Source organism: Nocardia thailandica NBRC 100428, assembly GCF_000308795.1.
Taxonomy (GTDB): Bacteria; Actinomycetota; Actinomycetes; order Mycobacteriales; family Mycobacteriaceae; genus Nocardia; species Nocardia thailandica.
In genome coordinates, this window is sequence record NZ_BAGK01000224.1 from 110862 (window position 1) to 165954 (window position 55093).

Genomic DNA, 55093 nt, shown 5'->3' on the forward strand with positions numbered 1-55093 from the left:
CCCGGCCGCAGGGCCCGGTGCCCCGCGCGGGCGCGGACGTCTCGCGCTGCTGACGCCCTTTCGATTTTTTCGAATCGGCCTACGATGATGTGATGGCCCTCACACTTCGGGAACGAACCGTCGTCCCGCCCGACGATCTGGCCGACCTGGTCCGGCTGCTCGACGGGTTGCACGGCGACGACGACGCGAAGGCACAGCTGCTGTGTCCCGACGGCTCCCGGCTCGACATCCCGGACGCCGTCTACCGCCTGCTCAACGACGCCGTCGTCGCCCTGTCGAACGGCATCCCCGTCTCGGTGGCTCCGCACAACACGCTGCTGACCACCCAGGAAGCCGCCGACCTGCTCGACGTCTCCCGCCCCACGCTCGTGCGCCTGCTCGCCGCCCGCGAGATCCCCTTCTCCACCCGGGGCAGGCGCCGCCGCGTCCAGCTGCACGACCTCCTCGAGTACCGGGAGCGCGCCCGGGTCGGCCGCGACGTTCCCGACGCCGAGCCCGGCTAGCCGTTAACGCGACCGGCCCCGGAGTCGTATGGTCCAGGTATGCCGGATGCCTTCTACATGCCCGATCCCACCGACCCGAGCCGGTTCGTGTCGACGGAGCTGACCCGCGGCCCGTGGTCGCCGGACGCGCAGCACGCGGGTCCGCCGTCGGCGCTGCTCGGCCACGCGCTCGAGCGGTGTGCGCCACGGGAAGGGTTCCAGATCGGGCGGGTGGCGGTGGAGATCCTCGGGCCGGTCCCGCTCGCGCCGCTCACGGTGCGGACGCGCGTGGCCCGGCCGGGCCGCAGCGTCGAACTGCTCGAGGCGGAGCTGTCGACCGACCGCGGGCCGGTGATGCGGGCCAACGCCTGGCGGTTCAAGCTGGCCGATCCGCCGCTGGCCGTGCCCGCCGAGTTCCTGCCAAGCGGGATCCGCCCGCTGCCGGAGGCGGCCGAGCCGGTCCAGTTCCCCTCCGATCAGCCGGTCGGGTTCCACACCGGCATCGAATATCGTTTCGCCGAGGGCTCGTTCATGGCGATGGGTCCGGCGGTCTGCTGGATCCGGCTGAAGTACCCGATCGTCGCGGGCTCCGCCCCGAGCCCGCTGGAGCGCACCCTGGCCGCCGCCGATTCCGGCAACGGGGTCAGCTCGGTGCTCGACTGGTCGAAGTTCCTGTTCATCAACACCGATCTGACCGTCACCCTGCACCGGATGCCGGAGGGCGAGTGGGTCTGCCTCGACGCGGTCACCCACCCCCAGCCGCACGGCATCGGGCTGGCCGAGTCGCAGCTGTTCGACCAGTCCGGCCCGATCGGCCGCGGCACCCAGACCCTGCTGCTCGGCCCGCGCGGCTAGCCGGCCCGGCGCAGCGCGGCCACGTCGATCTGCTCGGTGCCGGTCATCGGCGCGCCCGCGCCGGTCTCGAGCAGCCCGCGCAGGCTGTCGGTGACGAACCCGTTCCACGCGTCGGCGCACACCTCGTAGCATTCGGCGCGCGGCGCCAGCCCGACGTGGGTGAACCGGATCTCGGTGCCGCCGGGACGCGGGGTGAGATCGAATTCGACGGTGGTGCCCTCCCATTCGGCGGTGTCGTCGACGAAGGCGAGGAAGGCGTCGGAGACCCGCCAGACCAGCCGTCTGCCCGGCTCGGCCTCGACCGTGGTCATCCGGCAGTGGTGCACCCCCGGCACGTCGAAGACGTAGGAGTCGCCGACGGTGCCGGAGCCGCCGTCGGCGGTGCGCGACCACCAGCCGCGCACGTCGTTGATCGCCGCCCATGCCTGGTCGGGCGTCCGGTCGACGGTGATGGTTCGGGTGAAGTCCTTGTCGCTCATGGTCTTTCCTCTCGGAGGTCGAGGTGGGTGCGCAGGGCGTCGAGCCGGTCGTCCCAGTCGCGGGCGAGCGCGGCGAGGAACTGCTGGGCGACCCGCATGGGTGCGGAGTGGAGCCGGTAGCGGACGCGGCGGCGTTCGCCGGGCTCCGGGATCACCAGGCCCGCTTCGGTGAGCAGGCCGAGGTGTTTGGCGATCGCCTGCCGGGTGATGGGCAGGCGATCGGCGAGGTCGGTCGCGGTGGCCGGTCCCCCGGACGCCAGTTCGGCGAGCACGGCGCGGCGGCTCGGGTCGGCCAGGGCGACGAAGACCTGTTCGGCGACGGCCTCGGTCTCAGGCCGCATCGAGGTACTCGACGAGTTCGCCGAGCTCGCTGCGCCAGCCGCCGGTGTTGCCCTCGACCGCCGTCGCGTGCTCCTCGGGCGGCAGCTGCGCGAATCCGCTCTCGACGACGGTGAGCCTGGTCCCGCCGCCGGCGGGCTCGAGCGTGAACTCGACGTAGGTGCGGCGCGGGTCGTCCTCGGGCAGACCGTAGATCTGCCAGGTGAAGCCGAACACCGACGGCTCCTCGACGCGTTCAACCCGCATGTTCGCGGTGTGCCCGTTGTCCCAGGACATCTGGGCGGCGCCGCCGGGCCGCAGGTCGATCCGGGCCTGCTGCCCGAACCAGGCCGACAGCCCGTCGGCGGTGGTGAGGGCGGCCCAGACGGCCGCCGGTGGATGCGCGAGCTCGACGGTGCGTTCGATGCGATCGGGGAATCCCATGACATCCTCCTTTATGGCAACCAATTGGTTGCAACAGAGCCTATGGCAACCGGTTGGTTGCGTCAAGGATTCGTCAGTGGCCGCCGGTCACCCGCATGCCGCGGGGCACCAGCAGGACCGCGATCACGGCGACCACCGCGACCAGCGCCGACGAGAGATAGGAGGTCGTCGTCAGCGCGACGTCGAAGGCGTGCGAGGAGGCGTCGAGCACCTGTGTCCGCGCGGGCTCCGGCAGGCCGTCGGCCACCTCGGCGGCGCCGCCGACCGAACCCGCGGCCTGCTCGGCCTGCGCCGGGGGCACGGGCAGGTCGGTCATGTTCTCCGTGAACAGCCGCGCGTGGATACTGCCGAGCAGCGCGACACCGAACCCGATGCCGACCTCGTAATTGGTCTCCTCGACCGCACCCGCCTGCCCCGCCCGCTCGGCGGGGACCGCCGCGACCAGCACCGCCGCGGCCGCGGTCACCGCCATACCGTCGCCGAGGCCGAAGGACACCAGCACCAGCGCCACCACCGGATAGCTGGTCGGTTCGGGGCTCAGCGCCAGCACGAGAAACCCCAGCGACAACGCGCCGAGCCCGATCCCGAGCACCGCGCGCACCCCGAAGCGGTGCATCAGGGCCGGCGTGGCGAGGGAGGCGGCCAGCAGCGTCAGCGCCGAGGGCAGCATGCGCACCCCGGCCTGGGAGGGGCTGTAGCCGTGGATGTACTGCAGCCACAGCGAGATCAGGAACATGGCGGCGCCGATGGCCATCATCGCCAGCAGCGTCGACAGGGCCGCGCCGGTGAACGCGCCGTTGCGGAACAGGCGCACGTCGAGCAGCGGATCGGCGCCGGCCAGCTGGCGGCGGGTGAACCAGGCCAGGGCGAGCACGCCGGCGCACAGGATCGCCCAATCGACGGCGGCGGCATCGCCTTTGGCGAGGTGCTTGAGGCCCCAGGCCAGGCTCACGATCCCGGCGATCGACAGCCCCGAGGACAGCCAGTCCAGCCCGCCGGCCTGCGGCGCCCGGTACTCCGGCAGCACCCACAGCCCGACCGCGACCGTCACCACCACCACCGGCACGTTCAGCCAGAACGCGGAGGCCCACCCGAAGTGCTCGACCAGGAATCCGCCGACGATCGGGCCAACCGTCGCCCCGACACCGGCGACGGCCGCCCAGATGCCGATGGCCATCGTGCGTTCCTTCTCGTCGTGGAAGATGGTGCGGATCAACGAGAGTGTCGAGGGCATGACCATCGCGCCGCCGACGCCGAGCAGCACGCGCCCGGCGATGAGCTGCGCCGAGCTGCCCGCGGTCGCCGCCACCACCGAGGCCAGGCCGAACAGCACGAAGCCGCACAGGAACAGCAGTTTCCGGCCGATCCGGTCACCGAGCGCGCCGGTGGTGATGAGCAGGCCGCCCAGGACGAGACCGTAGATGTCGATGATCCACAGCTGTTCCAGCGGCCCGACGTGCAGATCCTCGATCAGCGAGGGCAGCGCGATGTTGAGGATGGTGGCGTCCATGGCCACCAGCAGGAGGCTGGCGCACAGCACGCCGAGCATCACCCAGCGCACCGAGCCGTACGTCGTGCCCGAACCAGTCTCCATCGCCGCCTCGAATCCCGATCGCCTCCGGTGGCGGGTCGTTCGCGCCGCCCGCGAGCCCAACCTACCCAGCGGGCAGGGCCGCGGTGAGCAACGCGCGCGCGGCACGATCGGTGCGTTCGCGGTCGCCGGTGACGAGCCGGTCCTGCAGGATGCCGCGCATCCCCGAGATCAGCAGCGTCGCGACGACCTCCGGGTCGTCGATGCCGCCGATGCGCCGCAGCGCCGCGGCGAGTTCGCCGACGAAGACGGCGATCGCCTGCCGCGCGTAGTCCTGGTAGAGCGAGTCCGGCGCGCAGGCCGCCCCGAGCACCTGCAGCAGCACCCGGACGCTGCGCAGTTCCGGGCCGTCGGCGTTGCGGTCGAAGAAGCCGAGCAGCCGGGTGCGCAGCGCGGCCGCGTCGGCGATGTCGGCGAAGACGAGCGCGAGGTCGGGCCGCTGCGTGGCCAGGGCCTGGACCAGCAGTTCCTCCTTGGTGCCGAAGTAGTAGATCAGCATCCGTGAGCTGGTCCCGAGCGCCGCGGCGAGGGGTCGCAGGGACAGTTCGGCGAGGCCGCGCTCGGCGATGTAGTCGACGACACCGGCCAGCAACTCGGCCCTTCTGCGGTGATCCAGTGGACGTGCCATGGGTTGACTGTAGCGACTGCTACAGGTATCCATGTCGGCATGAATGTAGCGATCGCTTCAGAAACCCGGCGCGAGGTCGTGGTCACCGGATACGCCGCGACCACCGCGCTGGCCGACACCATGGACGAGACCTGGTCGCTGCTGCGCGCGGGCCGCAGCGGCATCCGCGCGCTTCCCGCCGCGTTCCTGGACGACCACGACCTGCCCGTCCGCATCGGCGGCACGCTGACCGCCTCGCCCGACGCCGGTCTCACGCGGGTCGAGCAGCGCAGGCACTCCTACGTCGAGCGGCTCGCGCTCACGCTGACCCGGCGGCTGTGGGCGTCCGCGGGCGCGCCCGAGGTCGACCCCGAGCGGCTCGCGGTGTCGGTCGGCACCGGGCTCGGCGGCGGCGACGCGCTGGTCGACGCGGTCGACGCGATGCGGGCGGGCGGGTACCGCAAGGTGTCGCCGCTGGCGGTACCCATGGTCATGCCGAACGGCCCCGCGGCGGTCGTCAGCCTGGAGATCGGCGCCCGGGCCGGGGCCTTCGCGCCGGTCTCGGCGTGTTCGTCGGGCTCGGAGGCCCTCGCGCAGGCGTGGCGGCTGATCGGCACCGGCGAGGCCGACATGGTCGTGGCGGGCGGGGTGGAGGGCCACATCCACGCGGTCCCGATCGCCGGTTTCGCCATGATGCGGGCGATGAGCACCCGCAACGACGAACCCGAACTCGCCTCCCGGCCGTTCGACCGGGCCAGGGACGGCTTCGTCTTCGGGGAGGCGGGCGCGCTGATGATCCTCGAGTCCGCGGAGCACGCGCGCGCCCGCGGCGCGGAGGTCCACGGCCGGGTACTCGGCGCGGGCATCACCTCCGACGCCTTCCACATCGTGGCCTCCGACCCCGCGGGCACCGGCGCCGCCCGCGCCATGCGCACGGCGATCCGGAACGCGGGGCTGTCACCGGCCGACATCGGTCACGTGAACGCGCACGCCACGTCGACCTCCCTCGGCGACGCCTCGGAGGCGGCGGCGATCGCCGCCGTCGTCCCGCACGCCTCGGTCTACGCGCCGAAGTCCGCGCTCGGGCATTCGATCGGGGCCGTCGGCGCGCTCGAGTCCCTGCTGACCGTGCTCACCCTGCGCGACCGAATCGTCCCGCCCACCCTCAATTTCGAGTCCGCCGATCCCGGCGTCGACCTCGACGTGGTGGCGGGCGCGGCGCGCGCCGAGCGCGCGGAGTACGCGGTCAGCAACTCGTTCGGCTTCGGCGGCCACAACGTCGCGCTGGCCTTCGGCCGCGCCTGACGGTTCAGGCGCGGCTCGAGATCTGCTGCACCGCCCAGCCGTTGCCGTCGGGGTCGGAGAAGAACAAGAAGCCCACGTTGTCGAGCGGGTCGGGCACCGGGTTCCGGTTCTCGCCGAGCACCTGGATGTCGCCGATCTGCAGGCCCCTGGCCCGCAACTCGGCCTGCGCCCGTGTGATGTCGGGGACGACCAGCTGCAGACCCTGCAGCGATCCCGGCGGCATCGCGGGCACGGCGCCCTTGCCGATGACGATGGAACAGCCCGATCCGGGCGGGGTCAGCTGCACGATGCGCGCGTCGTCGCCGAGCACGGTGTCGTGGTCGACGGCGAATCCCAGGATCCGCGCGTAGAAATCCTTGGCCCGGTCGATGTCCGACACGGGCACGATCACGACTTCCAGGGTCCAGTTCATCGATGCCTCGCTCCGGCTCGGCCCCCCGGCGGCCATCCTACGGACGGCGCTCCCAACGGAAGGCGAACTCGTCGGCCCGCGGGGCGGGTCCGGGAAGCCCCTCCTCGCCGGAGAGCCCGGCGATCATGACGGCCAGCAGCCGGCGGCGCAGTTCCCCGGTGCGCCGCGCGTCGGGCACCGACACCGCGGCGCAGGCCTCGAGCACCAGGCTCAGGTCGGTGGCGTTGACCTCCGGCCGGAGCCTGCCGGTGGCGTGCGCGCGGCGCACCAGTTCCTCGGTGACCTCGGCGGCGTGGACGACGTCGGGCACGATCGTCTCGTCCGGGGTGAAGGTGCCCGCCAGGTGCACGGTCAGCGAGTGGACGTCGGCCTCGACGACGCGTTCCAGGAAGCCGACCAGGCCCTGCCATCCGTCCGAATCCTCCAGCGCCGCATCGGCTTCGGCGTTGTAGCGGCGCAGGCCCTGGTGGCAGAGCGTGCGCAGCAACGCCTCCTTGCTCGGATACCGCCGGTAGAGCGCGCTGATACCGACCCCCGCCCGCTCGGCCACCGCCGCGATGGGCGCCCCCGGGTCGGCGAGGAACACCGCGCGGGCCGCCTCGAGGATGAGCCCGTCGTTGCGGGCGGCCTGCGCCTTGCGCCCCGGCAACCGGGGCTGATCTGCGGTTTCGATCTTCTCGGACATGACTTCAGCATACCACTTGAAACGGAATGATCCGTTCTGTTAGAGTTTGAACAGAACGAAGCATTCCGTTTCACAAGGAGAGATTCGATGAGCACCGTCACCCCCTTCCGCGTCGACATCCCCCAGTCCCGGCTCGACGATCTCGCCGACCGCCTCCGCCGCGCCCTGTGGCCCGACGAGCTGCCCGGCGTCGGCGACGCCTACGGCGTGCCCGCGGGCCGCGTCCGCGAGCTGACGCGGTACTGGCTCGAGGAGTTCGACTGGCGCGCCGTCGAATCCGAGCTCAACGCACACCCGCAGTTCACCACCGAGATCGACGGCGAGACCATCCACTTCCTGCACGTGCGGTCCTCCCGCCCGGACGCGACGCCGGTGATCCTCACCCACGGCTGGCCGGGTTCGATCGTCGAATACCTCGACGTCATCGGCCCGCTCACCGAGCCGGAGTCGCCCTCGGACCCCGCCTTCCACGTGGTCGTCCCCTCACTGCCCGGCTTCGGCTTCTCCGGACCCACCCGCAGCACCGGCTGGAACCGCTACCGCACCGCGAAGGCGTGGGCCGAGCTCATGGCGCGACTCGGTTACGAGCGCTACGGCGCCATCGGCAACGACGGCGGCTCCATGGTCTCCCCCGAGATCGGCCGCCACGACCCGGAGCACGTGATCGGCGTGCACGTCACCCAGCTGTTCTCCTTCCCCTCGGGCGACCCGGCCGAGTTCGAGGGCCTGTCCGAGGCGGACATGGCCGCGCTGGGCCACCTGCAGTGGTTCCACGAGAACAAGATGGCGTTCAACACCCTGCACAGCCAGCAGCCGCAGACCATCGCCTACGCCCTGGCGGACTCCCCCGTCGGCCTGCTCGGCTGGAACGCCCAGCTGTTCGGCGAGTCCCTCGACCCGCGCTTCGTCATCGCCAACGTGGCGATCTACTGGCTGACCGGCACCGCGGGCTCGTCGCTGCGCTTCTACTACGAGGACGCCCACGCCGCCGAGCACCCGGCCGAGCCGACCACGACGCCGACCGCCCTCGCCATGTTCGCCGGGGACTTCCAGTCGATCCGCCGCTTCGCCGAGCGCGATCACAAGAACATCGTGCGCTGGAACGCCTACGACACCGGGTCGGCCGCGGGCGGCGCGAACGACGCGGCGGGTCACTACGCCGCGCACGAGGCGCCCGAGGTCCTCGTCGCGGACATCCGGGAGTTCTTCGCCGGCCTGGCGTGAACGATCGGGCCGGCACACACCGCGGCCCGCCCGGAACCCGCCGCGGCCCACGCTCCCCTCATCGGCGCGTGGGACGCGGCGCGCCCCTGTCGAATCATGCACCAGCCCAGGATGTTACGTGCCAGTACCATCGAATCAATAATGCTGGTGCAGGGCCTCCCAGGCCGGGAACGGGTCCGGCAGGTCGCGCCAGCTCGCCTGCCCCGCGGCGTATTCGGCCTCGGTCAGCAGGGCGGCGTCGAGGGCGGCGCGAATGGCCGCGGCATCGATCCCGATGCCGATCAGCACGATCTCCTGGCCGCGCGGGAGTTCCAGCGCCGACCACCACGCGCCGGGCTCGAAGGTCAGATTGGGCCCCGCCTGCGACCAGATGACCGCGAGGTCGGGCCGGCTGGCGATCCAGCAGAACCCCTTGCTGCGCACGATCCCGCGCAGCGTCGCCAGGGCCGCTTCCAGTCGCAGCGGGTGGAACGGCCGGTCGGCGCGGTAGGTCGTGCTGCCGATGCCGTATTCCAGGGTCTCGGGGGTGTGACCGCCCGCGAGCTCCTCCTCCCAGCCCTCCGCGCCCGCCGCGACCACCGGGTCGTAGCGTCCGGTGCCGAGCACCTCGCCGAGGTCGACCACGCCGCGCTCGGTGCGCAGCACGCGCGCCCGCGGGTTCAGCCGCCGCACGGTCGCCTCGACCTTCGCCGCCGCGTCGGCGCTCACCAGGTCGGTCTTGTTGACCAGCAGCACGTCGGCGAATTCGACCTGGTCGACGAGCAGGTCGGCGATGGTGCGGGCGTCACCCTCCCCGGCTTCGAGCCGCCGGTCCGCCAGCGCCTCCCCGCGGACGAGTTCGGCCAGGAAGGTCGACGCGTCGACCACGGTGACCATCGTGTCGAGCCGGGCCAGGTCGCCGAGGCGGAACCCGTCCTCGAACTCCCAGTCGAAGGTGGCCGCCACCGGCATCGGCTCGGAGATGCCGGTCGACTCGATCACCAGCTGATCGAAGCGGCCCTGGCGGGCGAGCCGGGCGACCGCCTCGACGAGGTCCTCGCGCAGGGTGCAGCAGATGCAGCCGTTGGTCAGTTCGACGAGCTTCTCCTCGGTGCGGTCCAGGTGACCCTGGCCCGCGACGAGCGCGGCATCGATGTTGACCTCGCTCATGTCGTTGACGATCACCGCGACGCGGCGGCCGTCGCGGTTGGCGAGGATGTGGTTGAGCAGGGTGGTCTTGCCCGCACCGAGGAAGCCGGAGAGGACCGTGACGGGCAGGGACGGAGCGGGGGCTGAGGTGGTCACCAGTTAATGATAATGGTTTTCATTTGCCCTGCGCGGCTGGGTCCGCCCGGAACCCGGCCCGGCCGTAGGGTGGTCGGCGTGAAACTGCTTCCGCTGACCCCCGACGGCCGGACCCCCGTGCGCGCGCTGACCATCGCGGGCACCGATTCCGGCGGCGGCGCCGGCATCCAGGCCGACTCGCGCACGATGGCGCTGTGCGGCGTGCACGCCTGCGTCGCGGTGGCCGCGGTGACGGTGCAGAACTCGGTGGGCGTCAGCGCGTTCCACGAGATCCCGCCGGAGATCGTGGCCGGCCAGATCCGCACGGTGGTCACCGACATCGGCATCGGCGCGGCCAAGACCGGCATGCTCGCCTCCACCGCGATCATCACCGCGGTCGCCGAGACCTGCCGCGACCTCGGCATCGGGCGCGACGGGGACATCCCGCTGGTGGTCGACCCGGTCGCCGCCTCCATGCACGGCGACCCGCTGCTGCACGAGGAGGCCCTCGACGCCGTGCGGCACACCCTGTTCCCGCTGGCCACCGTGGTCACGCCGAATCTCGACGAGGTCCGGCTGATCACCGGCATCCAGGTGGTCGACGACGCGACCGCGCGCAAGGCCGCCGAGGCGCTGCACGCGCTCGGCCCGCGCTGGGCCATCGTGAAGGGCGGACACCTGCGGTCCTCGCAGTACAGCACCGACCTGCTCTACGACGGCGAGACCTTCCGCGAGTTCACCGCGCCGCGCATCGCCACCGGCAACGACCACGGCGGCGGCGACACCCTGGCCGCGGCCCTCACCTGCGCGCTGGCCAACGGCTACACCGTGCCCGACGCGCTCACGTTCGCCAAGGAGTGGACCTACCACTGCCTGGCCGCCTCCTACGACCTCGGCGCGGGCCACGGGCCGGTCTCCCCGCTGTGGCGGTTGCATTCCGCCCACTGAGCGGGAGTGGCGCCGCGTTTCTGTCGGTGTCCGGGTCCATACTGGGGACGTCGCAAACACCGCCGGTCCCGACGACGCGGCCGGCGAGAACAACGGAGTTCGCGTGCGCGCGGCGACAACTCTAGAGCGCGGAAACCGCCTCGCGCAGCGGCCGGTCCAAGTCGACGGCGATCCCGTTGGCCCGCCCGTGCGCGACCACCAGCGCCGAGATGCTCTGCGTCAGATAGTCGACGAAGGCGTCCTCCGACATCACCGACGACTCCCGCAGATTCGCGCCGAGCCACCAGTCGGTGGCCGAGGCCACCGCGCCGAAGGCGGTGTAGTTGGCCAGCTCGAGCCCGGCCACGTCGGCCTGGTCGCCCGGGATCAGGCCGACCATGAATTCGGCCGCGCGGCGCGCGGATTGGCGCGCCGACTGCAGCGCCCGCTCGCTCTCGCGCGCCTGCTGGGTGAAGTGGCTGTGCAGCATGAAGCGGAACACGTTGGGGTGCTCGCAGATCACCGTGACGTACTCGGCGGCCGCCCGGCGCAGCAGTTCGGCGACGGTGTCGTCGGTGAGGTCCATGCCGCCGAGCAGCTTCATCCACAGCAGGTCGCGCAGCCGGTCCACGATGGCGTTGTAGAGGTCGGTCTTGTCCTCGAAGTGCCGGTACAGCTTGGGCTTGGCCGCGCCCGCCTCGCGCGCGATGTCGCCCATGCTGACATCGGGCCCGACCCGGTCGAGCGCCCGGAAGGCCGCGTCGACGAATTCGGCGCGCACCTTCAGCCGGTGTTCGCGCCACCGCTCGGTCCGCGCGTCGACACGACGACCCGGCGCCCTCTCTACCGTCCGGGAACCTCGCGTCACGTTCCGGATAGTACCGCCGGGCCCGGCGTGACCGCCGTCGCATGCCACCGGCCCGCCCGCGACGGGCGGCGATTGCCGAATCAGCAACAAAACTTGCCAATCCACGATCCGCGCGCGCACCCTGGGGACAACCGACACCGCAGGAGGAACGAATGAGCGAGCCGACCACCACCGCCGAGGAATTCTGGGAGGGCTTCTACGGCGACCGCGAACAGGTCTGGACCGGCAACCCCAACCCGCTGCTGGTCCGCGAGGTCCCCGGGCTCACCCCCGGCACCGCGCTCGACCTGGGCTGCGGCGAGGGCGCCGACGCCATCTGGCTGGCGCACCAGGGCTGGCAGGTCACCGGCGTCGACGTCTCCTCGGTCGCGCTCACCCGGGCCGCCGCCCGCGCGCAGGCCGACGGCGTCACGGTCACCTGGCGCCGCCACGACCTGTTGCACGACTTCCCCGAGGGCACCTTCGACCTGGTCACCGCCCAGTTCCTGCACTCGCCGGTCGAGCGCTCCGGCGAACGCGACCAGATCCTCGCGAGCGCCGCCGCCGCGGTCGCCCCCGGCGGCCGCCTGCTCATCGGCGGCCACGCCGGCTGGCCGAGCTGGGTCACCGAACCGCCGCACATCGCCGAGTTCCCGACCATCGAGCAGGTCCTCGACCGCCTCGCCCTCGGCGCCGACTGGACGGTCGAGACCGCCGAACTCGTCGAGCGCCCGTCCACCAGCCCCGACGGCGTGGAGGGCACCCGCGCCGACAGCATCATCCGCCTGCGCCGCGGGACTCCCAGCTAGTTCACAGCGGGGGCCCAGCCGGGTGGGAGGCCCGCGGCCGAGGGTGGTCGCCATGACCGAGACCGACATCGCGGCCGCGCCGATCTCAGCGGCGGTCGAACGGCCACCCGTCCTCGACGTGGTGATCCCCGTATACAACGAAGAGACCGACCTCGGCCTGTGTGTCCGCAGGCTGCACGACTACCTGAACTCCGGCTTCCCGTTCACGGCGCGGATCACCGTCGCCGACAACGCCAGCACCGACGCGACCCTCGAGATCGCGCACCTGCTGGCCGGCGAACTCGACGGCGTCCGCGTGCTGCACCTGGACCGCAAGGGCCGCGGCCGGGCCCTGCGCGCGGCCTGGGAGGCGTCCGACGCCGCGGTCGTCGCCTATATGGACGTCGACCTGTCCACCGATCTGGACGCGCTGCTGCCGCTGGTCGCGCCACTGATCTCCGGGCACTCGGACCTGGCCATCGGCACCCGCCTCGACGCCGCGTCCCGGGTGGTGCGCGGGCCCAAGCGCGAGATCATCTCCCGCTGCTACAACCTGCTGCTGAAGGCCTCGCTGCGGGCCCACTTCTCCGACGCGCAGTGCGGGTTCAAGGCCATCCGCGGCGACGTCGCCCGTCGGCTGCTGCCGCTGGTGCAGGACGGTGAGTGGTTCTTCGACACCGAACTGCTCGTCCTGGCCGAGCGGGCGGGCCTGCGCATCCACGAGGTGCCGGTCGACTGGATCGACGATCCCGACAGCCGCGTCGACATCGTCGACACCGCCCGCAAGGACCTGCTCGGCATCGGCCGCCTCACCCGCGCGCTCGCCACCGGCGCCCTGCCCCTGGACGAGCTGCGACGCAGCGTCGGCCGGGAGCCGCTGGTGCCCGGGGTGCCGCTGGGCATGGTCGGCCAGGCGGTGCGGTTCGGGATCGTCGGTGTCGCCTCGACGCTGGCCTACGTGCTGCTGTATCTGCTGATCCAGCCGATGCTCGGCGCCCAGGGCGCGAATCTGGCCGCGCTGCTGATCACCGCGATCGGGAACACTGCGGCGAACCGCGCCTTCACCTTCGGGGTGCGCGGGCCCGCCGGGGCCGTGGCGCACCAGTTCCAGGGCCTGGTGATCTTCGCGGTCGGGCTGCTCATGACCAGCGGCTCGCTGTTCGCCCTGCACCGCTGGCTCCCCGACGCCGCCGTCCACGTCGAGCTCGCGGTGCTGATCGTCGCCAACCTCCTGGCCACGCTGACCCGCTTCGTCGGCCTGCGCTGGGTGTTCCGGGACGCGGGCGCGCGGGCGGAGGCCGCTCGGTGACCGCGACCCTCGCCCCGCCGGAGAACCGGCCCGCCGCGCCCGCCCCGCGGCCGACCGCGCGCTGGGAGTACCCGGCGCTGGCGGCGGTGCTGATCGGCACCGCCGTCTCCTACCTCGTCAACCTCTCCGCCAACGGCTGGGCCAACGCCTTCTACGCGGCGGCGGTGCAGGCGGGTTCGCGGTCCTGGAAGGCCGCCTTCTTCGGGTCCTCCGACGCCGCCAACTCCATCACCGTCGACAAGCCGCCTGCCTCGCTGTGGGTGATGGAGCTGTCGGTGCGCCTGTTCGGACTCGACAGCTGGGCCATGCTGGTGCCGCAGGTGCTGATGGCGGTGGCGACCGCGGCCCTGCTCTGGGCCACGGTGCGCAGGCCGTTCGGTCCGGTGGGCGGGGTGGCCGCCGCGCTCGTCTTCGCGGTGACCCCCGTGGTGACCGTGATGTTCCGGTTCAACAACCCCGACGCGCTGCTGGTGCTGCTCATGGTCGCCGCGGCCTGGGCGACGACCCGCGCGATCGCCGACGGCCGGTGGCGCTGGCTCGTCCTGACCGGCGTGTTCGTCGGCCTCGGCTTCCTCACCAAGCAGTTGCAGGTCCTGCTGGTCGTCCCGCCGCTGGCGCTGGCCTACCTGGTCGCCGGGCCGCCACGGCTCGGCAAGCGTCTCGCGCAGCTCGTCGCCGCGGCGGCCGCGATGGTGGCCTCCGCGGGCTGGTGGCTGCTCACGGTGGAACTCTGGCCCGCCGACTCGCGACCGTGGATCGGCGGCTCGCACGAGAATTCGATCATCGAATTGACCCTCGGCTACAACGGTCTCGGCCGGCTCAACGGCAACGAGCGCGGCAGCGTGGTGCCCGGCGGCGACCTGCCCGGCGGCGGTGGCGGCGGTGGCGGCGGCATGTGGGGCAGTACCGGGATCACCCGGCTGTTCGAGCCCGCGCAGGGCGGTCAGATCGCCTGGCTCCTCCCCGGCGCGCTGGTGGCGCTGGTCGCCGGGCTCGTGCTGTGCGGACGTGCGGCCCGGACCGACGCGCGCCGCGGCGCGCTCGTCCTCTGGGGCGGTTGGCTGCTGGTGACCGGGCTGGTCTTCAGCTTCATGGCGGGCATCTTCCACGCCTACTACACGGTGGCGCTGGCACCCGCGGTGGCGGCGTTGATCGGCGCGGGCGTCGCCCTGTTCGTCTCGGCCAGGGACCGCCTGTGGGTGCGGCTGAGCGCGGCCCTCGCGCTCGGCGCGACCACCGCGACGGCGTGGATCCTGTTGTCCCGCACCGCGTCCTTCGTGCCGTGGCTGCGCTGGGCCATCCTGGCGATCGGCGTGCTGGTGACCATCGCGATCGCGTTCCCGCTGACCCGCAGGGCCTTCGCCGCCGTGGCGCTGGCGGCCGCGTTCGTCGGGCTCTCGGGCCCGATCGCCTACTCCGTCCAGACGATCGGCACCGGACACGCGGGCGCGATGCCCTCGGCCGGGCCGAATGCCGGTGGGATGCACGGATTTCCGCGCCCCGGCGGCGACGGACGCGGCACGGACGCTCGCGGCGACGGCGGTAGCCGGCAGGGTGACGGCGGCGGGAACAGTCCCTTCGGCGGGCCCGGCGGCGGCACGATGCCGGGCGGAGGCACCGAACCCGGCGGCATGACACCCGGGGGTCCCGCGATGCCCGGCGGCGCCGCCGGCCCCGGTGACGGCCGGGAGATGGGCGGCATGGGCGGCCTGCTGAACGCGGGGACCCCCAGCGCCCGCGTCACCGCCCTGCTCGAGGCCGACAGCGACTCCTACACCTGGGTCGCGGCGGCCGTCGGCGCCAACAACGCCGCAGGCTATCAGCTCGCCACCGAGGACCCGGTCATGCCGATCGGCGGCTTCAACGGCAGCGATCCCTCCCCCACCCTGGAACAGTTCCAGCGCTATGTCGCCGAGGGCAGGATCCACTACTTCATCGGTGGCGGCGGCGGGATGCGCGGCGGGGAGAACTCGACGAGTTCGGCGATCACCGCCTGGGTGACCGCCACCTTCACCGCCCGAGAGGTCGACGGGGTCACCCTCTACGACCTGACGGCGACGAGATAGCGGGGACGACGTCACCGGCGTTCGGCCCGGCCTCTTCCACGGGGCCGGGCCGACTCACCGGCGGACCGTCAGTTCCCGGCGGATCCGCAGGGCACCACCCACCGCCACCGTCAGCACATGGGCAACCGACCGCCCGATGACGACCCGATCGGGACAGCGACGGCGGGTGGCCCGGCCGGCCGGCCCGATCAGATCGACGGCATGAGGGCGTTGTGCAGGGTGGCCGACCACTGGTCGACGACGCGTTTGCGGCGGGAGGAGTCGTCGGTGAGGACGTCGGCCAGGCCGAGGCCGCGGGCCAGGTCGAGGGTGGCGACGACCAGGTTGTGCGCCACGGGATCGGAGTCGTCGACCCCGAGGGCCTCGACGGCGCGGCGGTGGGCGATGCGGCCGAAGCGGGCCTCCAGCGGGACGATGCGTTCGCGAAGGGCGGGGTCCGCGGCGGCGTGGGTCCAGACCTGCAGGGCCGCCTTGAACAGCGGCGAGGTGTAGGACTCGACCAGGCCGGAGACGACGGCGCGGGTGCGGCCCGCGCCCTCGGCGATGGCCGCGACCGCGGCGGACTCGGCCTTGGCCTGTTCCATCCTCGTGTCGAACATGTACTCGAGCGCGGCGGTGATGAGGTCTTCCCTGGTCGGGAAGTGGTGCTGGGCGGCGCCACGCGACACCCCGGCCCGCTCGGCGACCACCGACACCGTCGCGGCGGCCCAGCCCATTTCGGCCAGGCAGTCGATGGTCGCCTCGAGCAGCCGCTGCCGGGTGGCCCGGCTGCGGTCCTGCTTGGGTTCGTGGGGTGTCGCCATGGGTCCCTATTGTGCCCAGCTGGGCGGGCGCTTCTGCAGGAAGGCCGTCATGCCCTCGATCACCTCGGGCGTCCCGAAGAAGCTCGCGGACCGCTTCGCCAGGTCCTCGGCCTCGGCGTCGATGCCCGCCAGCATCGCCGCGTTGGCCAGCTTCTTGGACTCGGCAAGGCCCTGCGGGGAACCTTTGCGCAGTTCACCGGCGAGCCGGGCCACCTCGGCGGCGGTGTCCTCGGTGGCGACGGTGACCAGCCCGATGTCCGTGGCGGTGGCGGCGTCGAACTTCTCGCCGGTCAGGTAGTAGCGGCTCGCCGCGCGGGCGGTGAGCCGCGGCAGCAGGGTCAGCGAGATCATGAACGGCGCCATGCCGATCCGCACCTCGGTGAGGGCGAAGCTGCTGCCCGGTCCGGCCACGACGAGATCGCACGCGGCGATGATGCCCATCCCGCCGGCCCGGACGTTGCCGTCGATCTTCGCGATGACCGGCTTGGGCGCGGCGACCAGCCCGCGCAGCACGTCGATCATCACCCGGGTGCGCTGGTCGGCCTCCGCGGCCGGATCGGTCCCGGCGGCCTCGCTCAGATCGGCGCCCGCGCAGAAGGTGTTGCCGGTGTGGGTGAGAACGATGCCGCGCACGGCCGGATCGGCCACCGCCGCCTCGATCCCGGCCACGAGCTCCCGGACCAGCTTGGACGACAGCGCGTTCCGGTTGTGCGGCGAGTCGAAGGTCAGGGTGGCGAATCCCGGATAGTCGCCGCCGACCTCGTAACGCACGTACGGATCGTTCTCACTCATGCGGTTCCTCTTGGTGTCGTTTCGGCGCGAAGCGCCGGTCTCGGCCGCCTCGATTCTGTAGTGACGGAGCGATGGAGCGCAGCGAGACCCCGCGCGCCCCGGCGCGCCACTAGTACGACTTCGGCAGCCCGAGCGAGTGCTGGGCGACGAAGTTGAGGATCATCTCCCGGCTGACCGGCGCGATGCGGGCGATACGGGCGGCGCCGAGCATGGCGGACAGGCCGACGTCGGCGGTGAGGCCGGAGCCGCCGAAGGTCTGGATGGCCTGGTCGAGGGAGCGGATGCTGGCCTCGCCCGCGGCGTACTTGGCCATGTTGGCGGCCTCGGCGGCGCCGAACTCGTCGCCCGCGTCGTAGAGCGTGGCGGCCTTCTGCATCATCAGCTTGGCCTGCTCCAGCTCGATCTTGACCTGGGCCAGCGGGTGCGCGATGCCCTGGTGCGCGCCGATGACGGTCTTCCAGACCTGGCGCTCCTTGGCGTATTCCACCGCGCGGGCGATGGCGTAGCGGCCCATGCCGACGGCCATGGCCGCGCCCATGATGCGCTCCGGGTTCAGGCCGGCGAACAGCTGCATCAGGGCGGCGTCCTCCCTGCCGACCAGCGCGCTGGAGGGCAGCCGCACGTCGTCGAGGAACAGCGTGTACTGGTGGTCCGGCTCGATGATGTCCATCTCCTGCCGGGTCTTGTTGAACCCGGGGGCGTCGGTGGGGACGATGAACAACGCGGGCTTGAGCTTGCCGGTCTTGTGGTCGGCGGTGCGGGACACGATCAGCACCGCTTCGGCCTGGTCGACGCCGGAGATGAAGATCTTGCGGCCGTTGAGGATCCAGTCGTCACCGTCGCGGCGCGCGGTGGTGGTGATCTGGTGCGAGTTGGAGCCCGCGTCCGGCTCGGTGATGCCGAAGACCATCTTGGCCGAGCCGTCGGCGAGGCGCGGCAGCCATTCCTGCTTCTGCGCGTCGGTGCCGTACTTGGTGATGATGGTGCCGCAGATGGCCGGGGAGACGACCATCAGCAGCAGGCCCGCGCCCTGGGCGGCGAGTTCCTCCATCACCAGCGCCAGCTCGTACATGCCCGCGCCACCGCCGCCGTACTCCTCGGGCAGGTTGACGCCGAGGAACCCGAGCTTGCCCGCCTCGTTCCACAGTTCGGTGAGCGGCTCGTTCTTCCGGGCCAGCGGCAGGACGTAGTCCTGGTAGTTGTATTTGGCAGCCAGCGCGGCGACCGCTTCGCGCAGCGCCTTACGTTCGTCGGACTCGATGAAGCTCATCACTCACTCCTGTGTCTGATTCGTCATGACCGTGGCCCCTCCGGGGCTGACCCGCTCATGACGGATCTTCGGACGGCTCGTCGACCACCGCGAGCACCGCGCCGACCTCGACCTGCTGGCCGACGGTCACGTTGAGGGCGGACAGCACACCGCTCGCCGGGGCGACGATGCGATGTTCCATCTTCATCGCCTCGAGCCACAGGATCGGCTGCCCCTGTTCGACCCGGTCGCCGACCGCGGCCCCGAGGCGGATCACGCTGCCGGGCATGGGCGCGAGCAGCGAGCCGGCGGCCACCTGGTCGGCGGGGTCGGTGAAGCGCGGCAGGCGGCGCACCGAGACCGGGCCCAGCGGGGAGTCCACCGCGACGAGGTCGTCGTAGCGGGCGATCTCGAACTGCCTGCGCACCGGTCCGCGTTCGCCGGGCACCGCGAGCACCACCCGCTCGGGCGACAGGTCGAGCAGCTCGAGCCCCGCGAAACCCTCGACCTCGATGCCGGTCCGGGTGAAGCGGTAGCGCACCTCGTGCGTGCCGCTGACCCGGCTCTCGTAGGACTTGCGCTGCGGCTGCGACGGCAGGTTGCGCCAGCCGCTCGGCGCCAGGCGGGCGTACCGGTTGGCGGCGCGGTTGCGGGCCGCATCCGCCAGCGCGGCGGCCACGATCGACAGCTTCTCGTCGTCCTCGGACACCAGCGGCGCGGCGAGCGCGTCGAGGCCGTGGGTGGCGAAGAACGCGGTGTCGGTGTCGCCGGCGAGGAAGGCCGGGTGCCGCAGCACCCGCACCAGCAGGTCGCGGTTGGTGACCAGGCCGTGCAGCTTCGCCCGCTGGAGCGCGGTGGCCAGCAGGTGCGCGGCCTCGGCGCGGGTGTCGGCGTAGGAGATGACCTTGGCCAGCATCGGGTCGTAGTGGACCCCGACGACCGACCCGTCGACCACGCCCGTGTCGAGGCGCACACCCGGCTCGGTCAGCACGGTGAACTCGCCCGTGGTGAACGGGATGTCGATGCGGTGCACCGGTCCGCTCTGCGGCTGCCAGTCGTGGGCGGGGTCCTCGGCGTAGAGGCGGACCTCGATCGAATGCCCGCGCTGGACCGGCTGGGCGGCGGGCAGCGGGAGACCGCCGGCCACCTGCAACTGGAGGCGGACCAGGTCGAGACCGGTGGTCTGCTCGGTGACCGGGTGTTCCACCTGGAGCCGGGTGTTCATCTCCAGGAAGAAGAAGTCGCCCTTCTCGTCGGCGAGGAACTCGACGGTGCCCGCGCCCTCGTACCCGATGGCCTCGGCGGCGAGCCGGGCGGCCTCGAAGAGCCGCTCCCTCATGCCGCGTCCCTTCGCGCCGCCCGCGGCCCCTCCGTGGTCACGCTCCGCCACCGCCTCCGGGGCCTGAGCGTGCAGCGCGTCGATCTTCTCCACCAGCGGCGAGGGCGCCTCCTCGACGACCTTCTGGTGCCTGCGCTGGATGGAGCACTCGCGCTCGCCGACGGCCCACGTGGTCCCGTGGGTGTCGGACATGATCTGGACCTCGATGTGGCGGCCGGTCTCGAGGTAGCGCTCGCAGAACACCGTCGGATCGCCGAAGGCGGATTCGGCCTCGCGGCGCGCGGCCTCGATCTGCTCGGTCAGGTCGGCCAGGTCACGCACCACGCGCATGCCACGGCCGCCGCCGCCGGCGGAGGCCTTGATGAGCACGGGCAGGTGCGCCTCGGTGACCTCGGCCGGGTCCAGCTCGGCCAGCACCGGAACGCCCGCGGCGTCCATCATCTTCTTGGACTCGACCTTGGAGCCCATCTGCTCGATGGCCGCGACCGGCGGGCCGATCCACACCAGCCCGGCATCCTGCACGGCCCGCGCGAATTCGGCGTTCTCCGAGAGGAAGCCGTACCCGGGGTGCACGGCGTCCGCACCCGCGGAGAGCGCGGCCTCGATGATCAGCTCGGACCGCAGGTAGGTCTCGGCGGGGGTGTTGCCCGGCAGCCGCACCGCGGCGTCGGCCTCGGCCACGTGCGGCGCGGCCGCGTCGGCGTCGGAGTAGACGGCGGTGGTGCCGATGCCCATGCGACGGCAGGTGGCGAACACGCGGCGCGCGATCTCGCCACGATTGGCGACGAGCACGTTGGTGATCGGCCCCGTCACCCGGCCGCCGACGGTCACGGAATCGCTTCGCGATGCTGAACTCATCTGCGCCTCACATTCGGAAGACGCCGAAGGATTCGGCGCCCTGGATCGGTGCCGTGTGGATGGCCGACAGAGCCATGCCCAGCACGGTGCGGGTGTCGCGGGGGTCGATGATGCCGTCGTCGAAGAGCCTGCCCGACAGGAACATCGGCATGGCCTCGGCCTCGATCTGCGCCTCGACCATGGCGGCCAGCCCGGCCGCGGCCTCCTCGTCGAAGGGCAGGCCCTTGGCCTCGGCCGCGCCGCGCTGCACGATGGTCAGGACGCCGCCGAGCTGCGCGCCGCCCATGACCGCGGACTTCGCGCTCGGCCAGGCGAACAGGAAACGCGGGTTGAACGCGCGGCCGCACATGCCGTAGTGACCGGCGCCGTAGGAGGCGCCGACGAGCAGCGAGATGTGCGGCACCTTCGAGTTGGCCACCGCGTTGATCATCATCGCGCCGTGCTTGATGATGCCGCCGTGCTCGTACTCCTTGCCGACCATGTAGCCGGTGGTGTTGTGCAGGAACAGCAGCGGGGTGTTCTTCTTGTTCGCCAGCTGGATGAACTGGGTGGCCTTCTGCGATTCCTCCGAGAACAGCACGCCGCGGGCGTTGGCCAGGATGCCGATCGGGAACCCGTTGATCTCGGCCCAGCCGGTGACCAGGCTCGAGCCGTAGAGGGGCTTGAACTCGTCGAAGTCCGAGCCGTCGACGACGCGGGCGATGACCTCGCGCGGGTCGAACGGGATCTTCAGATCCGAGGGCACGATGCCGAGCAGTTCCTCGGGGTCGTACAGCGGCGAGATGACCTCGGCGCGCGGCTCGGGCCCCTGCTTCTTCCAGTTCAGGCGCTTGACGATGGAGCGGCCGAGCCGGATCGCGTCCTGCTCGTCGGCGGCCAGGTAGTCGGCCAGGCCCGAGGTGCGCGCGTGCATCTCGGCGCCGCCGAGGGTCTCGTCGTCGGAGTCCTCACCGGTGGCCATCTTCACCAGCGGCGGGCCCGCGAGGAAGACCTTCGCGCCCTCCTTGACCATCACCACGTAGTCGGACATGCCGGGGATGTAGGCGCCGCCCGCGGTCGAGTTGCCGAACACCAGGGAGATGGTGGGGATGCCCGCCGCCGAGGCCTGGGTCAGGTCGCGGAACATCGCGCCACCCGGGATGAAGACCTCCTTCTGCGTCGGCAGATCGGCGCCGCCGGACTCGACCAGCGAGATCACCGGCAGCCGGTTCTCCCGCACGATGTCGTTGATCCGCAGCGTCTTCCGCAGCGTCCACGGGTTGGAGGTGCCGCCGCGCACGGTCGGGTCGGGCGCGACGATCATGCACTCGACGCCCTCGACGATGCCGATGCCCGCGATCGTGGAGGCGCCGACGTGGAAGTCGCTGCCCCACGCGGCGAGCGGGCACAGCTCGAGGAACGGCGAGTCCTCGTCGAGCAGCAGCTCGATGCGCTCACGCGCGGTCAGCTTGCCGCGCTTGTGATGGCGGGCCACCTTCTCGGGGCCGCCGCCCGCGATGGTCTTGGCGAACTCGGCCTCGACCTCGGCCAGCTTGGCCGCCATGGCCTCGGCGGCCTCGGCGTACTCCGGTGCGGCGGTGTCGAGGGTGGAACGGAAGGTCGTCACGACTGGTACCCCAATACTTTCGACGCCAGCATGGTCAGGATCTCGTTGGTGCCACCGCCGATGCCGATGATGCGCACGTCGCGGTAGATCCGCTCGACTTCGGACTCGCGCATGTAGCCCATGCCGCCGTGCAGCTGGACGGCCTGGTTGGCCACCCACTCGGCGGTCTCGACCGCGTCGTTCTTGGCGAAACAGACCTGGGCGATGAGGTTCTGGTCACCGGCGACGAAGCGTTCGACCAGGGCGCGGGTGTAGGTGCGCGAGACGTCGACGCGCTGGGCCATCTCGGTCAGCGTCATCTGCACCTTCTGGCGCGAGATGAGCGGGCGGCCGAAGGTCTCGCGGTCGCGCGCCCACCGCACGGTGAGGTCGAGCGCGCGCTGGGCCAGCGAATACGCCTGCACCGCGAGGCCGACACGCTCCGAGACGAACGCCGCCGCGATCTGGGCGAAGCCGCTGTTCTCGGCGCCGACCAGGTTCTCCGCGGGCACCCGGACGTCGACGTAGGACAGCTCGGCGGTGTCGGAGGCCAGCCAGCCCATCTTCTCCAGCTTGCGGCTGACGGTGAATCCCGGCGTGTCGGTCGGCACGATGATCAGCGAGACGCCCGCGGCGCCGGGGCCGCCGGTGCGCACCGCGGTCACCACGAAGTCGGCGCGGCAGCCGGAGGTGATGAAGGTCTTGGCGCCGTTGAGGACGTAGTGGTCCCCGTCGCGGACCGCCGAGGTGGTCAGGTGGCCGACGTCGGAGCCGCCGCCGGGCTCGGTGATGGCCAGCGAGCCGATGAGGTCGCCCGCGAGGGTCGGCTTGGCCCAGCGGTCGATCTGGGCCTGGTTGCCCGAGGCGATGATGTGCGGCAGGGCGATCCCGCAGGTGAACAGCGAGGCCCACAGGCCGCCGGAGGCGCCCGCGTAGTGGATCTCCTCGCCCATGATCACCGAGTCGATGGCGTTGCCGCCCTCGCCGCCGGCCGATTCGGGGTAGTCGACGCCGAGCAGGCCGAGTTCGCCCGCCTTCTTGTGCAGCTCGCGGGGCAGCTCGCCCGCGCGCTCCCAGGCGTCGAGGTCGGGCAGGATCTCCCGCTCCACGAAGCCGCGCACGGTGGCGCGCAACTGTTTCCGTTCCGGGGTCTCCCAGACGCTGGTGGTCATGTGGTGTCGCTCCTAGTCGCCGATCAGGGCAGTAGCTCTACGGGGATGTCGAGGTGGCGCGAGCGCAGCCATTCGCCGAGGCCCTTGGCCTGGGGATCGAAGCGGGCCTGGTAGGCCACGCCCTTGCCGAGCAGGCCGGAGACGATGAAGTTCACCGCGCGCAGGTTCGGCAGCACGTGCCGGGTCACGGTGAGCTCGGCGGTCTCGGGCAGCAGCGCCTGGACGGCCTCGACGGTGAGGGTGTGCACCAGCCAGCGCCACTGCTCGTCGGTGCGGACCCAGACGCCGATGTTGGCGTCGCCGCCCTTGTCGCCGCTGCGCGCCAGCGCGATGGTGCCCAGCGGGACCCGGCGGGTCTCGCCGACCGGCAGGGTCGCGGGCGGCGCCGGCTCCGGGACCGGGGCGAGGGCGAGGGTTTCGGCGGCGGGCGCGATGTCGACGCGGGTGCCGTCGGCGAGCACGGCCACGTGCGGCACCTCGGCGGCGTCGACGTAGCCGGGGGTGTAGACACCGTAGGGAGCGCCGTTGCCCGGCATGGTGGTGAAGGTGGCGCCCGGGTAGCTGGCCAGGGCCAGCTCGACCGCCACCGACGAGAACGCCCGGCCCACCTTGTTCGGGTCGGGGTCGCGCACGACGCAGCGCAGCAGGGCGCTGGCCTGCTCCTCGGTCGGGGCGTCGGGGCGGTCGAGCCGGGACAGCGTCCAGCTCAGCTCGGCCGGGCGCACCGGCAGCCAGGATTCCAGCTGGCGGCGGGCCAGGTCGGCCTTCGCCTCGATGTCCAGCCCGGTGAGGATGAACTCCATCTCGTTGCGGAAGCCGCCGAGGGTGTTCAGCGAGACCTTGAGCTGCGGCGGCGGCGCCTCGCCGGTGACGCCGCTGATGAGCACCCGGTCGGGGCCCTCCTGCGCCAGAGTCAGGGTGTCGAGGCGGGTGGTGACGTCGGGTCCGGCGTAGCGCGCGCCCTGGATCTCGTACATGAGCTGGGCCTCGACGGTGTCCACGGTGACCGCGCCGCCGGTGCCCTCGTGCTTGGTGATCACGCTCGACCCGTCGCGGCGGATCTCGGCGATCGGGAAGCCGGGGCGGCCGAGGTCCCCCAGCTCGGTGAAGAAGGCGAAGTTGCCGCCGGTGGCCTGGGTCGAGCACTCGATCACGTGCCCGGCCGCGACGGCGCCCGCCAGCTGGTCGTAATCGGTTCGGCCCCAGCCGAAATGGGCCGCGGCGGGACCGACGATGACCGAGGCGTCGGTGACCCGGCCGGTGACGACGATGTCGGCGCCGGAGTTCAGGCACTCGACGATGCCCCACGCGCCGAGGTAGGCGTTGGCGGTGAGCGGCTGACCGAGGTCGAGCTCGGCGGCGCGGGCGACCAGGTCGTCGCCCTCCACGTGCGCGATCCGCGCGTTCAGGCCGAGGTCGGCGGCGACCTTGCGCAGCCGGTCGGCCAGGCCGGCCGGGTTCAGCCCGCCCGCGTTGGCGACGATCTGCACGTTCTTGTCCAGGGCGAGGCCGAGGCACTCCTCGATCTGCTTGACGAAGGTCTTGGCGTAGCCGAGGCTCGGGTCCTTCATGCGATCGCGGCCCAGGATGAGCATGGTCAGCTCGGCCAGGTAGTCGCCGGTCAGGACGTCGAGCTCGCCGCCCTCGAGCATCTCCCGCATGGCGCTGAGCCGGTCACCGTAGAACCCGGAGCAGTTGCCGATCCGGATCAGGTCGGGATCGGCCGCAAGGTTACCCATGCGCCCAGGATCACACGGGTCCAATAAAAAAGCAAGCATGCGTGCTTGTTAATTGGCGGCTATCCGACCAGGCAAGATGGAGGGCATGGCTGCTGTACTGATGTTCGCCCTCGCCGGCTTCCTGCTCGGCGGCGCCTACACGACCTGGAAGAACAACCGCGTCATGTCGGTCGCGCTGATCGTCGCCGCCGTCCTCGCGGGCATCGGCGCTGTGCTCTGGCTGGAGTAGCTCAGGATCGCGAACCCGCGGGCTCCTGCCCACCGACCAGCCGGAAGACGCGCACGTCCTCGGGGACCCCGCTCAGCGGTGCCGCCCAGAAGTTGCGGCGGTAGGGCTTCACCGTGACCCCCAGCTCGTCCAGGGTCTCCGGGCGCAACGCCTCGAGGGTCGCGTTGGAGACCATCGTGTTGCCGTTGCCGCCCGCCTCCATCATGCGGGCGGCGATGTTGACGTCGACGCCCAGCCAGTCGCCGCCGATCTCGCGGGGCGTGCCGGTGTGCAGGCCGACGCGCATCCTCGGGCGATACCCCGCCACCTCCACCTTCGCCAGCGCGGCGCGCGCGGCCAGTGCCGCGGCCACGGCGCGATCGGGCGAGGAGAACACGGCCATCAGCCCGTCGCCCATGCGCTTGACCACCTGGCCGCCGCGCTCGGAGATCGGCGGCTCGATGGCCTTGGCGACCTTGCGCAGCAGGTCGAGGGTCAGCTCGTCGCCCGCGGTCAGCGACCAGCTGGAGAAGGAGACCAGGTCGGTGAACATCACCGTGACCTCCTCGTTCCCCCGGCCGCGGCCGATCCGCTCCAGCGCGGCCTGCCACACCTGCAGCGCGCCGAAACCGATCTCGCGCGCCGCGCTCGGGGTACCGCCCGCGATCTTGTCCGCCGCGCGGGCCACCGCCCTCGCCCCGCCGGGCCCCGAGACCGACAGCGGATCGCCGAAGGACGGGTCGCCCGGCAGCTGCTGACGGGCCTTGCGGACCGCCCCGATGACGTCGGCGCGCCTGTTGGCGGCCTGGAGCTTGGCCGAGAGCTGGACACGGCGCACACCCGACCCGATCCTGGCGCGCGCGGAGGAACCCTCCTCGTCCCCCTCCGGTTGCGGAACCTGTTCGGGCTCAATCGGTTCCAAGGGAATCACCAGCTCCGCCGCGGCGTCGCGCCGCCGTGCCGGATCGTTCCCGCCGGAAGGCCTTTCACTCACGAGACGAGGGTATCGCAGAGAACCGCCGGCCCGATGTGGCGAACATCGGACCGACGGTTCTCTCAACCCCCCGGCCACCGGGCAGCGGTGGCTGGACGGCCGGATCGCGGCGACCTCCCGACAAGGTCCGCGATCCTCGGAAGCCCGGGCCGATGCGAGGGTGGCCCGGGCCTGGTCTCAGGCGTCGCGCTTGTTCACCACGAACAGGGACGCGCCGAAGATGACGGCGACGAACACCGCGAAGTAGACGATGCTGACCCAGGCGTTCCAGTGCCAGTAGTCCGGGTTGGCGTCGCCCGCCCCGAGGAAACGGTTGGCGTTGGCGAAGGGCAGGAACGGGCCGACCGTGCGGCCGAAGCTGCCGAACGCGCTCAGCAGGCTCTCCACCAGCAGCGGCCACAGGATCAGCAGCGAGATCGCCGCCGCGGACTGCCGCAGCAGGAACCCGACGCCGACCGCCAGGATCGCGCACAGCGCCGCGTAGACCGGCACGCCGAGGATGGCCCGCCAGTTGCCGTCGACGACGAGCAGCTGACCGGCGTCACCGCCCGCGATGACCTTGGCCAGCGCGAAGGCCGCGAACGCGAGCACCAGCGTCAGCACCGCCGCCAGCGCGGCCGTCAGCAGCGCCTTGGCGATCACGACCGCCGAGCGGTTCGGCGTGGCCAGGAACGTCGTGCGGATGATGCCGAAGCGGTACTCGCTGGTGACGGTCAGCGTCGCCAGGATCATCAGCACCATCACGCCGAGCCCGGACACGCCCGACAGGGCGTTGCCGACGGTGAGGATGTCCGGCGGCGCGTCCGGGTCACCGAACGTCGACCGCGCGATGGCCGCGAACAGCGCGGCGATGCCGAGGCCGATGACCACCACCGACGCCGAGCACCACCACGGCGAGCGGGTCGAGGTGAGTTTGATCCGTTCCGCTGTCAACACGCCCATCAGAGCGCACCTCCCATCACCTGGTCGACGGCTGCGCCGTGATACTGCACGGCGCCGCCGGTCATCCGCATGAACGCCTCCTCCAGCGAGGCCTGCTGGGGCGCCAGCTCGAACAGCGTGATGCTGTTCGCGCCCGCCAGCTTGCCGACCTCGTCGCTGGTCACCCCGGCCACGACCAGGGCCTGATCGCCGTCCTCGCGGACGGTCATGCCATTGGAGGTGAGCAGGCTGCGCAGCTGGTCGAGCTGCGGGCTGCGGACCCGGACCGAGTTCTCCGACGCCTTGGCGATGAAGTCGGCGGTGGACGTGTCCGAGATCAGCTGACCCTGCCCGATGACGACCAGGTGTTCGGCCGTCTGCGCCATCTCCGAGAGCAGGTGGCTCGACACGAGCACCGTGCGGCCCTCGGCGGCGAGGCGCTGCATGAAGCGGCGGATCCACAGGATGCCCTCGGGGTCGAGCCCGTTGACCGGCTCGTCGAAGAGCAGCACCTGCGGGTCGCCCAGCAGAGCGCCCGCCAGGCCGAGCCGCTGGGACATGCCGAGGGAGAACCCGCCCGCCTTCTTGTTGGCGACCTCGGAGAGGCCGACCAGCCGCAGCACCTCCTCCACCCGGCTCGCGGGCAGGTCGTTGGCCGCGGCCAGCCAGCGCAGGTGCGCGCGGGCCGAGCGGTTCGGGTGCACCCACTTGGCGTCCAGCAGCGCGCCGACCTCGGTCAGCGGACGCGGGATGCCGTTGTAGGGCTTGCCGTTGATCAGCGCGGTGCCGGCCGTCGGGGTGTCCAGGCCGAGGATCATGCGCATCGTGGTCGACTTGCCGGCACCGTTCGGACCCAGGAAACCGGTCACCTGTCCGGGACGGACGGTGAAGGTGAGGTCACGGACTGCGACGGTCTGGCCGTATGTCTTGGTCAGGCCTCTCAGCTCGATCATGGCACCCAGTCAACCGCACCGGCGGGCTCCGTGCGTCGCCGTCAGGTCGCGAGTCGGGTCATCCTCGAGGATGATCCGGTCTCGGGGTGATCACCGGGCCGGTGAGGAGGCCTGCGCCCAGAAACGTTTCGGTATCCGTCCCGCGTGGCGGGCCAGGTGACCGGCGCGCACCGCGTCGGCCATGGCGGCGCCCATCAGCCGCGGATCACGGGCCCTCGTCACCGCCGTCGCCAGCAGGACCGCCGAGCAGCCCAGCTCCATGGCCAGGGTCGCGTCGCTGGCGGTGCCGATGCCCGCGTCCAGGATGACCGGCACGCCCGCCGCGGACACGATCATCTCGATGTTGTGCGGATTACCGATCCCGAGCCCGGTGCCGATGGGTGAGCCGAGGGGCATGACCGCGACGCAGCCCGCCTCCTCGAGGCGGCGCGCCAGGATCGGGTCGTCGTTGGTGTAGGGCAGGACCTTGAAACCGTCGTCGACCAGCTGCTCGGCGGCGTCGAGCAGCTCGATCGGGTCGGGCAGCAGGGTGCGGTCGTCGGCGACCACCTCGAGCTTGACCCACTCGGTGTCGAGCGCCTCGCGGGCCAGGCGCGCGGTCAGCACGGCCTCGGCGGCGGTGTGGCAGCCCGCGGTGTTCGGCAGCGGCATGATGCCGAGCCGCTTCAGCAGGTCGAGCACGCCGGTGCCGCCCGCGGCGTCGACGCGGCGCATGGCGACCGTCGTGAGCTCGGTGCCGGAGGCGACGAGCGCCTCCTCGAGGACGGTCAGGTTGTCGGCGCCGCCGGTGCCCATGATCAGCCGGGAGCCGAACTCCCTGCCCGCGATGACGAGGGGTTCGAGCTCAGCCACCCTGCACCGCCGTGAGCACCTCGATGGTCCAGCCGCGGCCGACCTGCTCGTCCCAGCGGGACTTGGGGAACACCGCGCCGTCGACCGCCACCGCGACACCCTGGCAGGGCAGTTCCAGGCGGGTGAGCAGCTCGCGCACGCTCAGCGGTTCGGCGAATTCGTGGTCGGCGCCGTTGACGGTGACGCCGATCGGGATGCTGCTCATCGGGCTACTCCTGCGGGGGACAACTGGGATGCCGGGAATCTCTGGGGTGAGGCGCTCTCGGCCTCGGGCGCGATCTCCCCGTCCAGCATCGGGGGGACCACGGCGGCGGTGAGGGCCAGGGTGAGCATGCCGTTGCGGCCGTGGCCGGTGGCGGCGACCACGCGGTCGTCGAGCGGGCCGAGCAGCGGCAGGTTGTCCGGGGTGCCCGGCCGGGCGCCCGCGGCGGCCTCGGCCAGCTCGTATTCGCCGAGGCCGGGCAGGATCGCCTCGGCGTCGGCGACGAGGTCGCGGACGCCCGCCACCGTGACGGCGGCGTCGAAGCCGGCCTCGTACTGGGTGGCGCCGACCACCAGGCCGTCCGCGCGCGGCACCAGGTACAGGGGACGGCCGTGCACCCGGGCCCGGACGACCCGTTCCGGCGGCGGAGTGACGCCGGGACGGCGGCGCAGCCGCAGGATCTCGCCCTTGACCGGCCGCACCGGCAGGCCCGGCCACAGCAGCGCGCTGCGCGCTCCCGCGGCGAGCACCACCCTGGCCTGGGGCAGATCGTCCAGCGCCGCGACCTCCTCGGCGCGGAATTCCACACCGGCGGCGCGGCAGGCGGTGCGCAGGGCCCGCAGCACCCGGCGGTTGTCGATGGCGGGTTCCGCGGTGGCCAGCAGACCCGCGCGCACCGAGCGGGCCAGCGCGGGTTCGAGCGCGCGGACGCCGGCGCGGTCGAGCAGGCGCAGGTCGTGACCGTGCCCGGCGATCCAGTCGGCCACGGTGCGCAGGTCGGCGGCGTCCGCCGCGTCGAGGGCGACGGTGAGCGTTTCGGCGGCGACGTAGGGGGATTCGCCGGTGACCTCGGCGAGCCGGGCGCCGAAACGCCGCCAGTGCCCGAGCGCGGCGGCCCCGAAGGCGAGGACCTTCTCCTCCCCCGGCCAGCCCTCCGACAGCGGGGCGAGCATGCCGCCCGCCACCCACGACGCGGCCCGCGTGCCAGGGCTGCCGTCGGCGACCCCGTCGCCGGCCGGGTCGTACAGGGTGACCGTCCAGCCCGCTTCGGCCGCCTGCCAGGCCACCGCGAGCCCGACGGCGCCGCCCCCGACGACGGCGAGGGTGCGGGCCGATGCGCGCGAGCCGCCGCTCACTGCGCTCATCCCTGTCACCCCTGTCACTTCTGCCTCGTTCGTCGCCAGTGCTGTCCGCCCGTTCCGCCGTTCGGCTCGCGGTCTCGGTGGGCCGCCGCGCCGGCCGTTCCGCGGCGACGGCGCCGGGCGCGGGGGCCGGATCGGCCGGCGGCCGCGGGCGGCGTCCGTCCGGTCCGTCCCGGCGCGGCCGTCGTCGGCGTCGTCGCCCGGGTGACGGGCGCGCCGGCGTTCCGGCCGGTCGACCCGCGACGGTGCGTGACCGGGTGCCGGTGTCGCCGGCGGATCGGCGGTCACTCGCCGGACTGTCGTGTTCGCTTCCCAACGTTAGCGCGACTACCGTCGAGGGGGTGCAGCCCCACCACCCCAACCGCGCCCTGCCGCCGCGTGACCGCCTGGCGACCGCGCGGCTGTATCTGTGCACCGATGCCCGCCGCGAGAAGGGCGACCTGGCCCGCTTCGTCGACGCGGCCCTGGCGGGCGGGGTCGACATCGTGCAACTGCGCGACAAGGGGTCGGCGGGCGAGCGCGAGTTCGGGCCGCTCGAAGCCAAGGCCGAACTGGGCGCGCTCGCCGAGATCAAGGCCGCCTGCCGCAGGCACGGCGCGCTGCTCGCGGTGAACGACCGCGCCGACATCGCGCTGGCCGCGGGCGCCGACGTGCTGCATCTGGGCCAGGGCGACCTGCCGCCCGCCTACGCGCGCAAGATCCTCGGCCCCGACGTGGTGATCGGCCGCTCCACGCACAACCGCAACCAGGCCGGCCTGGCCGCCATCGACGGTCACCTCGACTACTTCTGCACCGGCCCGGTCTGGACCACCCCGACCAAGCCCGGCAGGCAGGCCGCGGGCATCGACCTGGTGCGCTCGACCGCCGACTCCCACCCGACCCTGCCCTGGTTCGCCATCGGCGGCATCGACGGCGAACGCCTGCCGGAGGTGCTCGCGGCGGGCGCGGACCGCGTCGTGGTGGTCCGGGCGATCACCGAGGCCGCCGATCCCGAGGCCGCGGCCCGCGCGCTGAAGCAGGCGCTGACCGCGGCCGCGGTCTAGCCCGGCACGCCGCGCGGGCGCGCACGGACCGCGCGACGGTGCCGGACCCCGTCCTCGACGAGGCCCGGCGCCGCGGGGCACGGGACGCTCAGCGGGCGGCGCGGACGCTGAGCCCCGCCGCGACGAGGAAGAACGCGGCGAACACGACGTCGATCAGGCCGGCCGCGCGCGCCGCCGACGACACGGTGTCCCCGGTGATCTCCAGGTACAGCGAGCCGAAGGTCGCGATGCCGACCACGATGCCCATCTGCACGTTGGTCACCAGGATGCCGCTGGCGTCGGCGGCCAGGTTCATCGGCACCTTGGCCAGCGTGCGGGTCATCAAGGGGCTGAACGCGATCCCGTTGCCGAGGCCCGCGACGGCGTAGGCGGTGAGCGCGGCGACGCCGATCCCCGCTCCGTCGCGGATGATCAGGGCCAGCCAGGCCAGCGCGAGCGCCGAGAGCACGAGGCCGGCCGGGATCATGGTGGCGTGCCAGCGTTTCGGCACCCGCTCCCAGTTCATGCTGGCCAGCGCGAACGTGACGCCCATCGGCAGCATGAGCAGTCCCGAGTGCAGCGGGCTGTACCCCAGGGTGGACTGCAGGTGGATGGCCGTCACGAACAGCCAGCCGCCGAAGGTCGCCATGATGACCAGCAGCGTGGCCGCCGCCAGCAGCAGCCCGGGCGCGCCGAGCACCTGCGGGGCGAACAGCGGTTCCCCGTCGCGGCGGGCGACCGCACGCTCGACGGCGGCGAACACCCCGAGCCCGATCAGACCGGCGCCCAGGCTGATCCACGCCCACAGCGGGAATCCCAGCTCGCGGCCGAGCACCAGCGGGAGCACCAGCAGCAGCACCGTGACGGTCAGCGTGACCAGCCCGGGCACGTCGAGCTTGCGGTCGGTGCGCGGCACGGTCACCGGCAGCACCCGCGGCGCGACGGCCAGCAGGGCGAGCCCGATCGGCACGTTCACCAGGAACACGCCGCGCCAGCTGCTGCCCGCGACGTCGGCGCTGACGATCGCGCCGCCCAGGATCTGCCCGGCGACCATGCCCCCGGAGATGATCGCGGCGTACAGGCTCAGCGCCCGCGCCCGCGCGGCGCCGGTGAAGGTGCGCTGGATCAGGGTCATCACCTGCGGGACCATGGCCGCCGCGCCGACGCCCTGCAGGAAGCGGAAGACGATGAGCGACAGTTCGTTCCACGCCAGCCCGCACGCCAGCGAGGCGACGGTGAACAGCGCGAGACCCGCGACGAAGGTGGTGCGCTGGGTGATCCGGTCGCCCAGGCGGGCACCGGTCACCAGCAGGACGGCGTAGGCGATGACGTACCCGGCGACGATCAGCTGCAGGGCCGCCCCGCTGGTGTGCAGATCGGTGCGGATGGACGGAATGGCGACATTGACGATGGCGGAATCGAGCACGGCCATGAACTGGCCGGTGAGGATGACCAGGAGCACGGCCAGTGGCCGGCGGCTGCTCTCGGGAGCGGTCGGCGCGAGCAGCGCCGGATCCGCGGGAAGCGTGCGAGTCATCGTTCGATCCTGGGGCCGCCGCCGCACCGGTACCAGGAGTCCCGTGACACTGGTACTGCCACTACCTGGATACCGGTACCCGGATCGCGAGATGATCGGACCATGAGCGAGATCGCCGCAGTCCCCTCCGGCAGTACGCGACGGGCCGAGCTGGGCGGCTTCCTCAAGTCACGCCGGGCCAGGATCGCACCCGGCGACGTCGGTCTGGTGAGCGGGCCGCGCAGGCGCACACCGGGTCTGCGGCGCGAGGAGGTCGCGCAGCTGTCCGGGGTCGGCGTCACCTGGTACACCTGGCTCGAACAGGGCAGGCCGATCAACGCCAGCGTCCAGGTGCTGGACGCGATCGCGCGCACCCTGCGGCTGGACGCGGTGGAGAAGGCGCATCTGTATCGGCTCGCCGACGTGCCGGTGGTGCCGAGCCCGCACGCGCAGGTCGGCCTGCCGCCCGCGCTCCAGGGCATCCTCGATCAGCTCTGCCCGCTGCCCGCGGCGTTGCTGAGCGCGCGCTACGACATCCTCGCCTACAACGACGCCTACCGCGCCCTGTGCCCCGGCTTCCTCGACGGCCAGCGCAACGTGCTGCGCCGCGTCTTCCTCACCCCGGCGTGCTGCAATCCCTACGACCACGACGTGGAGGACCTGCGCCGCATGGTGGCCTACCTGCGCGGCGCCTACGTCAAGCATCTCGACGATCCGGCCTGGACCGCGCTGATCGACGAACTCCACACCCACAGCCCGGAATTCCGCGAGCTGTGGGCGCGCAACGACGTCGCCGTGCCCGCCAACCGGACCAAGATGATCCGGCACCTGGCGGTCGGCGCGCTCGACTTCCACGTCACCAGCATGTCCCTGCCGGTGATCGAGGGCGCCTGGGTGCAGGTCTTCACGCCGCGCTGCGACGCCGAGTGGACCAAGCTGCACACCCTGCTGGCGATGGACGAGAACGAGCGGCTCGGCCCGCTGCTCGACCACCGCGAGCGATTCCATTCGGCCAGTTGAGTCAGGACAGCAGGTGCTCCCTGGTCAGCCGGGGGGCGTTCTCGTCGTGCCCCGCCCCGACCTCGACCAGGTCGCCGGGTCCGTCGGGCGCGGTGTGCAGCCACAGGAAGCCGCGGCCGGGCAGGTCGAGCGTGCGCGGCAGCGCGGCGGCCAGGTCGTCGTCGGCGGCGGGCAGCGCGACCCGCAGCGGCCGGGCGCGCAGGCCGGGCCAGGCCGCGGCGAAGCCGGGGTGCAGCGGCAGCGTGGTGACCTCGTCCTCGGGGACCCAGACCAGCGCGTCGCTCTCGGGATTGCCGACGGTGTCGAGCGGGCGCGACGCGTCGGCGACGACGGTGGTGTAGGTCCAGCCGCTCGGCGCGGTCATGGTCAGCCGTTCGGCGCGCACGCGCACGTGCTCGGCGGCGATCCCCGTCTCCTCGAAGGCCTCGCGCACCGCGGCGTGCCGGGCGGTCTCGTGGCTGTCACGGGCGCCGCCGGGCAGCGCCCAGGTGCCGCCCTGATGACTCCAGGCCGCCCGGTGCTGCAGCAGGACGGCCGATCCGCCGCTGGGCAGCGGGGCGCGCAGCAGCAGCCCGGCGGCGCCGAAACGCCCCCAGTGCCGGACCCCGCCGGGACTGTCCGACCAGCCGTCACCGTCACCGCGCATGTGGCACTCTCTTTCCCGTAGCAGCCCCACAGCAACCGGCACGGGGGTCCGCGGTGGGCTGCGCCATCGGTATGACCACAATAAACTTCACGCCTGACAGGGGTGTGCGGTCCGTCGGGGAGGTGAATCATGGCCGAAGCGGTACCCGGTGCGACCGGGGCGCGCGGTGCCCGGCCGATGGCGGCGACATCGCAGGTGGCGACGGTGCGCGCGACCGCGCTGCCGCCCGCTTCGCCGCCCGCCGGGACCCCGCCGCCGCGCAGGCGCCGTACCCCGTCGCCGTCGACCCGGCCGCCCGCGCCCGACGTCCGCGCGCTGCGCGCGCAGCTGGATCCGCACCGCTTCGCGAGTTTCGCCGGATCGTCGCCGGGCAAACTCGTGGCCGCCGGATTGGTCCTGATCGTCCTGTGTGTGGCCGCCGGGACGGTCACCGCGCTGACCGTCGGCGACCGCCGCGAAGCGCTGGCGGTCCTGCTCGACGACACCGAGCCCGACGCCCATTCGGCCAATCGCCTCTACGCCTCGCTGTCCATCGCCGACGCCGCCGCGGGCACGGCCTTCCTCGCGGGCGGCATCGAGCCGGAGTCGGTGCGCAACCGCTACACCCAGGCCCTCGGCGAGGCGTCGGCGGATCTGGTCACCCAGGCCGGGCACGTGACCGGCCACGAGGACAGCGACCGCCGCCTGCGCACCGGCATCGCGACCGGCCTCCCGGTGTACGCGGGCCTGATCGAGACGGCCCGCGCCAACAACCGCAACGGCTATCCGGTCGGCGCCGCCTATCTCAGCGAGGCGTCCAACCACATGCAGGGCGTCCTGCTGCCGATGGCCGAGGAGCTCGAGGACCACCGGGCCGAGGCGGTGGTCGCCGCGCAGTCCCGGCACGTGCGGCCGCCCTGGGTCGCCATCGTGCTGGTACTGGTCGCCCTCGGCGCGCTGGTGTGGGTCCAGGTCGAGCTGGCCCGGCGCTCCCGGCGGGTGTTCAACGCGGGCCTGCTGGTGGCCACCGGCGCGCTCGCGCTCGTCCTGCTGTGGACCGTGGTCGCGGGCTCGCTGTCGGCGGTGGCCATGATCCGCTGCCGCGACGACGGCGCAACCCCGACCGCCCAGCTCGCCGAGGCCCGCATCCTGGCCCAGCAGGCGCGCACCGCCGAGGTGCTGAAGCTGGTCCGCCGCGACGCGACCGGCGACTACGACCGCACCTTCGACGACCACTTCGCCCGGCTCACGACGCTGCTGCGCGACTACCCGGGCGGCGCGCCCGCGGGCGCCGAGGTCGAGCAGGCGCGGACCGCCGTCGACCGCTGGCGCACCGCCCACCAGCGGATGAACGACGCGCTGTCCCGTGGCGACTTCACCGGCGCCGCGGCGGTCGCCGTCGGCCCGAGCGCCGCCGATTCCGCCGCCCAGATAGACGCCCTCGACCGGGCGCTCGACACGGCGGGCACCGCCACCCGCGACACCCTGCGCTCGCGGGTCGACCAGGCCGTCGACGTCCTGCTGCTGCTCACCCCGGGCGCGTTCGTGCTGGGTATCGTCGGCGCCGTGGGAGTCGGCCTCGGACTGTGGCCCCGGCTGCGGGAGTACCGGTGAACGCCCGCCGCGCCGGGCTCGCCGTGCTGCTCGTGGCGGCCGCGGCGCTGCCCGGCTGCGCGATCGACCCCGAACCCCACGAGGACCGCGTCTCCTACACCGAGGCGCCGCTGCCCGCCAAGGCGTCCCCGGTGCCGAGCGACAGTCCCGTCCCGCCCCGGGTCGACCAGAAGTGCGGGGACCCGACCGCGAGCCTGCGCCCGAACGGGTCGGGCTCCGCCGCGCGCGGACCGGCGCTCGACGCCATCCGGGCGCGCGGCAGGCTGATCGTCGGCCTCGACACCGGCAGCAACCTGTTCAGCTTCCGCGACCCGCTCAGCGGCCGCATCACCGGTTTCGACGCCGACATCGCCCGCGAGATCGCGCGCGACCTGCTCGGCAACCCGGACCTGGTGGAGTTCCGCAGCCTGTCCTCCGAGGAACGCGAGCAGGCGCTGATCAACCACACCGTCGACCTGGTCGCGAAGACCATGACCATCACCTGCGAGCGCCGCAAGCGGGTCGCGTTCTCCACGGTCTACCTGCTGGCCCAGCAGCGGGTGCTGGCGATGAAGAACTCCGGGATCGGCGGGATCGCCGATCTGGCGGGCAAGCGGGTGTGCGTCGCGCGCGGCACCACCTCGCTCGACCGCATCCGCCAGGACCAGCCGGCCGCGACGGTCCTGACCGTCCCGACCTGGGCGGACTGCCTGGTGGTCCTGCAGCAGCGACAGGTCGACGCGGTCAGCACCGACGACGCCATCCTGGCCGGGCTGGCCGCGCAGGACCCCTACACCGAGGTGGTCGGCGAGAGCATCAGCGCCGAGCCCTACGGCATCGGCATCCCGCTGGGCGACGACGATCTGGTCCGTTTCGTCAACGGTACCCTCGACCGGTTGCGCGCGGACGGCACCTGGACCCGCATCCACCGCCGGTGGCTGTCCTCGCTCGGCGAGACGCCCGCCCCGCCCGCGCCCCGCTACCAGGACTGAGCCGATGCCGCAGGAACCCACGCGCAAGAGTGCCAGTCCGCCGCAGCCCGGCGGCACCCTGCCGGGCGGCTGGAGCCTGCCCGAGCCCGAACCCGACGACGATCACACCCGCCCCCTCCCCGTCATCGGCCATCCCGCGACCGAACCGCCTGCCACAGAACAGGTTTCCCGGCGCCCGCCGACCGGCGCGGACACACCCGCCACCCAGCGGGCCCCGGGACCGGCGCAACCGATCACCGAACCCCCGGCCACTCGGCAGGCCCCGGGACGGGGCACGGCCGAAGCGCCCGCGACGCAGGCCGTTCCGGCCGACGAGCCCGGCCAGGGCACCCATTCCTTCCCCATGGAGCAGACGGGGCCCGAGCAGACGGGCCGGTCCGGGCGGAGCGTGCGGACGGCACGGTCGCGGCCGACGCGCAGACTCGGCGCGGGCCTGGTGCCGATCGCCACGGTGCCGCCCGCGGATCCGCGTGACGCGGTGCTGGCGGACCCGGTGGTCTCGGAGGGTCGGCGGTTCTGCTGGCGCTGCGGGAATCCGGTCGGCCGGACCACCGCGTCGCATCCGGCGACGACCGCCGGGGTGTGCGAGACCTGCCAGGCGCCCTACGATTTCCGGCCCTCGCTGCATCAGGGCGACATGGTCGCCGGCCAGTACGAGATCCAGGGGTGCATCGCCCACGGCGGCCTCGGCTGGATCTACCTGGCCATCGACCGCAACGTGAGCGACCGGTGGGTGGTGCTCAAGGGCCTGCTGCACACCGGCGACGCGGAGGCGCAGGCGGTCGCCATGGCCGAGCGGCAGTTCCTGGCCGAGGTGGCGCATCCGAGCATCGTCAAGATCCACAACTTCGTCGAGCACACCGCCGGTGACGGGTCGCCGTTCGGCTACATCGTCATGGAGTACGTGGGCGGCCACTCGCTGCGCGACATCCTCGACAACCGGCCGCGCGACGAGCGCATGCCCATCGCCGAGGCGATCGCCTACGTGCTCGAGATCCTGCCCGCGCTCGACTACCTGCACTCGATCGGCCTGACCTACAACGACCTCAAGCCCGACAACGTCATGGTGACCGAGGACCAGGTCAAGCTGATCGACCTGGGCGCGGTCGCCACCATCGAGGCGTACGGGAACCTTTACGGCACCCGGGGTTTCCAGGCGCCCGAGATCGCGCAGACCGGCCCGACGATCGCCTCCGACATCTATACCGTCGGGCGCACCCTGGCCGCCCTGAGCCTGCACCTGCCCACCGAACACGGCCGCTACCTGGACGGCCTCCCCGACCCGGCGCAGGAGCCGCTGCTCGCGCGCTACGAGTCGTTCCATCAGCTGCTCGCCACGGCCACCGATGCCGATCCGGCGCAGCGCTTCCCGAGCGCCCGGGTGATGTCGGCGCAGCTCGCGGGCGTCCTGCGCGAGGTGCTCGCGCTCGACACGGGCGCCGAACACCCGCAGCTGTCCACCGTGTTCAGTCCGCAGCGGACCAGTTTCGGCACCGAGGAGCTGATCAGCCAGACCGACGCGTACCTCGACGGCGCGGCCCGGTCCCCGCTGCTCGACTCGCGCGACGTGGTGGCGGCCCTGCCGTTCCCGCTGCTGGATCCGGCCGACCCGGCCGCCCCGCTGCTGGCCAGCACGGTGCACCCCGAGCCCGAGCGGGTGCTCGAGGCCCTGCACGAGGCGCGTGAACGGGCCGGCGCCGACCCCGAGAACATCCCGGAGACACTGGAATTCGAGCTGCTGCTGGCCGAGATCCGGGCCCGGCTCGAACTCGGCGAGTCGGCCGCGGTCCTGCATCTGCTGGAGCGGGTGGACGACGAACCGGATTGGCGCGTCGACTGGTTCACCGGCCAGGCCCAGCTGCTCGAGATGGACTACGAGGCCGCCTTCGCCAGTTTCGAGCAGGTGTTGCGGGCGCTGCCGGGCGAGATCGCGCCGAAGCTGGCGCTGGCCGCCACGGCGGAACTGGTGCTGCAGCACTGGGAATCCGACGATCCCGAACAGTGGCGGGCCTACGCCGAGCGTTTCTACGCGACCGTCTGGCGCACCGACCGCGCCGTGGTGAGCGCGGCGTTCGGGCTGGCGCGGCAGCTCGCCGTCGTCGGCCGGGTCGGCGAGGCCGTGCACGCGCTCGACGACGTGCCCGCCGCCTCCCGCCACTTCCCCACGGCCCAGACGACCGCGATCCTGCTGCTGCTCACCAGCGCCCCCGTGGCCGAGCTCGACGAGACCACGCTGCGGCTGGCGGCCGCCCGCGCCCAGGGGCTGCCGCCCGCCGAGATCCGCACCGTCCTCATGCAGACCCTGGTCCGCGGCAGCGCCCTGGCCTGGCTGCACGCGGGCAACACCCCGAAACGGCCCGACGCCAAGCTGTTCGGCGCGCCGTTCGCCGAGCAGCAGCTGCGCGCCGGTACCGAGAAGGGGCTGCGGGCGCTGGCCCGCAGCGCGCCCGGCCGCAAACATCGCTACGCGCTGGTCGACCTCGCGAACGCCATGCGCGCGAAGTCGTGGTTCTGATCAGGAGCCGGTGACCAGGCCGAAGGCCGCGCGCGCGATGGCGAGTTCCTCGTTGGTCGGCACCACGAGCGCCGTCACCTCGGCGCCCTCGGGCGAGATAACCCGTGGCTCCCTGGCGCGCACGGCATTGCGCGCGGGATCGACGGCGATACCGAACCGCTCGAGGCCGGCCAGGGCGTCGGCGCGCACCTCGATGCTGTTCTCCCCCACCCCGGCGGTGAAGGTGATGGTGTCGACGCCGCCGAGCTCGATCATGTAGGCGCCGAGGTAGCGGCGCAGGCGGTGGATGTAGACGTCGTAGGCGAGTTTCGCGGCGGCGTCGCCGTCGCCGATGAGCCGGCCGAGCTCGCGGAAGTCGTTGACGCCGGACAGGCCCTTGAGACCGGAGTTGCGGTTGAGCAGGGTCTCCACGTCGTCGGGGTCCAGCCCGGCCACCCGAACCAGGTGCGGCACGATGCCGGGGTCGATGTCGCCCGGCCGGGTGCCCATGACCAGGCCCTCGAGCGGTGTGAGCCCCATGCTCGTGTCGATCGGCGTGCCGCCGCGGATGGCCGAGGCGGAGGCGCCGTTGCCGAGGTGGAACACGATCTGGTTCAGCGTGTTCGGGTCGCGGCCGAGGAACTCGGCCACCCGGCCCGAGACGTACTCGTGCGAGGTGCCGTGGAACCCGTACTTGCGGATGCCGTGCGCGGCGGCCACTTTCGCGTCGAGCGCGTAGGTCCTCGCCGCCGCGGGCAGGCCGTGGAAGAAGGCGGTGTCGAACACCGCCACCTGCGGCACGCCGGGCAGCAGCTGCTCGGCGCTCTCGATGCCGATCACGTTGGCGGGGTTGTGCAGCGGCGCGAGCACCGAGAGGTCGGAGATGGTGCGCAGCACGTCGTCGGTGACCAGCGTCGGCCGGTAGAAGACCTCGCCGCCGTGCACGACGCGGTGGCCGACCGCGGCGATGCCGAGCGTGGCGGGGTCGAGCCCGTTGGCGCGCACCAGGTCGAAGGCCGCGCGCAACCCGGCCCGGTGGTCGGGGATGGGGCCGGTGTGTTCGACGGTGTGCTCCCCGGCCTCGAAGACCACCCTGCCCTCGGGCTCGCCGATCCGCTCGACCAGCCCCGAGGCCAGCACGCGCGCCGACTCCGCATGCAGCAGCTGGTATTTCAGCGACGAGGACCCGCAGTTGAGGACGAGGACGACGTCGCTCATTCGGCACCGCCCTGCGCCTGGATGGCGGTGATCGCCACGGTGTTGACGATGTCGGCGACGAGCGCGCCGCGCGACAGGTCGTTGACCGGCTTGCGCAGGCCCTGCAGCACCGGCCCGATGGCCACGGCGCCCGCGCTGCGCTGCACGGCCTTGTAGGTGTTGTTGCCGGTGTTCAGGTCGGGGAACACGAACACCGTCGCCCGGCCCGCGACCTCGGAGTCGGGGAGTTTGGTGCTGGCGACGGTGGGCTCGACCGCCGCGTCGTACTGGATCGGGCCCTCCACGGGTAGCTCGGGGGCGCGGTCGCGCACCAGCGCGGTGGCGGCCCGCACCTTGTCCACGTCGGCGCCGCTGCCGGATTCCCCCGTCGAGTACGACAGCATGGCGACCCGCGGCGTGATCCCGAACCGCTCGGCGGTGGCCGCCGAGGACACCGCGATGTCGGCGAGCTGCTCGCTGGTGGGGTCGGGCACCACGGCGCAGTCGCCGTAGGCGAGCACGCGGTCGGCCAGGCACATGAGGAACACGCTGGACACCGTCGAGACGCCCGGTTCGGTCTTGATGATCTCGAAGGAGGGCCGGATGGTGTGCGCGGTGGTGTGCGCGGCGCCGGACACCATGCCGTCGGCGATGCCCTTGTAGACCATCATCGTCCCGAAATAGGAGATGTCGGCCATGGTCTCGCGGGCCCGCTCCAGCGTCATGCCCTTGTGCTTGCGCAGCTCGGTGTACTCGGCGGCGAAGTCGTCGAGGTGGCCGGAGGTGCGCGGGTCGAGGACCTTCGCCGCGGAGATGTCGACGCCGAGCTCGGCGGCGCGGGCGCGCACCGAGGTCTCGTCGCCGAGGATGATCAGGTCGGCGATCTTGCGCTGCAGCACCCGGCCCGCGGCCCGCAGCACCCGGTCGTCGTCGCCCTCGGGCAGGACGATGGTCTTGCGGTCGGCGCGGGCACGCTCGATGAGCTGGTACTCGAACATCTGCGGGGTGACCACGTTCGACAGCGGCACCTGGATGCGTTCCAGGAGCTGCTTGGCGTCGACGCGCTGCTCCATCAGCGCCAGCGCGGTGTCGACCTTCAGCGGGCTGCCCGCCCACATGCGGCCGCGGGTGCGGTGCACGGCGCTGGCGGTGTCGTAGGTGCCCAGGTCGGTGGTGAGGATGGGCAGTTTCGGTTGCAGGCCCGCCATGAGGCGGGCGATCGCCGGATGCGGGCGGATGCCGCCGTTCATGATCACGCCCGACAGCGAGGGGAAGCCGGCGGCCTCGTGCGCGTTCACGACGCCGAGCAGCACGTCGGAGCGGTCGCCGGGCACGATGACGACAACGCCGTCGGTCAGCCGTTCCAGGATGTGTTCGGCGGTCATCCCGCCGACCATGATGCGCAGGGCCTCGCGGTGCAGCAGTTCCGGATCGCCGCTGTACATCTCGCCGTCGATGGCGCCGCACAACTCGGCCATGGTCGGCGCCATGAGCAGCGGCACCTCCGGCAGGGTCCAGGAGGGGACGTCGAACTCCGCGAGCGCCTTGGCGATGGGCTCGATGTCGTGCGCGCCGCACCGGTTGGCGACGATCGCGACCAGCTGCGCGTGCTCGGCGGACAGTTCGGTCGCGCACAGCTCCGCCAGCTGGGCCACCTCGGTGGCGGTGCGGTCGGCGCCGCGCACCACCAGCAGCACCGGGGCGCCGAGGTTCACCGCGATGCGCGCGTTGTAGCGCAGCTCGCTCGGGCTGGCGACGTCGGTGTAGTCGGTGCCGACGACGACCACCGCGTCGCAGGCCTTGGCGACCTCGTGGAAGCGCATCACGATCTCGCTGATCGCGGCGTCGGGGTCGCGGTGGACGTCCTCGTAGGTGACACCGACGGCCTGGTCGTAGCCGATGTCGGCGGTGGAGTGCTCGAGCAGCAGCTCCAGGATGTAGTCCGGCTCGGTGGTCGAGCGGGTGATCGGGCGGAACACCCCGACGCGTGCGGTGGTCGCGCACAGCATCTGCAGCACGCCGAGGGCGACCGTCGACTTCCCGGTATCGCCCTCCGGCGAGGCGATGTACACGGTGGACGGTAAGTGTTCGACCATGACCGCAGCCTAATCGGCGCTCCGGTGTCCCAGCCACCGTGACGGCCACCGCGTCCGTCCCCCGGCGGATCCGGCGGGTCGGTGATTACGCTGCCCGATATGACAGCCCAGTTCCCGCAACGACTGTGGGGTTCGCGCAGCGGCCCCTTCGCCCGTGTCGCCAATCGGGTCGCGTCCACCCGCGCCGGTTCCCGGGTGGTGCGGGCGCTGACCCCGCTGGACCGGGCCCTGCTCGCCCGCACCGACGCCCGGTTCTCGGTGCTCGGGCCGCTCGGCGTCCCGACCATCCTGCTGACCACCACCGGCCGCAAGTCCGGGCAGCCGCGCACCCAGCCGCTGCTCGCGGTGCACGACGGCGACGTGCTCTACGTGCTCGGCTCGAACTTCGGGCAGCAGCATCACCCGGCCTGGACCGGCAATCTCCTCGCCGAGCCGCGCGCGACGGTCACCATCGCGGGCGAGCGGATCCCGGTGGTGGCCACCCGGGTCGACGAAGCGGAGAAGCAGCGGGTGTTCCCCCGCTTCGTCGCGATGACCGACGCCTACGACGCCTACCGCGAGCGCACCAGCCGCGACCTGCGGATGTTCGCGCTGCGGCGCGCCTGACCGCTCAGGCCAGGGCGCGCAGGCGCGGGGCGAGGTCGCGCTGGAACAGGTCGAGGAAGCGCTTCTGGTCGTGGCCGGGGGCGTGGAAGACCAGGTGGTTGAGGCCCGCGTCGAGGTACGGCTTGATCTTGGCGACGGCCTCGTCCGGGTCGCTGGCCACGATCCAGCGCTTGGCGATGGTCTCGATGGGCAGCGCGTCGGCGGCGGCTTCCATCTCGATCGGGTCGTGGATGTCGTGCTTCTGCTCGGCGCTCAGCGACAGCGGCGCCCAGAAGCGCGTGTTCTCCAGCGCCAGTTCGGGATCGGTGTCGTAGGAGATCTTGATCTCGATCATCTTGTCGATGGCGTCGAGCGAGCGGCCCGCCTTCTCCGCGCCCTCGGCGACCGCGGGCATGAGCTTCTCGGTGTAGAGGTCCATGCCCTTGCCCGAGGTGCAGATGAAGCCGTCGCCCGCGCGGCCCGCGTACCGGGCGACGACCGGGCCGCCCGCGGCGATGTAGACGGGGATGCCGCCCTTGGGCACGTCGTAGATCGAGGCGCCGACGGTGTGGTAGTACTCGCCCTCGAAGTCGGTGCGCTCGCCGGTCCACAGCGCGCGCATGAGCTGGACGGCCTCGCGCAGGCGCGCGAAACGTTCCTTGAAGTCCGGCCATTCGCCGCGGTAGCCGGTGGCGATCTCGTTGAGCGCCTCGCCGGTGCCGACGCCGAGCATCACCCGGCCGGGGTACAGGCAGCCGAAGGTGGCGAAGGCCTGCGCGATGACGGCCGGGTTGTAGCGGAAGGTCGGGGTGAGGACCGAGGTGCCGAGCTGGATGCGCTCGGTGCGCTCGCCGACCGCGGCCAGCCACGCCAGCGAGAACGGGGCGTGCCCGCCGTTGTGCCGCCAGGGCTGGAAGTGATCGCTCACGGTGGCGCTGTCGAGGCCGTGCTCCTCGGCGGCCACGGCCAGTTCCACCAGTTCCCGGGGTCCGAACTGCTCCGCCGATGCCTTGTATCCGAGCTTGAGCTCCACCATGCCAGCACTCCTGTCGTTTCGCTTCGTCGCGCGGCCTCTGCCACACGACACTAGCCAACATCGCCCCGCCGCCGTGGCTTCCGCCCGGCATCGCCGAGATCACGTCGTTTCGTCACGCCGCGGGCTCGGATATAGCGGATCATTAGCTGTGTGAACCCGAAGGATGATCAGATTCTGTCGTACCTGACCGACATGGACGGGGTCCTCGTGCACGAGGATCACCTGATCCCGGGTGCCGACGAATTCCTCGCCGAGCTCCGCGCGAACGAGATCCCCTTCCTCGTCCTCACCAACAACTCGATCCGCACCCCGCGCGATCTGCAGGCCCGGCTGCGGCACACCGGCCTCGACATCCCCGAGGAGTCCATCTGGACCTCGGCGCTGGCCACGGCCACCTTCCTGCACGAGCAGCGCCCCAACGGCACCGCCTACGTCGTCGGCGAGTCGGGCCTCACCACCGCGCTGCACGAGATCGGCTACGTGCTGACCGACAGCGACCCGGACTACGTCGTGCTCGGCGAGACCCGCACGTATTCGTTCGAGGCGATCACCACGGCCATCCGCCTCGTCGAGCGGGGCGCCCGGTTCATCGCGACCAACCCGGACGCGACCGGCCCGTCCCGGGAGGGCTCGCTGCCCGCCACCGGTTCCGTCGCCGCCCTGATCACCCGGGCCACCGGCAAGGAGCCCTACTACGTGGGCAAACCCAATCCGCTGATGATGCGCTCGGCCCTGCGCCGCATCGGCGCGCACTCCCGCTCCACGGTGATGATCGGCGACCGCATGGACACCGACGTCATCGCCGGCCTGGAGGCCGGCCTGCGCACGGTGCTCGTCACCTCGGGCATCTCCACCAAGTCCTCGGTCGAGGCCTACCCCTTCCGCCCGACCGTGGTCGTCGACTCGGTGGCCGACCTCATCGGCCGCACCCGCCACCCGTTCGCCGATTGAGTACGATCCGAATGTGAGCTACGTCTCACGGGAATACCCCAGCGCCCAGCGGACTTATAGTTGCCATGGCAACCAAACCGGATCGAGGAGGGCACGTGCAGTTCGGGATCTTCACCGTCGGCGACGTCACCACGGACCCCACGACCGGACGCACCCCGACCGAGGGTGAGCGGATCAAGGCGATGGTGGCGATCGCACAGAAGGCCGAGGAAGTCGGCCTCGACGTCTTCGCCACCGGGGAGCACCACAACCCGCCGTTCGTCCCGTCCTCCCCCACCACCATGCTCGGCTACATCGCCGCCCGCACCGAGCGCATCATCCTGTCCACCTCGACCACGCTGATCACCACCAACGACCCGGTGAAGATCGCCGAGGACTTCGCGATGCTGCAGCACCTGGCCGACGGCCGCGTCGACCTCATGCTCGGCCGCGGCAACACCGGCCCGGTCTATCCGTGGTTCGGCAAGGACATCCGCGACGGCATCCCCCTGGCCATCGAGAACTACCACCTGCTGCACCGGCTGTGGCGCGAGGACGTCGTGAACTGGGAAGGCAAGTTCCGCACCCCGCTGCAGTCGTTCACCTCGACCCCGCGCCCGCTCGACGGCACCCCGCCGTTCGTCTGGCACGGCTCGATCCGCAGCCCGGAGATCGCCGAACAGGCCGCCTACTACGGCGACGGCTTCTTCGCCAACAACATCTTCTGGCCCAAGGACCACTTCCAGCGGCTCATCGAGCTCTACCGCCGCCGCTACGAGCACTACGGCCACGGCAGCGCCGACCAGGCGATCGTCGGGCTCGGCGGGCAGGTGTTCATGCGCAAGAACTCCCAGGACGCGGTGCGCGAGTTCCGCCCCTACTTCGACAACGCGCCGGTCTACGGACACGGCCCGTCGCTCGAGGAGTTCACCGAGCAGACGCCGCTCACCGTGGGCAGCCCGCAGGAGGTCATCGACAAGACGCTGACCTTCCGCGAGTCCTTCGGCGACTACCAGCGCCAGCTGTTCCTCATGGATCACGCGGGCCTGCCACTGAAGACGGTGCTCGAGCAGCTCGACCTGCTCGGCGAGGAGGTCGTCCCGGTGCTGCGCGCCGAGTTCGCGAAGGACCGCCCCGCGCACGTGCCGGACGGGCCCACCCACGACGCGCTGCGCGCCGCCCCCGCGGTGGAGGTGGTCGCGTGACCCGCGTCCGCATCGCGGTGGTGTCGGCGGGCCTGTCCCAGCCGTCGTCCACCCGGCTGCTCGCCGAGCGGCTGGCCGCCGCGACCGAAACGGAGCTGACCGCCGCGGGCGCCGAGGTCGAACTCGACTTCGTCGACCTGCGCGACCACGCCCGCGCCCTCGCCGACAACCTACTCACCGGGTTCCCGGCACCGTCGCTGCGGGAGGCGATCGAGCGGGTCGTCACCGCCGACGGCATCGTCGCCGTGACGCCGATCTTCTCCGCGTCCTACAGCGGCCTGTTCAAGACGTTCTTCGATGTGCTCGAACCGGATTCGCTCATCGGCATGCCGGTCCTGGCCGGCGCGACGGGCGGCACCGAACGCCACTCGCTGGCGCTCGAGCACGCGGTGCGCCCACTGTTCGCCTACCTGCGCGCGATCGTCGCCCCGACCTCGGTCTACGCGGCGTCCGCCGACTGGGGGGCCACCGGGGCCGGTCACGGCCTGGACGACCGGATCCGCCGTGCCGCCGAAGAATTCGCCGGGCTGCTGCTCGGCCGGCCCGCCGCCCGCCCGGCGGACCCGTTCACCACCCCGACGTCCTTCGAGGATCTCCTCGCGGGCAACACCAACTAAGGAGCACCATGACCAGCACCATCGCCAAGGGACTCTCCGCGGGCACCTGGGCCATCGACCCCGCCCACTCCACCGTCGGCTTCTCGGTACGCCACCTGATGGTGAGCAAGGTCCGTGGCCGCTTCACCGACTTCGACGGCGCCCTCGTCGTCGGCGAGGACGGCAGCCTCTCCGCGCACGCCGAGATCCGCGTCGACTCCCTGACGACCGACAACGCCCAGCGCGACGCGCACCTGCGCACCGCCGACTTCTTCCACGCCGAGCAGTACCCGGTCATGACCTTCACCTCCACCGGCTTCCGCGGCGACGGTGAGGACTTCGTGGTCGAGGGCGAGTTCACCGTGCGCGGCACCACCAAGCCCGTCTCGCTCGAGGTCGAGTTCCTCGGCGTGAACCCCGGCATGGGCAACGGCCCGGTCGCCGGCTTCGAGGCCAAGACCGTGGTCTCGCGCCGCGAGTTCGGCCTCGACATCGACATGCCGCTCCCCGACGGCGGCGCCGTGATCGGCGACAAGATCACCCTCACCCTCGAGATCGAGGTCGGCCTCCAGAGCTGATCCCCGGATCGCGCACGACGCGGCCCGCCGACACCGTCGGCGGGCCGCGTCGTGCGTGGGGTCAGTCCGCTTCGGCGGCGAGGTCGTCCAGTACGGCCGAGAGCCGGGTCAGCGCCGCCACCGCGGCCGCGAACTCCTCGGGCCCGAGCCGCTCGGCCACGCGGTGGGCCATGGTGGCGTGCTGGGGCCCGATCCGCTCGACGGCCGCGCGTCCCGCCGCGGTGACCGCGACCAGCTTGGCGCGCTTGTGCGCCGGATTCGGGCGGTACTCCGCGAGCCCCTTGTCCACCAGCAGGTCGGCGACGCGCTGCACGCTCTGCCGGGTGATGCCCATCGCGCGCGCGATGCCGGCCACGGGTAGCGGTTCGCGCAGCACCGCGCCGAGGACCTGCCACCACGTGGCGGTGAGACCGGCCGGGCGGGCCAGGTCCTCGGCCACCGCGAGGAACTGGCCGTTGAGCCGGAACGTGGTGACCGCGGCGGTGGAGAGCAGCTCCTGCTCGGACCGGGTCACCGGACCGACTGCCGCGCTTCGTATTCGGCGAGCACCGCGTAGCCCGCGGGGTCGCCGTGCGCGAACAGGCGGTACCAGCCGTCGAGCACGTGATCCTCGTAGACGTCGAGCGCCCGGAAGATCTCGCGGGCGAAGTCGACCGGCGCGGTGGAGTTGGCGGTGATGACCGTGCCCCCGGTGACCGCGGGCGCGTCGACGTAGTGCGCGCCGCCCGCGTAGCCGCTCATCGCGAGATATTCGGCGGCGTTGCTCGTGTGCGGGCGGTCGTCGAGCAGGCCGTTGGCGGCGAGCCCGTAGGTCGCGCCGCAGATCGCGGCGACCGGCACGCCCGCCGCCGTGAACTGCTCGGCCGTGCGGCCGAACGCGGCGAGTTCGCCCGTGTCCCAGGTGGCCGCGCCCGGCAGGATCAGCAGGGCGCTGTCGGCCGGTTCGAGCTGGTCGAGCGTGAGATCGGGCAGGACCCGCAGGCCGCCCATGGTGGTCACCGGCTCGGTGGTCGCGCCGACGTAGGCGACCCGGAAGCCACCCGGTTCGCGGTGGCACAGGCCGTTGGCGAGGTGTGCGGTGGCGTGCCCCACCTCCCAGTCGGCGAGGGTGTCGTAGACGGCGACGTGCACTGTACGAGTAGCCATGACAGCATGCTGTCATGTTTGACAGGATGCTGTCAATAAGAAATTTGCAACCAGTTCGTTGACTCCGCGCTCTACGCTGGCGATAACCGGTGGGAGACAGAGGAGTTGCGCACGATGATCGACCCCGTCCAGGGCCGCACGGGCACCGTCACCTCGCCGATCCGCGCCGCGGGCGCGCTCGGCGAAGTGCTGGTGGCCATCCGGGGCGGGACCGAGGTCTACCTCGCCCGGGCCACGGAGCCGATCGGCGCGGGCGAGACCGTGCTGATCGTCGAGGTGCACCCCGGACGCATCGTCGACGTCGTGCCGTGGATTCCGCTGCCCGATCAGGCCTGAGAGACAACCGAATCACGAGGGAGGGCTCACGTTGCTGGGCTATCACGTACCGGACCCCGACGAAGCCATGCTGGTCAGCGGTGGCAAGAGCAAGGACAACGCCCCGTTCCGGGTGATCATCGGACGCGGCGCCTGGGTGGTGCCGCTGTTCCGCAAGGTCCGCTATCTGTCCCTGGCCATGTTCGAGGCCGAGATCTCCGAACGCTGCGTCACCAAGCAGGCCATCCAGCTCGACGTGCGCGCGGTCATCGCGTTCAAGGTCGCCAACGACACCCAGTCCATCGTCAACGCCGCCCAGCGCTTCCTCTCCGAACAGGAGCAGGAGATGTCGGTGCTGACCGGGCGGATCTTCTCCGGTCACCTGCGCTCCATCGTCGGCTCGATGACGGTCGAGGAGATCATCCGGGAGCGGCAGAAGCTGGCCGACGAGGTGCTGGTCGCCTCGAAGGTGGAGATGAGCAACATCGGCCTGTGGGTCGACTCGTTCCAGATCCAGTCCATCGACGACGGCAACCTCGGCTACATCAACGCCCTCGCCGCGCCGCACAACGCCGCCGTGCAGCGGGACGCGCAGATCGCCCAGGCACAGGCGGCGATGCGCGCCGCCGAGGCCGAGCAGGAGTCGCTGCGGCGGCGGGCCGAGTACGAGCGCGAGACCTCGATCCTCAAGGCCGAGTACCAGCGCGACATCGACAAGGCCAATGCCGAAGCGGCGCAGGCGGGTCCGCTCGCCGACGCCATCGCCAAGCAGGAGGTCCTCACCGCCCAGGCCGAGCAGGCGCGCAAGGAAGCCGCGCTGCGCGAGCAGCAGCTCCAGGCCGAGGTCGTCAAACCCGCGCAGGCCGAGGCCGAACGGGTCCGCATCCTCGCCGAGGCCGAGGCCGACCGCACCCGGATCCAGGCCGAGGCCGCGGCCTCCAACAACCGCATCGCCCTGGACCAGCTGCTCATCGAACAGCTGCCCGAGATCGTCAAGCAGGCCGCGGGCGGCCTGTCCAACGCCAACCTGACCGTGCTCAACGGCCCCGACGGGGTCGGCGAGCTCGTCAACGGCATGGTCGGCCAGGGGTTGACGGTGTTCAACTCGCTGCAGAAGGCGCTGGCCAACGGGGACACCGACCCCGCGTGACGCGCACGGCCGGACGCCATTAACGGCGTCCGGCCGCCGGTCGATCCACAGGGGCAACTCCGAGATCGACACAAGGGATGACCGATGGGACTGTGGATCAGCGACCCCGCGTTCGACGCGGCCGAGAAGGTGGTCTGGCGGCAGCTGGCCAACCGCACCCAGGGCAAGCGGGCCGTGGGCGGCCGCCTCTACCTGACCTCGCGCCGCCTGCTCTTCACGCCGAACCGCCTCGACGCGGCCACCGGCGGCAGGCGCTGGGAGGTGCCGCTGGAACAGGTGCGTGGCCTCGGCCGGGAGAACCCGGACGGCGGCCTGTTCAGCGGCGGCCTGCGCACCCGGCTGCGGGTCGACACCGACACCGGGGCGGAGCTCTTCGTCGTCGGCGAGGTGGACGAGGTGATCGCCGTCCTCCAGGCGGCCCTGCCCTCGTAGGCGGGCGGAGGCGCGGTCCGGAAAAGGCAGCGCGCCCGGGTATCCGGCGGCCGGTGACCGCTGATGCCCTGGCGCGCGGCGGGTTTCAGCCCAGCGCTTGGTCCAGGTCGCCGAGGAGGTCCTCGATGTCCTCGAGACCGACCGAGATGCGGACCACGCCGTCGGACAGGCCGATCGAGGCGCGGCCCTCCGGGCCCATCGCGCGGTGGGTCGTGGTGGCGGGGTGGGTGATCAGGGTCTTCGCGTCGCCGAGGTTGTTGGAGATGTCGATGACGCGCAGGCCGTTGAGCAGTTCGAAGGCGCGCTTCTTGCCGTCGTCACCGGCGAGCTCGAAGGTGACGACGGTGCCGCCGCCGGACATCTGCGAGCGGGCCAGGTCGTACTGCGGATGCGACGCGAGGAAGGGGTACTTCACCCAGTTGACCGCGGGCTTGGACTCGAGGAATTCCGCGATGCGCAGCGCCGACCCGGTGGACTGGCGGACCCGCAGCGGCATGGTCTCGAGGCCCTTGAGCAGGGTCCAGGCGTTGAACGGGCTCAGCGCCGGACCGGTGTGGCGCATGAGGTTCTTGACCGGGCCGTCGATGTAGTCCCGCTCGCCGAGGATGGCGCCGCCGAGCACGCGACCCTGGCCGTCGATGTGCTTGGTGCCCGAGTAGACGATGACGTCGGCGCCGAGTTCGAAGCCGCGCTGGAGCAGCGGCGTGGCGAAGACGTTGTCCAGCACCACCTTCGCGCCCGCGGCGTGCGCGAGCTCGCTGACCTTGCGGACGTCGACCAGGGTCTGCATGGGGTTGGCCGGGGTCTCGAAGAACACCGCCTGGGTCGGCACCGACAGCGCCTGCTCCCACTGGTCGAGGTCGTCGCCGTCGACGAAGACGGTCTCCACGCCCCAGCGCGGCAGGATCTCGTTGCAGACCACGAAGCACGAGCCGAACAGGCTGCGGGCGGCGACGAGCCGGTCACCGGCCTTCAGCAGCGCGCCGAGGGCGGTGAACACCGCGGACATGCCCGACGCGGTCGCGAACGCCGCCTCGGCGCCGTCGAGCAGCCGGATGCGCTCCTCGAACATGGCGACCGTCGGGTTGCCGTAGCGGGAGTAGACGAAGTGTTCCACCTCGCCGGTGAACGCGGCCTCGGCGGCCTCGGCGCTCTCGTAGACGAAACCCGAGGTCAGGTACAGGGCCTCGGAGGTCTCCTCGAAACCGGAGCGGCGCAGGCCGCCGCGCACGCCGAGCGTGGCCGGGCCGACGCCCTCGGGCAGCGGCTTGTCGAACGAACCACCGGTGATCATCGTGCGTCTCCTCCTGGCTTCGCGCTCAGTCCTGCTGCTTCCAGGGCAGCCCGACCGCGCGCCAGCCCACCGCGCCGCGGTTGCCGAAGGCGTCGAGCCCACCCTCGAACCCGTCGAGGACGTTGTAGGACGGGGCGATGCCCGCCGCGGTCGCCAGGGTGGCCGCGTGCGCGGAGCGCTGGCCGGACCGACACAGGAACACCACCGGGGCGTCGGCGGAGCGCTCGCCCAGCGCGGCGGCGAGCTGTTCGCCGAAGGCCGGATTGCGGGCCCCGGTGCCGTCGACCCACTCGATGAAGTGCGCGGGACGATCGAGGGAACTGGTGTCGGGGATGCCGATGGTCGCCCATTCGCCCTCGGTGCGCACGTCGACCAGGACGGCCTCGGGGTGGTCGCGCAGGATCTCCCACGCGCGTTCGGGGGTGATGTCGCCGGCGTACGTCATGCTCTTACCTCCTGGAATCCGCACTTGCCGTGCCCGGATGTGGTCACACGGCCTGGTCGTCACCCGGAGCACCCCACCGCGGAGGAGGGTTGCCGGCCAGCGAGCCGGGGCTTGGCGCTGGCACTCATGACCTGCGAATAAATTTGCCTGCCCGACCGGCACGCTGTCAAACAGTGCTAGAAGGTGCAGACCAGCCATTTGCCGTCGGTGCGGGTCAGCGTCCAGGTGGCGGTGGACTCGGCGCCGTCGACACGCACGGTCACGTCGATCTTGGCCTTGTCGCCGTTGACCGACGCGTTCGAGAAGCCTTGCTTCTCAACGGTCTTGCCCGGAGCCGCGCCGCCCAGCTTCGCCGAGAGGCCCGACTTCTCCTCGTCGAAGCCGGGGCAGGCCACACCCTGCGGCGGGCGGGCGTCGGTGCGGCCGCGCGCGTCGAGGTAGTTGGTGACCGCGGCGGCCAGCCGGTCGGCCTCTGTGACATTTTTCTCAGCGGGAGAGAAAATGCCGCCGAGCACGATGGCCAGCAGCACGATGACCGCCACGATTGCCGCGGCGACGAACGGGGCGATCGACCGCTTGTCGGTCTGATCCACCACGATGGGCTGGTCGTCGTCCTCGTTGCGCGATGCACTCATGCTGTAATCCTCTCAGCAGGTGCGGGCGGCCTCCCGGATCGGTCCCCGGGGCCGTACGTAGAATCGCCTGCATGCGGCCTGCTACCGGAACCCCCGGGAGCCGTCCAGACGGCCGCCAACTTAGCCTAAGCTAAGAAGAGGCCCACACCGTTTTCGAACTGAAGGTGCGCGTAAAGATGACCGAACAGAGTGCCACTCGCCCGCTTCGCATCGCGATCGTGGGCGCCGGACCGGCCGGGATCTACGCCGCCGACGCCCTGATGAAGTCCGATGCCGACGTGTCGATCGACCTCTACGAGCGTATGCCCGCGCCGTTCGGCCTGATCCGCTACGGCGTGGCGCCGGACCACCCGCGGATCAAGGGCATCATCACCGCCCTGCACAAGGTCCTGGACAAGGACCAGGTCCGTCTGCTCGGCAACATCGACTACGGCAGCGACATCACCCTCGACGATCTGCGCCGCTTCTACGACGCGGTCATCTTCTCCACCGGCGCCAACGCCGACCGCGCCCTCCCGATCCCGGGCATCGACCTGGACGGCTCGTACGGCGCCGCCGACTTCGTGTCCTGGTACGACGGGCACCCCGACGTGCCGCGCACCTGGCCGCTCGACGCGGAGAAGGTCGCCGTGCTCGGCGTCGGCAACGTCGCCCTCGACGTGGCGCGCGTGCTCGCCAAGACCGGCGACGAGCTGCTGCCGACCGAGATCCCGCCGAACGTCTACAACGGCCTCAAGGCCAACAAGGCCGTCGAGGTCCACGTGTTCGGCCGCCGCGGACCGGCGCAGGCCAAGTTCACCCCCCTCGAGCTGCGCGAACTCGACCACTCGCCGACGATCGAGGTCATCGTCGACCCCGAGGACATCGACTACGACGAGGGCTCGGAGGCGGCGCGCCGCAACTCCAAGCAGGTCGACATGGTCGCCAACACCCTCGAGCAGTGGGCCATCCGCGACCACGGCGACCGCCCGCACAAGCTGTTCCTGCACTTCTTCGAGTCGCCCGCCGAGATCCTCGGCGAGGACGGCAAGGTGGTCGGCCTCAAGACCGAGCGCACCCAGCTCGACGGCACCGGCAACGTCAAGGGCACCGGCGAGTTCAAGCAGTGGGACGTGCAGGCGATCTACCGCGCCGTCGGCTACCTGTCGCAGAACATCAACCAGCTGCCGTTCGACGACCAGGCGGGCACCGTGCCCAACGAGGCCGGTCGCGTGATCGCCGACGAGAGCGCCGAGGGCGACGCCCGCTTCATGCCCGCCACCTACGTCACCGGCTGGATCAAGCGCGGCCCGGTCGGCCTCATCGGCCACACCAAGGGCGACGCGAACGAGACCATCGCCTGCCTGCTCGACGACGCCAAGGACTTCACCCCGGCCGAGAGCCCGGAGCCCGAGGCCGTCATCGAGTTCCTCGAGGGCAAGGGCATCCCGTTCACCACCTGGGCCGGCTGGTACCGCCTCGACGCCCACGAGCGCGCCCTCGGCGAGCCGGAGGGCCGTGAGCGCGTGAAGGTCGTCGAGCGCGAGGACATGCTGCGCGCCAGCGAGCCGCACAAGGTCTAGCCCGGACCCGTCCGGCGGTAGAGAGATATCCCACCCTCGGGAGCCGATCACCTGGTGATCGGCTCCCGAGGCGTTTCACACACCGGTACTCCCGGTACCGGTCGGCGGCGACTCGAGGCATTCTGTACCGGTGTTCGATGCCCACGTCCACATCATCGATCCGCGGTTCCCGCTGATCGAGAACGAAGGCTACCTGCCGCAGCCCTACACCATCGCCG

Annotated in this window: 57 protein-coding genes and 1 riboswitch (2 of these 58 only partly in view); of the genes, 25 read left to right on the forward strand and 32 right to left on the reverse strand. The window is 71.9% G+C overall.

Annotated features, from left to right (window positions below):
- The 3 genes in view from ON36_RS26170 to ON36_RS26180 are tightly spaced (at most 39 nt apart) and all read left to right on the forward strand, a layout consistent with a single transcriptional unit that may run on beyond the window.
- On the forward strand, positions 1 to 53 hold the 3' portion of the coding sequence (locus ON36_RS26170; protein WP_245558207.1) for an MMPL family transporter. The gene continues 2203 nt to the left of window position 1, outside the view; 53 of the gene's 2256 nt are visible here — the last part of the coding sequence; its start codon lies beyond the left edge, outside the window; it ends in the stop codon at positions 51 to 53.
- A gap of 39 nt (positions 54 to 92) precedes the next feature.
- On the forward strand, positions 93 to 503 hold the full coding sequence (locus ON36_RS26175) for a helix-turn-helix domain-containing protein (RefSeq protein ID WP_052314363.1): 411 nt from the start codon (positions 93 to 95) through the stop codon (positions 501 to 503).
- 39 nt (positions 504 to 542) lie between these two features.
- A complete protein-coding gene (locus ON36_RS26180) occupies positions 543 to 1337 on the forward strand; it encodes a thioesterase family protein (RefSeq protein ID WP_043658847.1) in 795 nt (264 codons plus the stop codon).
- Here the strand turns inward: ON36_RS26180 and ON36_RS26185 are convergent.
- The 5 genes from ON36_RS26185 to ON36_RS26205 form a co-directional block, all read right to left on the reverse strand.
- On the reverse strand, positions 1334 to 1816 hold the full coding sequence (locus ON36_RS26185; protein ID WP_043658849.1) for an SRPBCC family protein: 483 nt from the start codon (positions 1814 to 1816) through the stop codon (positions 1334 to 1336). The two genes, ON36_RS26180 and ON36_RS26185, sit on opposite strands and share 4 nt — an antisense overlap.
- Entirely contained in the window at positions 1813 to 2157 is a 345-nt protein-coding gene (locus ON36_RS26190; RefSeq protein WP_043658851.1) for an ArsR/SmtB family transcription factor, read from the reverse strand. The genes ON36_RS26185 and ON36_RS26190 overlap by 4 nt, the downstream gene beginning before the upstream one ends.
- Positions 2147 to 2578, reverse strand: coding sequence for an SRPBCC domain-containing protein (locus ON36_RS26195; RefSeq protein ID WP_043658853.1), 432 nt, complete (start codon positions 2576 to 2578; stop codon positions 2147 to 2149). Before ON36_RS26195 ends, ON36_RS26190 begins: the two co-directional genes overlap by 11 nt.
- Positions 2579 to 2651: 73 nt before the next feature.
- Positions 2652 to 4172 (reverse strand): MFS transporter, encoded by a 1521-nt coding sequence (locus ON36_RS26200; protein ID WP_043658854.1) that lies wholly within the window; start codon positions 4170 to 4172, stop codon positions 2652 to 2654.
- Positions 4173 to 4233: 61 nt separating this feature from the next.
- Positions 4234 to 4797 (reverse strand): TetR/AcrR family transcriptional regulator, encoded by a 564-nt coding sequence (locus ON36_RS26205; RefSeq protein WP_043658856.1) that lies wholly within the window; start codon positions 4795 to 4797, stop codon positions 4234 to 4236.
- Positions 4798 to 4836: 39 nt separating this feature from the next.
- Between ON36_RS26205 and ON36_RS26210 the strand changes: the two genes are divergently transcribed.
- Positions 4837 to 6081 carry a KasA/KasB family beta-ketoacyl-ACP synthase gene (locus ON36_RS26210; protein WP_043658858.1) on the forward strand — a complete coding sequence of 415 codons (1245 nt, stop codon included), beginning with the start codon at positions 4837 to 4839 and terminating at the stop codon, positions 6079 to 6081.
- Positions 6082 to 6085: 4 nt separating this feature from the next.
- On the opposite strand, the gene ON36_RS26215 is transcribed toward ON36_RS26210, so the two are convergent.
- Together ON36_RS26215 and ON36_RS26220 are read right to left on the reverse strand one after the other, a co-directional pair.
- Positions 6086 to 6493 (reverse strand): VOC family protein, encoded by a 408-nt coding sequence (locus ON36_RS26215; protein ID WP_043658860.1) that lies wholly within the window; start codon positions 6491 to 6493, stop codon positions 6086 to 6088.
- Positions 6494 to 6530: 37 nt separating this feature from the next.
- The gene (locus ON36_RS26220) at positions 6531 to 7178 is read right to left on the reverse strand and encodes a TetR/AcrR family transcriptional regulator (protein ID WP_043658862.1); all 648 of its coding nucleotides are present in this window, start codon (positions 7176 to 7178) and stop codon (positions 6531 to 6533) included.
- Positions 7179 to 7265: 87 nt separating this feature from the next.
- Here ON36_RS26220 and ON36_RS26225 point away from each other — a divergent pair, with 87 nt between their 5' ends.
- Complete coding sequence (locus tag ON36_RS26225; protein ID WP_043658864.1) at positions 7266 to 8402, forward strand: epoxide hydrolase family protein; 1137 nt, start codon at positions 7266 to 7268, stop codon at positions 8400 to 8402.
- Between the two features lie 135 nt (positions 8403 to 8537).
- Here the strand turns inward: ON36_RS26225 and ON36_RS26230 are convergent, their stop codons facing one another.
- Entirely contained in the window at positions 8538 to 9686 is a 1149-nt protein-coding gene (locus ON36_RS26230; protein ID WP_043658866.1) for a GTP-binding protein, read from the reverse strand.
- A 78-nt stretch (positions 9687 to 9764) separates the two neighbouring features.
- Here ON36_RS26230 and thiD point away from each other — a divergent pair, with 78 nt between their 5' ends.
- The gene (thiD, locus tag ON36_RS26235; protein ID WP_043658973.1) at positions 9765 to 10613 is read left to right on the forward strand and encodes a bifunctional hydroxymethylpyrimidine kinase/phosphomethylpyrimidine kinase; all 849 of its coding nucleotides are present in this window, start codon (positions 9765 to 9767) and stop codon (positions 10611 to 10613) included.
- A gap of 121 nt (positions 10614 to 10734) precedes the next feature.
- Here thiD and ON36_RS26240 read toward each other — a convergent pair whose 3' ends face one another.
- Entirely contained in the window at positions 10735 to 11460 is a 726-nt protein-coding gene (locus ON36_RS26240; RefSeq protein WP_043658867.1) for a TetR/AcrR family transcriptional regulator, read from the reverse strand.
- 152 nt (positions 11461 to 11612) lie between these two features.
- Here ON36_RS26240 and ON36_RS26245 point away from each other — a divergent pair, with 152 nt between their 5' ends.
- From ON36_RS26245 to ON36_RS26255, 3 genes are read left to right on the forward strand one after another with little or no spacing between them, the layout of a single operon-like run.
- Positions 11613 to 12248: a class I SAM-dependent methyltransferase gene (locus tag ON36_RS26245; protein WP_043658869.1), complete on the forward strand. Its 636-nt coding sequence runs from the start codon at positions 11613 to 11615 to the stop codon at positions 12246 to 12248.
- Between the two features lie 52 nt (positions 12249 to 12300).
- The gene (locus ON36_RS26250) at positions 12301 to 13536 is read left to right on the forward strand and encodes a bifunctional glycosyltransferase family 2/GtrA family protein (RefSeq protein ID WP_043658870.1); all 1236 of its coding nucleotides are present in this window, start codon (positions 12301 to 12303) and stop codon (positions 13534 to 13536) included.
- Positions 13533 to 15602, forward strand: a complete 2070-nt coding sequence (locus ON36_RS26255; RefSeq protein ID WP_043658872.1) for a glycosyltransferase family 39 protein — start codon at positions 13533 to 13535, stop codon at positions 15600 to 15602. The genes ON36_RS26250 and ON36_RS26255 overlap by 4 nt, the downstream gene beginning before the upstream one ends.
- 188 nt (positions 15603 to 15790) lie before the next feature.
- Here the strand turns inward: ON36_RS26255 and ON36_RS26260 are convergent, their stop codons facing one another.
- From ON36_RS26260 to ON36_RS26290, 7 genes are all read right to left on the reverse strand, one after another.
- The gene (locus ON36_RS26260; RefSeq protein ID WP_043658874.1) at positions 15791 to 16405 is read right to left on the reverse strand and encodes a TetR/AcrR family transcriptional regulator; all 615 of its coding nucleotides are present in this window, start codon (positions 16403 to 16405) and stop codon (positions 15791 to 15793) included.
- 6 nt (positions 16406 to 16411) lie between these two features.
- Positions 16412 to 17197: an enoyl-CoA hydratase family protein gene (locus ON36_RS26265; protein ID WP_043658875.1), complete on the reverse strand. Its 786-nt coding sequence runs from the start codon at positions 17195 to 17197 to the stop codon at positions 16412 to 16414.
- A gap of 109 nt (positions 17198 to 17306) precedes the next feature.
- Entirely contained in the window at positions 17307 to 18467 is a 1161-nt protein-coding gene (locus ON36_RS26270; protein ID WP_043658876.1) for an acyl-CoA dehydrogenase family protein, read from the reverse strand.
- Positions 18468 to 18522: 55 nt separating this feature from the next.
- Positions 18523 to 20643: an ATP-binding protein gene (locus ON36_RS26275; protein ID WP_052314364.1), complete on the reverse strand. Its 2121-nt coding sequence runs from the start codon at positions 20641 to 20643 to the stop codon at positions 18523 to 18525.
- Positions 20644 to 20650: 7 nt separating this feature from the next.
- Positions 20651 to 22249 (reverse strand): acyl-CoA carboxylase subunit beta, encoded by a 1599-nt coding sequence (locus ON36_RS26280; protein ID WP_043658878.1) that lies wholly within the window; start codon positions 22247 to 22249, stop codon positions 20651 to 20653.
- On the reverse strand, positions 22246 to 23400 hold the full coding sequence (locus ON36_RS26285) for an acyl-CoA dehydrogenase family protein (RefSeq protein ID WP_043658880.1): 1155 nt from the start codon (positions 23398 to 23400) through the stop codon (positions 22246 to 22248). Before ON36_RS26285 ends, ON36_RS26280 begins: the two co-directional genes overlap by 4 nt.
- Positions 23401 to 23423: 23 nt before the next feature.
- Positions 23424 to 25139, reverse strand: coding sequence for an acyclic terpene utilization AtuA family protein (locus ON36_RS26290; protein WP_043658882.1), 1716 nt, complete (start codon positions 25137 to 25139; stop codon positions 23424 to 23426).
- 85 nt (positions 25140 to 25224) lie between these two features.
- Here ON36_RS26290 and ON36_RS35565 point away from each other — a divergent pair, with 85 nt between their 5' ends.
- On the forward strand, positions 25225 to 25368 hold the full coding sequence (locus ON36_RS35565; protein WP_169334737.1) for a CG2302 family histidine operon protein: 144 nt from the start codon (positions 25225 to 25227) through the stop codon (positions 25366 to 25368).
- Between the two features lies 1 nt (position 25369).
- Here ON36_RS35565 and ON36_RS26295 read toward each other — a convergent pair whose 3' ends face one another.
- From ON36_RS26295 to thiO, 6 genes are all read right to left on the reverse strand, one after another.
- Complete coding sequence (locus ON36_RS26295) at positions 25370 to 26185, reverse strand: adenylate/guanylate cyclase domain-containing protein (RefSeq protein ID WP_043658977.1); 816 nt, start codon at positions 26183 to 26185, stop codon at positions 25370 to 25372.
- 333 nt (positions 26186 to 26518) lie between these two features.
- Positions 26519 to 27283, reverse strand: a complete 765-nt coding sequence (locus ON36_RS26300; RefSeq protein WP_043658883.1) for an ABC transporter permease — start codon at positions 27281 to 27283, stop codon at positions 26519 to 26521.
- Positions 27283 to 28215: an ABC transporter ATP-binding protein gene (locus tag ON36_RS26305; RefSeq protein ID WP_043658884.1), complete on the reverse strand. Its 933-nt coding sequence runs from the start codon at positions 28213 to 28215 to the stop codon at positions 27283 to 27285. Before ON36_RS26305 ends, ON36_RS26300 begins: the two co-directional genes overlap by 1 nt.
- 90 nt (positions 28216 to 28305) lie before the next feature.
- Complete coding sequence (locus ON36_RS26310) at positions 28306 to 29067, reverse strand: thiazole synthase (protein WP_043658886.1); 762 nt, start codon at positions 29065 to 29067, stop codon at positions 28306 to 28308.
- Positions 29060 to 29272: a sulfur carrier protein ThiS gene (gene thiS / locus ON36_RS26315; RefSeq protein ID WP_043658888.1), complete on the reverse strand. Its 213-nt coding sequence runs from the start codon at positions 29270 to 29272 to the stop codon at positions 29060 to 29062. The genes ON36_RS26310 and thiS overlap by 8 nt, the downstream gene beginning before the upstream one ends.
- On the reverse strand, positions 29269 to 30414 hold the full coding sequence (gene thiO, locus ON36_RS26320; protein ID WP_052314365.1) for a glycine oxidase ThiO: 1146 nt from the start codon (positions 30412 to 30414) through the stop codon (positions 29269 to 29271). Before thiO ends, thiS begins: the two co-directional genes overlap by 4 nt.
- A gap of 338 nt (positions 30415 to 30752) precedes the next feature.
- Here thiO and thiE point away from each other — a divergent pair, with 338 nt between their 5' ends.
- Positions 30753 to 31454, forward strand: coding sequence for a thiamine phosphate synthase (gene thiE / locus ON36_RS26325; protein WP_052314366.1), 702 nt, complete (start codon positions 30753 to 30755; stop codon positions 31452 to 31454).
- A gap of 88 nt (positions 31455 to 31542) precedes the next feature.
- Here the strand turns inward: thiE and ON36_RS26330 are convergent, their stop codons facing one another.
- Positions 31543 to 32970 (reverse strand): MFS transporter, encoded by a 1428-nt coding sequence (locus ON36_RS26330; protein ID WP_083885432.1) that lies wholly within the window; start codon positions 32968 to 32970, stop codon positions 31543 to 31545.
- 102 nt (positions 32971 to 33072) lie between these two features.
- On the opposite strand from ON36_RS26330, the gene ON36_RS26335 reads away from it, so the two are divergent.
- On the forward strand, positions 33073 to 33969 hold the full coding sequence (locus ON36_RS26335; RefSeq protein WP_043658892.1) for a helix-turn-helix transcriptional regulator: 897 nt from the start codon (positions 33073 to 33075) through the stop codon (positions 33967 to 33969).
- A 1-nt stretch (position 33970) separates the two neighbouring features.
- On the opposite strand, the gene ON36_RS26340 is transcribed toward ON36_RS26335, so the two are convergent.
- A complete protein-coding gene (locus tag ON36_RS26340) occupies positions 33971 to 34615 on the reverse strand; it encodes an NUDIX hydrolase (protein WP_083885434.1) in 645 nt (214 codons plus the stop codon).
- Between the two features lie 177 nt (positions 34616 to 34792).
- Between ON36_RS26340 and ON36_RS36400 the strand changes: the two genes are divergently transcribed.
- The 3 genes from ON36_RS36400 to ON36_RS26355 are packed head-to-tail and all read left to right on the forward strand — an operon-like array spanning position 34793 to position 39694.
- Positions 34793 to 36208 carry a GlnX family signal transduction membrane protein gene (locus ON36_RS36400; RefSeq protein WP_043658893.1) on the forward strand — a complete coding sequence of 472 codons (1416 nt, stop codon included), beginning with the start codon at positions 34793 to 34795 and terminating at the stop codon, positions 36206 to 36208.
- Entirely contained in the window at positions 36205 to 37179 is a 975-nt protein-coding gene (locus ON36_RS36405; protein WP_043658894.1) for a glutamate ABC transporter substrate-binding protein, read from the forward strand. The genes ON36_RS36400 and ON36_RS36405 overlap by 4 nt, the downstream gene beginning before the upstream one ends.
- Positions 37180 to 37183: 4 nt before the next feature.
- Entirely contained in the window at positions 37184 to 39694 is a 2511-nt protein-coding gene (locus ON36_RS26355) for a serine/threonine-protein kinase (protein WP_052314367.1), read from the forward strand.
- Here the strand turns inward: ON36_RS26355 and ON36_RS26360 are convergent, their stop codons facing one another.
- Both ON36_RS26360 and pta read right to left on the reverse strand, forming a co-directional pair.
- Positions 39695 to 40891, reverse strand: coding sequence for an acetate kinase (locus ON36_RS26360; RefSeq protein WP_043658897.1), 1197 nt, complete (start codon positions 40889 to 40891; stop codon positions 39695 to 39697).
- Positions 40888 to 42966 (reverse strand): phosphate acetyltransferase, encoded by a 2079-nt coding sequence (gene pta / locus ON36_RS26365; protein ID WP_043658899.1) that lies wholly within the window; start codon positions 42964 to 42966, stop codon positions 40888 to 40890. The genes ON36_RS26360 and pta overlap by 4 nt, the downstream gene beginning before the upstream one ends.
- Before the next feature lie 99 nt (positions 42967 to 43065).
- Here pta and ON36_RS26370 point away from each other — a divergent pair, with 99 nt between their 5' ends.
- Complete coding sequence (locus tag ON36_RS26370) at positions 43066 to 43572, forward strand: nitroreductase/quinone reductase family protein (protein ID WP_043658901.1); 507 nt, start codon at positions 43066 to 43068, stop codon at positions 43570 to 43572.
- A gap of 4 nt (positions 43573 to 43576) precedes the next feature.
- Here the strand turns inward: ON36_RS26370 and fgd are convergent, their stop codons facing one another.
- The gene (gene fgd, locus ON36_RS26375) at positions 43577 to 44587 is read right to left on the reverse strand and encodes a glucose-6-phosphate dehydrogenase (coenzyme-F420) (RefSeq protein WP_043658902.1); all 1011 of its coding nucleotides are present in this window, start codon (positions 44585 to 44587) and stop codon (positions 43577 to 43579) included.
- Between the two features lie 192 nt (positions 44588 to 44779).
- Between fgd and ON36_RS26380 the strand changes: the two genes are divergently transcribed.
- The 4 genes from ON36_RS26380 (at position 44780) to ON36_RS26395 (ending at position 47896) form a co-directional block, all read left to right on the forward strand.
- Positions 44780 to 45538: an HAD-IIA family hydrolase gene (locus ON36_RS26380; protein ID WP_373281845.1), complete on the forward strand. Its 759-nt coding sequence runs from the start codon at positions 44780 to 44782 to the stop codon at positions 45536 to 45538.
- 95 nt (positions 45539 to 45633) lie between these two features.
- Positions 45634 to 46722: an LLM class flavin-dependent oxidoreductase gene (locus ON36_RS26385; RefSeq protein ID WP_043658904.1), complete on the forward strand. Its 1089-nt coding sequence runs from the start codon at positions 45634 to 45636 to the stop codon at positions 46720 to 46722.
- Complete coding sequence (locus ON36_RS26390; RefSeq protein WP_043658906.1) at positions 46719 to 47339, forward strand: FMN reductase; 621 nt, start codon at positions 46719 to 46721, stop codon at positions 47337 to 47339. Before ON36_RS26385 ends, ON36_RS26390 begins: the two co-directional genes overlap by 4 nt.
- A gap of 8 nt (positions 47340 to 47347) precedes the next feature.
- Positions 47348 to 47896, forward strand: a complete 549-nt coding sequence (locus ON36_RS26395; RefSeq protein WP_043658908.1) for a YceI family protein — start codon at positions 47348 to 47350, stop codon at positions 47894 to 47896.
- Between the two features lie 61 nt (positions 47897 to 47957).
- On the opposite strand, the gene ON36_RS26400 is transcribed toward ON36_RS26395, so the two are convergent.
- The gene (locus ON36_RS26400) at positions 47958 to 48410 is read right to left on the reverse strand and encodes a MarR family winged helix-turn-helix transcriptional regulator (protein WP_043658909.1); all 453 of its coding nucleotides are present in this window, start codon (positions 48408 to 48410) and stop codon (positions 47958 to 47960) included.
- Complete coding sequence (locus ON36_RS26405; protein WP_043658911.1) at positions 48407 to 49042, reverse strand: type 1 glutamine amidotransferase family protein; 636 nt, start codon at positions 49040 to 49042, stop codon at positions 48407 to 48409. Before ON36_RS26405 ends, ON36_RS26400 begins: the two co-directional genes overlap by 4 nt.
- Before the next feature lie 114 nt (positions 49043 to 49156).
- On the opposite strand from ON36_RS26405, the gene ON36_RS26410 reads away from it, so the two are divergent.
- The 3 genes from ON36_RS26410 (at position 49157) to ON36_RS26420 (ending at position 50939) form a co-directional block, all read left to right on the forward strand.
- On the forward strand, positions 49157 to 49378 hold the full coding sequence (locus ON36_RS26410) for an NfeD C-terminal domain-containing protein (protein WP_043658913.1): 222 nt from the start codon (positions 49157 to 49159) through the stop codon (positions 49376 to 49378).
- 31 nt (positions 49379 to 49409) lie between these two features.
- Positions 49410 to 50507: an SPFH domain-containing protein gene (locus tag ON36_RS26415; protein ID WP_043658915.1), complete on the forward strand. Its 1098-nt coding sequence runs from the start codon at positions 49410 to 49412 to the stop codon at positions 50505 to 50507.
- Between the two features lie 84 nt (positions 50508 to 50591).
- The gene (locus tag ON36_RS26420; protein WP_043658917.1) at positions 50592 to 50939 is read left to right on the forward strand and encodes a hypothetical protein; all 348 of its coding nucleotides are present in this window, start codon (positions 50592 to 50594) and stop codon (positions 50937 to 50939) included.
- 85 nt (positions 50940 to 51024) lie between these two features.
- On the opposite strand, the gene ON36_RS26425 is transcribed toward ON36_RS26420, so the two are convergent.
- The 3 genes from ON36_RS26425 to ON36_RS26435 form a co-directional block, all read right to left on the reverse strand.
- Positions 51025 to 52233, reverse strand: a complete 1209-nt coding sequence (locus ON36_RS26425; RefSeq protein WP_043658919.1) for an O-succinylhomoserine sulfhydrylase — start codon at positions 52231 to 52233, stop codon at positions 51025 to 51027.
- A gap of 25 nt (positions 52234 to 52258) precedes the next feature.
- Entirely contained in the window at positions 52259 to 52678 is a 420-nt protein-coding gene (locus ON36_RS26430) for a rhodanese-like domain-containing protein (RefSeq protein WP_043658921.1), read from the reverse strand.
- Between the two features lie 15 nt (positions 52679 to 52693).
- Positions 52694 to 52810: riboswitch (SAM riboswitch) on the reverse strand.
- Positions 52811 to 52854: 44 nt separating this feature from the next.
- Complete coding sequence (locus ON36_RS26435; RefSeq protein ID WP_043658922.1) at positions 52855 to 53313, reverse strand: Rv0361 family membrane protein; 459 nt, start codon at positions 53311 to 53313, stop codon at positions 52855 to 52857.
- A gap of 176 nt (positions 53314 to 53489) precedes the next feature.
- Here ON36_RS26435 and ON36_RS26440 point away from each other — a divergent pair, with 176 nt between their 5' ends.
- Both ON36_RS26440 and ON36_RS26445 read left to right on the forward strand, forming a co-directional pair.
- Positions 53490 to 54875 (forward strand): FAD-dependent oxidoreductase, encoded by a 1386-nt coding sequence (locus ON36_RS26440; protein WP_043658923.1) that lies wholly within the window; start codon positions 53490 to 53492, stop codon positions 54873 to 54875.
- A 130-nt stretch (positions 54876 to 55005) separates the two neighbouring features.
- Positions 55006 to 55093: the beginning of an amidohydrolase family protein gene (locus ON36_RS26445; RefSeq protein WP_043658925.1), read on the forward strand. Its footprint extends 782 nt past the window's final position; only the first 88 of its 870 coding nucleotides appear in the window; the start codon lies at positions 55006 to 55008; its stop codon lies off the right edge, out of view.

Excerpts from the sequence above, each read along its gene's own strand:
- ON36_RS26175 (WP_052314363.1), top strand. The coding sequence starts at position 93 with ATGGCCCTCACACTTCGGGAACGAACCGTCGTCCCGCCCGACGATCTG.
- ON36_RS26180 (WP_043658847.1), top strand. The coding sequence starts at position 543 with ATGCCGGATGCCTTCTACATGCCCGATCCCACCGACCCGAGCCGGTTC.
- ON36_RS26185 (WP_043658849.1), bottom strand. The coding sequence starts at position 1,816 with ATGAGCGACAAGGACTTCACCCGAACCATCACCGTCGACCGGACGCCC.
- ON36_RS26190 (WP_043658851.1), bottom strand. The coding sequence starts at position 2,157 with ATGCGGCCTGAGACCGAGGCCGTCGCCGAACAGGTCTTCGTCGCCCTG.
- ON36_RS26195 (WP_043658853.1), bottom strand. The coding sequence starts at position 2,578 with ATGGGATTCCCCGATCGCATCGAACGCACCGTCGAGCTCGCGCATCCA.
- ON36_RS26200 (WP_043658854.1), bottom strand. The coding sequence starts at position 4,172 with ATGGAGACTGGTTCGGGCACGACGTACGGCTCGGTGCGCTGGGTGATG.
- ON36_RS26205 (WP_043658856.1), bottom strand. The coding sequence starts at position 4,797 with ATGGCACGTCCACTGGATCACCGCAGAAGGGCCGAGTTGCTGGCCGGT.
- ON36_RS26210 (WP_043658858.1), top strand. The coding sequence starts at position 4,837 with ATGAATGTAGCGATCGCTTCAGAAACCCGGCGCGAGGTCGTGGTCACC.
- ON36_RS26215 (WP_043658860.1), bottom strand. The coding sequence starts at position 6,493 with ATGAACTGGACCCTGGAAGTCGTGATCGTGCCCGTGTCGGACATCGAC.
- ON36_RS26220 (WP_043658862.1), bottom strand. The coding sequence starts at position 7,178 with ATGTCCGAGAAGATCGAAACCGCAGATCAGCCCCGGTTGCCGGGGCGC.
- ON36_RS26225 (WP_043658864.1), top strand. The coding sequence starts at position 7,266 with ATGAGCACCGTCACCCCCTTCCGCGTCGACATCCCCCAGTCCCGGCTC.
- ON36_RS26245 (WP_043658869.1), top strand. The coding sequence starts at position 11,613 with ATGAGCGAGCCGACCACCACCGCCGAGGAATTCTGGGAGGGCTTCTAC.
- ON36_RS26250 (WP_043658870.1), top strand. The coding sequence starts at position 12,301 with ATGACCGAGACCGACATCGCGGCCGCGCCGATCTCAGCGGCGGTCGAA.
- ON36_RS26260 (WP_043658874.1), bottom strand. The coding sequence starts at position 16,405 with ATGGCGACACCCCACGAACCCAAGCAGGACCGCAGCCGGGCCACCCGG.
- ON36_RS26265 (WP_043658875.1), bottom strand. The coding sequence starts at position 17,197 with ATGAGTGAGAACGATCCGTACGTGCGTTACGAGGTCGGCGGCGACTAT.
- ON36_RS26270 (WP_043658876.1), bottom strand. The coding sequence starts at position 18,467 with ATGAGCTTCATCGAGTCCGACGAACGTAAGGCGCTGCGCGAAGCGGTC.
- ON36_RS26275 (WP_052314364.1), bottom strand. The coding sequence starts at position 20,643 with ATGAGTTCAGCATCGCGAAGCGATTCCGTGACCGTCGGCGGCCGGGTG.
- ON36_RS26285 (WP_043658880.1), bottom strand. The coding sequence starts at position 23,400 with ATGACCACCAGCGTCTGGGAGACCCCGGAACGGAAACAGTTGCGCGCC.
- ON36_RS26290 (WP_043658882.1), bottom strand. The coding sequence starts at position 25,139 with ATGGGTAACCTTGCGGCCGATCCCGACCTGATCCGGATCGGCAACTGC.
- ON36_RS35565 (WP_169334737.1), top strand. The coding sequence starts at position 25,225 with ATGGCTGCTGTACTGATGTTCGCCCTCGCCGGCTTCCTGCTCGGCGGC.
- ON36_RS26300 (WP_043658883.1), bottom strand. The coding sequence starts at position 27,283 with ATGGGCGTGTTGACAGCGGAACGGATCAAACTCACCTCGACCCGCTCG.
- ON36_RS26305 (WP_043658884.1), bottom strand. The coding sequence starts at position 28,215 with ATGATCGAGCTGAGAGGCCTGACCAAGACATACGGCCAGACCGTCGCA.
- thiS (WP_043658888.1), bottom strand. The coding sequence starts at position 29,272 with ATGAGCAGCATCCCGATCGGCGTCACCGTCAACGGCGCCGACCACGAA.
- thiO (WP_052314365.1), bottom strand. The coding sequence starts at position 30,414 with ATGAGCGCAGTGAGCGGCGGCTCGCGCGCATCGGCCCGCACCCTCGCC.
- ON36_RS26330 (WP_083885432.1), bottom strand. The coding sequence starts at position 32,970 with ATGACTCGCACGCTTCCCGCGGATCCGGCGCTGCTCGCGCCGACCGCT.
- ON36_RS26335 (WP_043658892.1), top strand. The coding sequence starts at position 33,073 with ATGAGCGAGATCGCCGCAGTCCCCTCCGGCAGTACGCGACGGGCCGAG.
- ON36_RS26340 (WP_083885434.1), bottom strand. The coding sequence starts at position 34,615 with ATGCGCGGTGACGGTGACGGCTGGTCGGACAGTCCCGGCGGGGTCCGG.
- ON36_RS36400 (WP_043658893.1), top strand. The coding sequence starts at position 34,793 with ATGGCGGCGACATCGCAGGTGGCGACGGTGCGCGCGACCGCGCTGCCG.
- ON36_RS26355 (WP_052314367.1), top strand. The coding sequence starts at position 37,184 with ATGCCGCAGGAACCCACGCGCAAGAGTGCCAGTCCGCCGCAGCCCGGC.
- ON36_RS26360 (WP_043658897.1), bottom strand. The coding sequence starts at position 40,891 with ATGAGCGACGTCGTCCTCGTCCTCAACTGCGGGTCCTCGTCGCTGAAA.
- pta (WP_043658899.1), bottom strand. The coding sequence starts at position 42,966 with ATGGTCGAACACTTACCGTCCACCGTGTACATCGCCTCGCCGGAGGGC.
- ON36_RS26370 (WP_043658901.1), top strand. The coding sequence starts at position 43,066 with ATGACAGCCCAGTTCCCGCAACGACTGTGGGGTTCGCGCAGCGGCCCC.
- fgd (WP_043658902.1), bottom strand. The coding sequence starts at position 44,587 with ATGGTGGAGCTCAAGCTCGGATACAAGGCATCGGCGGAGCAGTTCGGA.
- ON36_RS26380 (WP_373281845.1), top strand. The coding sequence starts at position 44,780 with ATGGACGGGGTCCTCGTGCACGAGGATCACCTGATCCCGGGTGCCGAC.
- ON36_RS26395 (WP_043658908.1), top strand. The coding sequence starts at position 47,348 with ATGACCAGCACCATCGCCAAGGGACTCTCCGCGGGCACCTGGGCCATC.
- ON36_RS26405 (WP_043658911.1), bottom strand. The coding sequence starts at position 49,042 with ATGGCTACTCGTACAGTGCACGTCGCCGTCTACGACACCCTCGCCGAC.
- ON36_RS26410 (WP_043658913.1), top strand. The coding sequence starts at position 49,157 with ATGATCGACCCCGTCCAGGGCCGCACGGGCACCGTCACCTCGCCGATC.
- ON36_RS26420 (WP_043658917.1), top strand. The coding sequence starts at position 50,592 with ATGGGACTGTGGATCAGCGACCCCGCGTTCGACGCGGCCGAGAAGGTG.
- ON36_RS26425 (WP_043658919.1), bottom strand. The coding sequence starts at position 52,233 with ATGATCACCGGTGGTTCGTTCGACAAGCCGCTGCCCGAGGGCGTCGGC.
- ON36_RS26430 (WP_043658921.1), bottom strand. The coding sequence starts at position 52,678 with ATGACGTACGCCGGCGACATCACCCCCGAACGCGCGTGGGAGATCCTG.
- ON36_RS26435 (WP_043658922.1), bottom strand. The coding sequence starts at position 53,313 with ATGAGTGCATCGCGCAACGAGGACGACGACCAGCCCATCGTGGTGGAT.
- ON36_RS26440 (WP_043658923.1), top strand. The coding sequence starts at position 53,490 with ATGACCGAACAGAGTGCCACTCGCCCGCTTCGCATCGCGATCGTGGGC.